Below are 56,915 nucleotides of genomic sequence, written 5' to 3'. Positions count from 1 at the left end.
CCAGGGGCTCCAGACCGGCGGGAACTCCTTCTGGGTGCAGGACACCCAGCGGCTCGACGTGCCCGACAACGTCTGGATTCACGAGTACGTCCACACGCGACAGGACTACGACCGCAACGACGGCACGCGCTGGTTCACCGAGGCCAGCGCCACGTACTACGCCGCGCTGTTCTCGCTCGAACAGGACCGGATCGGCTTCCCGGCCTTCAGCAGCCGACTGGGAGCCGGCGACACCCGCTCGGAGCCCGGCGAGATCCTGGCGGAGCCGTCCACCTTGACCGGCCGGACGCCGTACCTGAAGGGCGCGCTCGTGGCGGGCGAACTCGACCGGCGGATCCGGCTGGCGACCGACGGCCGCAGCCTCCAGGCCGTCTTCCAGCGGATGAACGCCGCCGAGGGGCCGCTGACGGCGGCGGCCTTCCAGTCCATCGTGACCGACGTTGCCGGTGCCGAGGTGGGCCGGCTCGCGGACCGCTACACCACGACGGACGACGTACCCTCGATGTGGACCCGGACCGAACACCTGCGCGCCTTCGAGGGTGCGGCCCCGCGGATCGAGTACGCCCTCGCGCCGGCCACAGAGCGCTTTCGCGTCGACGGCCCCTACCGCAACCGCTCGCTCGACGCCGGCCAGCCGGTCGAACTCGCGACCGGCGAACGGCTCTCGCTCGACGTGGCCGTGGAGAACACTGGTGACGCGGCCGGCGAGTTCGACGCCCAGTTCGCGGTCGACGGCAGCCGTCTCGACGAGCGCTCCGGCGCCCTCGATTCCGGCGAACGACGGCGTCTCACGTTCGCGCACACGTTCGACAACCCCGGAACGTACACTCTCACGGCCGGCACTCGGTCGGTTGCCGTCACCGTCCGGGGCCCGTCACCGCCGGCCGTCGTCGACCTGCAGGCGAACGCGTCCCGCCTGACCGCGGGCGCTCCGCTCGAACTGACGGCGCGGGTCCGCAACGACGCGACGATCCCGGCCGCCGGGACCCTCACGCTCTACCGGAACGACACGGCCGTGTCGACCCGGGAGATCGTCGTCCAGCCGGGCGGCGAGCGCGACGTCGCGTTCGTCACCGCGCCCACGGCCGGCCTCTACCGGTTCCGCCTCGGCAACGCGACGGCGACGGTGACCGTCGACGCACCGCCGACGGAGCAGGACGCGACGGGAACCACCGGGACGGCCGCGGACGGTGCCGGGTTCGGCGTCCTCGTCGCCGTGCTCGCGGTGCTCGTCGGGACGCTCGCCGCCCGCCGTCGCGGAGCCTAGCGACGTTCGACTGGAGCCGGACCCGTAACCCGTAACTGGCGCGCTCGCCGACTGTCGACTATGCCCGACCGCGTCACCCTCTACCGCGCGCCGACGACGCCGGCCGACGCCGACGCTGTCGCCGACTGGCTCACAGAACGCGTCCCCGCGACCGTCGAGGTACGGGACCGCTTTCTCGACCGAGAAGACGACGGCCTCGCCGAGGCCTTCGCAAAGGTCAGAGTCCTCAGTCCCTACGAGAGGGAGACGGGCAACACGATGCTGGGCATCGTCCGCTACGAGGAGCGCGCCCTCGACCACCCCGAGCGCGCCGGCGGCGTCATCTACGACGGGTTGGCCGTGCAGGACGCACTCCGGGAGCGGTTGCCCGACGAGGAACGCTCACTCGATCACCTGCACGTCCCCCTGCTGGACCGCGTGCTGGGGACCTGGGGCGACCACGACGGCCGCTGGCACAAGCGCGTGAACGTCCTCGGCCAACCCGCACCGATCTCGGTGCCCGGCCTCTACGAAGCGCCGGCCAAGCCCGAAGAGTACTACAAGGAGCAACAGCGCACGGCGATGGTCAGCGGCGACACGCCCCCGCGGGAAGTCCTCGAAGCGCAGGTCGACGGCGAGTTCCTGGTCGAGGACGACCCTCGAACGACCGAGGCGATCAAGGGCTACGTCCTGCAGGCATACCACTACCTCGCGACCGGCGAGGACTTCTGTGAAACGGCGGGCTGTCGGCTGGCCAATCCACACCGTCAGCCCGGCGTGATCGAGGCGCAGTTACGCGAGCCCGAGTTCTGCGAGGTGCACGCCGCGCGGTACGAAGCGTAGGGCCGGTCAGGATCCGACTTGTACTGTGACGTTCGCGGTCGTGCCCTCGACCGCGGCGGCGTCGACGAACGCTGGGTCGCCGAACACCAGCCCGGTCGTCTCGCCGCTGATCCGGACCGTCCGGAATTCGAGGTCGGACGCGGACTGGCGCGCGTCCGCGAAGTCTTCCAGTGCGGGCATCGCTTCGGCGGCTTCAGTAGCGTTGTCCCAGCGGAACGTCCACACCCAGCCGAGACGTGATCGGTTGCGCGTGTAGCTGGCGACGGCGAGGCGGTCGTTCCCCCATCCCGTCGCGGTTCTCGCGGCGCGGTCCCGCGAGAGTTCCGTGCTGAGCGTGACACGTGTGTTCATCTCCCCGATGGTCGACGTGCGGGCGAAGGTCCAGTTGCCGGCCGTCGCGTTCGTCTCGACCGCGAGTGACCGCTTGGGCTCCTCGCCCCGCGTGTAGCCGTGAATGATCCCTTCGGTCGTCCGCGGGTAGTTCCGATAGACGGCAGAGAGATTCCCTGCATCGTCGATTCGGTTTCGGACGTACCGGCTCCCGAAGTAGTACCGAGCGATGGCGCTCCGGTACGCGGGACTTCCCGACTCGTAGAGCGATCGGACGGACGCCGTGTTGTTGCGCACGTCGAGATACCTGTCCGTGTACGCGTCGGCCACGTAGACTGCGCCGCCTTCGATGAGCGAGAGACGGCTCTGCAACAGGTCGCGCGTGACCTCCGGCCCCTGTCCGGGAAGGCGGCCGAGCCAGGGAAGCATGTCCGCCTGGAACTGGATCGTGTGTGCGAATTCGTGCGCCAGCGTCCGCTCGACCGCCCCGGGCGACCCCTCGCCGGGATGGAGATACACCGTCCCGTTCAGCGGTGTCGCGCCGGTCGGGGAACTCCAGTTGACCGACACCGGCTCGTAGCCGAGCGCACGGTTGGTGGGGCTGTCGATGCCGGCGAGGCTCTGTCGCACCTCGCTCAGGTTCTTGACTGTGACGAGCGGTGGCTCCACGTCCGTACCGACCAGTTCCCGCACGCGAGTGAACGTCCGGTTCGCGCCGAAGGGCAGTGTTCCGTTGCGCACCTGGACGCCGTAGGCGGTCGTCTCCCCGCCGTCACTCGTCGCTCCATCGTCGGGCGATTGCTCGTCGGGCGTCGCCGTACCAGGCGTCTCCGTGCCGCCGGGCGTCGGTGTGTCGGCCGACGCCGGTGTGTCGGTCGCCGTCGGCGCGTCGGTTTCGTCCGGTGCCGTCGTCGTGCCGTCGCTCGGGCCGGCCCCACACCCTGCGAGGACGAGGAGGAGGGCGACCGCGAGCGGTGCGAGTCGCTGGGCGGACAGCATGTTAGTACGGACTGACACGAGTGGAAAAAACGTTCCTAAACGCGCCCGGAGAGCAAGCCGAGATAGCCGCCGGCGAACGTCTCGTAGCAGCGCTCGTCGGTCCGGGCCGCCAGCGCTGTCCGCCCGGCCCCGACCCGGCGCTCGAAGGCCGCGGTCACGGGTTCCTCGGGCCAGCCCCAGCCCGGCGAGCCGGCCCAGAGGAACGCGGCGAACGCGAGGTCGACCGGGGCGGCCAGGGGGTGGTCGCTGCGCTGGAAGTTCAGGACGGCGACGCGGCCGCCGTCCCGGCACAGGTCGAGCCAGCCGTCGACGACCGCCGTGGGGTCGCGGAACAGCCCGAGGACGAAGGTTCCGAGGACGGCATCGACCGGTCCCGAGATCGGCGGCTGGGTCGCGTCGCCGGCACAGAAGTGCGCGTTCGTCCAGCCCTCGGCCGCCGCCCGCGCGCTGGCGCGGTCGAGCAACGGGCGGGTCACGTCGATCCCGACGATTCGACCGTCCGGGCCGACCTGCTCGCGCAGGAACGGGACGTTCGCGCCGGTGCCACACCCCATCTCGACGACGGTGTCGCCCGGGGCGAGATCGAGTGCCGCGGCGGCCCGGCGTCGCCAGGACCGGACGCCCGGTGCGGTCGCCAGTCGGTCGTAGAGGTGGGCCCACCGGCCGTAGAACTGCCGCACCCGGTCGAGGTCGGACATCAGAGACTGTCCCGGAGCCGGCCCGCGACCGTGGGGGCGTCGGGGCCGAGCACGTAGATCACGGGTTCGATCCCGAAGCCGCCCGCCTGGTAGAGGACGTCGGCGTCGGGGTTGGCCGCCAGTGCGGCCGGGATCGCCTCGTCGATGCCGGCTTCGGCGTCGAACTCGACGGTCGTGTATCCGCTGGATTCGAGCGCATCGACGATGGTCGGGTCGTAGCGGACGTTGAGCGCGGCGCGGGCGTCGCTGCCGTGCTCCCGGGCGGTCAGGAGGACGCTGGCGACGTACTCGCTGACGCCGAACTCCGGTTCGGCGGGGATCTCCGGGCGCCCCTTCAGGTCGATGATCCGGCCGGGCACCGCCACCACGTCCTCGATGCCGGTGGCGTCGGGCAGGGCCTCGACGAGGTTCGTCCCCACTGCCGGGATGTACCGGGCGAAGTCCGTCGTGTTCTCGATCACCGTGAGTCCCCGGCGGACAGAGGCCAGCGCCTGTTCGGCGACCCGCACGTCGCTGTCCGGATCGTGCACGTCGAACGCCCCGCCGTAATCGGCCAGTTCGGGCACCTCCTCCTGGTGCAACTGGGCCAGCACGTCCCCCTGTTCGAGTTGCCGGATGACGACCTCCGCCTCGACGAGTGCCTGGACGGGACTCATCTTCCCGTCGGTCAGGCCGTCGCCGAGTCGCTCGACCAGGTCGACCACCCGCTCGTCGGTCAGGAGCCGTTCGTTCCGTGCCACTTCGCCGTGGACGTACTTCGAGACGGCGCTCTGACTGATCCCGAGAAGGGCGGCCACCTCGCTCTGGGTCAGCCCCCGATCCCGTAACTCCTCGGCCAGCATCGATCGGAGAGTCGGGAGGAACTCCTCGACCACCACCTCCTCGATGAATCTCATTGCCCGCACCTGCGAGTCCCGGCGTCTTAAAAACCCTGGCGCCCGTCGTCGTCGCAACTATCCCGACACCCAACGGCGTATTATAAAAATAACAATATAGTTTAGATACTGCTAGGAAATATGCAGAGGGGAACTCAGAGCGATTTTGAGCGGCTGATGTGACGAGTTGGCAAGTAATTCACTACCAAGAAATATTATATATCTCAAAAATAGTCGAGTAGAAAACAATAACTACCGGAGGTGTCGAACAGCGGACACGGTCCCGTAGAGATGGTCGCAACATACCGGTGGTCGATCGTAGTCGGCGTCGTACTGTTCGTGAGTCTCCTGGTCGGTACGGCGGGTGCAGCGCCCGGTGCTGGGTCGCCGGCCTCGGCCCAGAACCACACTGTGGCTGCCAACGAGTCGGCGGGGCATCCGCGCGTCCACGACGATTTACTGGGTGGAGCACGCGGGTCGGCCGCGACCGCGGGCTCGGCAGCACGCACTGAGGACGGCACGAGGCTGATCGAGGCGACGGTCGTGGCCCGGCCGGGCGGTGCCGACGCGGCCGCCGCGGCCGTCCGCGCCGCGGGTGGGGCCCTCGACTCCCGATACGACGGCGAGTTGCAGGTCACCCTCCCCGCGCCGGCGCTGACGCGGGTCGCGAACGACTCGACTGTCCGGGTGATCCGACCGCCGGTCCCCGTGGCCCCCACGACCGTCGAGGGGTTGCCCGCGATGAAGGCCGGACGCGTCCACGACGTCGGGTACGACGGGACGAACGCGACCCTCGCCGTCGTCGACACCGGCGGGTACGACCTCGACAATCCCGCGTTCGGCGATCAGGTCGTTGCGACGCGGGACTTCTCGGGCAAGGGTATCGAGGGCGGTGCGGGCTCACACGGGACGAAGACGGCGGAACTGGCCGCCCGGACCGCCCCCGGGGCCGACGTGGTCCTGGTCCGCATTCGCACCACGACGGACCTCAAGCGGGCAGTCGACTGGTTGCGGTCCTCGACCGACGTGGACGTCGTGTCGATGTCGCTGGCGTGGCCCAACACTGCGGGGCCGCTCGACGGTACCGACGACATCGACCGGAAGATCGGCGAGTTCGTCGCAGACGGGGGCGTCTGGCTCACCTCGGCGGGCAACTACGCTAACGGTCGCCACTGGAACGGCTCCTGGCGGGACGCGGACGGCGACGACGTGTTGGACCTCCCCGGCGGTGGCTCGGTCGCGGTCGACCCACCGGGCAGCGGATCGGCGGACATCTTCGTCAGCTGGGACGACTGGGACACGCCCGACGAGGACTACGACGTGATGCTCGTCGACGAGGAGGGGACCGTCCTGGACCGCTCGACGAACACGCAGGACGGCACGACCTTCGGCGCCTGGGAGCGGGTCACGGTCGACGCGGGCGACTCGAACCCGCGGCTCCGGATCGTCCACCGCTCGGGCGCGCGGGACGCCGAGTTCGACGCCTTCACATTCGGTCGCGCGCGCTTCCACCCGAGCGACGCGACACGGAGCCTGCTCATCCCGGCGGCCAACCCCGACGTGATCGCCGTCGGTGCGGTCGGTCACGACACCCGTCGGCTCCGGGGCTACTCATCGCAGGGGCCGACCGTCGACGGCCGCCGCAAGCCCGACGTGGTCGCCCCGGACGGCGTCGGGACGGACGCAGGCTGTTGTTTCTACGGGACCTCGGCGGCCGCGCCCCACGCCGCCGGCGTCGCCGCGCTGGCGCTGGCCGCGAACGACACGCTCTCGCCGGCCGACCTCCGGGCGGTTCTGCGGTCGACGACTACGAGCGTCCGGAACGGCGAACCCACCTTCGCGACCGGATGGGGGCTGGTGAACGCGACCGGTGCGGTCGGGGCGGTCGAACGGGTCGCACCCACCGTCACGAACGCGACGCTCACCACGGAAACGGACGGCTGGCTGGGCGTCGACGACGCGCTCGACGTGACGGCGACGGCGACCGACATTTTCGGCCTGGCCACCGTCCGGGCGAACGGCTCCGCGCTCGACGGCGGGACGGTCGCGCTGACCGACGACGATGGCGACGGCACCTACGAGGGGACCCTCAGGGTCGGCGCGAACGCGACCAGCGGCGAACCGGCGGTGACCGTCACGGGAACCGACCTCGCCGGCAACACCGACGCCAACGCGACCGGGTCCGTCCGCGTCGACGCCACCGCACCCACCGCGACCGCGCTCGGCCTGACCGACGGGGACGGCGACGGGACCGTGGGCGACGGTGACGTCCTCACCCTCGCGGCGACGGTCGTGGACGACCACGCGGGTGTCGAAACCGTCGATGCCAATGCCTCGGCGTTCGGCGTGGAGACGGTCGCACTGACCGACGGGGACGGCGACGGCACCTACGACGCGACCGTTTCCGTCGACGGAAATAACGCGACTACGGACGGGGAGTACGGGGCCACTATCACGACGGCCGACGCGGTCGGTAACGAGCGCTCGGCGGCGACCGGGACACTCACGCTGGATACACCGCCCAGTATCCGGAACCTTACCGTTCGGACCCTCGCGGGCCGCACCGTCGAACTGGGTTTCGACTCCTCGGAGTCGCTGGCGTCGATCAGGGCCAGCATCGACGGTCCCGCGACCGCAACGCTGACCGCAGGCAACTTCTCCAGCACGGACGGGCGTTACACCGCGACGTGGGACGCCGAGACCGACGGGACCTACGCCGCGACGCTGGCTGCAGCGGTCGACGACGCGGGCAAGGACGGCGCTGACGGCCAGTCCGGGCAGGCCGTCGTCGACACGACGGCACCGACCCTGTCGAACCTCGATCTCGCGGACGCGACAGACGGTGACGGGACCGTGGGTGACGGTGACGAGCTCGTGATCGCCGCGACCGTGAGCGACGCCACCGCTGGAACTGCGAGTGTCACTGCAAACGCCTCGGCGTTCGGTGCGGGGACGGTCGCGCTGACCGACGGTGACGGCGACGGCACCTACGAGCGGACCGTTGCTGTCGACGGGAACAACGCGACGACGGACGGCGACTACGCCGTCGCGGTCGCGGCGACCGACACGGTCGGTAACCGGAACGCCGCCGACACGGACTCCGTCGCGCTGGATACGCCGCCTCGGATCACGAACCTCACCGTCGGGAATCCGTCGGCACAGCGCGTCGACGTCGGCTTCGACTCCTCGGAGCCGCTGACCGCCATCACCGCGAGCATCGACGGTCCCGCGACCACGACGCTGACCGCGACCGACTTCTCGGACACGGCCGGTCGCTACACCGCGACGTGGGACGCCGGAACAGACGGGACCTACACCGTGACGCTCGACAGCGCGACCGACGCGGCGGCCAAGGACGGTGCGAGCGCCCAGTCAGACCAGGTCGTCGTCGACACGACCGCACCCGCGCTGACGGCACCGACGCTCGCGGAGACCACTGAGGCCGACGGCATCGTCGGCGACGGCGACCGACTCGCGGTCAGGGCGACCGTCTCCGACACGACGACCGGCATCGCGAGCGTCACGGCCGACCTTTCGGCGTTCGGTGCGGAGACGGTCGCGCTGACCGACGGGGACGGCGACGGCACCTACGACGCGAGGGTCACCGTCGACGCGCGTCGGGCGGCCGCGGACGGCGAGTTCGCGGCCGAGATCACCGCGATAGATGCGGCCGGTAACGCCGCCAGCGCCACGACCGCGACGGAGACGATCGACACGACACCGCCGTCGCTGGCGGTCGGTCTGCGGGACCTCCTCGCCGACGACGGCCGGGTCGAGGTCGGTGATCGCGTCGGGATCACTGCCACTGCGAGCGACGCGACGACCGCGGTGACGAGCCTGCGCGCCGACGCGTCCGCGCTCGGCGCTGGCACCGTTACCCTCACCGACGGCGACGGGGACGGCGTCGCCAACGCCACCGTCGCGGTCGCGAGCCAGGGGCTGGTTCCGGACGGCGACGCCACCGTCAGCGTGACCGCGACCGACGCGGCCGGCAACGAGAACCGCGAGACGACGCCCTCCCTTTCGGTCGACTCGCCGCCGGCGATCCGGGAGTTCTCGCTCTCGACGCGCCCGAACCAGCGCGTCGTAATCACCGTCCGCGCCTCCGAGGCGCTCGGGACGCTCCGGGTCCGCCTCGACGGCGAGATCGGCACGACGCTGTCGACGGCGGCGTTCACACGGCCCGGATCGGAACCACCCCACACCTACCGTGCCGTCCGGTCGACTGGGTCCGCCGGCGACGTCTCGGCGACGCTCCTGAACGCGACCGACGAAACCGGCCACGACGGCGCCAGCGGCCAGTCGACGAGCGTCTCCGTCGCTCCGGCCACGCGGGGTGGCGGTGGCAGTGGCGGCGGTGGTGGCGGTGGCAGTGGCGGCGGTGGTGGCGGTGGCAGTGGCGGCGGTGGTGGCGGTGGTGGCGGCGGCGGTAGCGGTGGCGGTGGTGGCGGCGGCGGTAGCGGCGGCGGCGGTAGCGGTGGCGGTGGCGGATCGGGAGGTGGCGCGCCACCCGATCCGCCGGCGTCCGTTCGGGTCGGCCCGACGGGTCCGGGCGGTGCAGCGGCGAGCGTCACCCGCGCCGACCCTGGCGAGACGGTGGCGCTCCCCCTCGAAGTCGCCACTGGGGACGAGCGTCTCAGTCTGGACCGGCTCTCGGTGACCGCGACGGCGCGAGCGTACGACGTGGCGGTGACCGCCTCGACGAGCGCCCCCGACGGCGTCCCCGAACCGACTGGTTCACTCGGCTTCATGACGGTCGATCACTCCGTCCCCGACCGGAACATCTCGGGCGTGACGTTCCGGTTCGGCGTCGACGCGGCGACGCTCACCGAGCGTGGGACCGATCCGGATTCGGTCACGCTCCTCCGCCGGACGAACGACTCGTGGATCCGATTGTTGACCGCCCACAGCGGCGTCGAGAACGGCACCCACCGCTTCGCGGCGAACAGTCCGGGGCTCTCCGTGTTCGCCGTCACTGCGCCCGCGGCCGCCGACCTCTCGGTGACGAACGCGACGGTGAACCGGTCGACCGCCTCCCGGGCCGAGCCTGTCGGCGTGACCGTCACGGTCGAGAACGACGGACCAGTGAACGTCACGCGTGCACTGGCCGTCACCGCCAACGGGACGGTGCTAGCCAACGAGAGCGTGACCGTGCCGGCTGGCGACCGACGGACCGTCACCGTCCCCGTCGAGTTCGCCCGGACCGGGACTTACGGCCTCGCCGTCGGGAACGTGACCGCCGGCATCGTCGAGATCACCGTTCCCATCGACACCCACGAGCCTGCGGACCAGGCAGGGACGACACCCTCCCAGTCACCTACCACTGGGCCCACCACCGAACCGAGCGCCGGACCGGGCCGCGACCCCGATTCCGCGACGCCGACGCCCGACCGCCCCGGGACCACCACCGACGCCACGGGCCCCGGGTTCTCGTCGCTGGCGGCGCTCGCGGCACTGTTGCTGGCTGGACTGGCGGCGCGACGGCGACGAACCTAGTTCCCTGATCCCCGCCTCACTCTCCTCGTTCTCGGCGACGACTCCCGAGCGCGAAGCGGAACACGCTTCGCGCTCAAACCTGGTCGCCTCCTCACTCCCCTCGTTCTCGGCGACGACTCCCGAGCGCGAAGCGGAACACGCTTCGCGCTCAAACCTGGTCGCCTCCTCACTCCCCTCGTTCTCGGCGACGACTCCCGAGCGCGAAGCGGAACACGCTTCGCGCTCAAACCTGGTCGCCTCCGAACTCGTGATCCCCCTGAATCTTCGACGCCTGCGGTCCCGACTGGTCCTGATACTTCGACCCGCGCCCTTCCCCGTAGGGCCGATCGGCGGCTGTCTTCAACTCGGTGAAGGTCAACTGGGAGATCCGCATGCCGGGCGTCAGCGCGACGGGTGCGGTCCCCAGATTCGAGAGTTCGAGCGTGATCTGACCCTTGTAGCCGGGGTCACAGAGACCCGCTGTCGCGTGCACCACGATAGCGAGCCGACCCAGCGACGAGCGCCCCTCGACGTGGGCGATCAGGTCCGGGGGAATCTCGACGCGTTCGACGGTCGTCCCGAGGACGAAGTCGCCGGGGTGGAGGATGAACTCGTCGCCCTCGTCCACGTGGGTCTCGTCGACGTACTCGGCGACTTCCTGTTCGCTGTTGGGGTGGATACAGGGGATGTTGGCGTGCTGGAACTCCAGGAACTCCCGGCCCAGCCGCAGATCGACGCTCGCGGGCTGGACCTGCAGGTCCACGTCCTCCAGCGGCTCGATGACGAGGTCGCCCTCGGCGAGCCGGTCGAGAATATTCGTGTCCGAGAGGATCATATCCGTACCAGCGGGACCACCGGTCTAAAAATGACCGGCTTTTCGCGACGGCCAACGGTCAGACCTATTGTCGCCGGCCCGCTCCCCGAAGACATGAAACAGGCAATCGTCGCACGCGCGGACGTGGGGATGGGCCAGGGCAAACTCGCCGCCCAGGTCGCCCACGCGTCGCTGTCGGCCTACGAGGACACACCCGACCGGACCCGCAGGGAGTGGAAAGGCGGGGGGCAGAAGAAGGTCGTCCTGCAAGGCGAGAGCGAACAGCAACTGTTCGAGTTGGCCGACAGGGCCGAACGCGAGGGACTGCCGAACGCCGTCGTCCGGGACGCCGGGCACACCCAACTTGACCCCGGCACGGTCACCGCGCTGGCGGTCGGGCCGGGCGACGAGGACGCCGTCGACCGCGTGACAGGCGAGCTCTCGCTGTTCTAAGGCCTCGCCGGCGTCCCGTACGCGACCGGTAACGTCACCGGAGCGAGCGGCAGGGAATCGGCACGGACGCCTTTGCACGTTGCTCTCGTCTGTCGAAGTGATGTTCGCCGACAGGATCGACGCGGGCGAGCGACTCGCCGACCGACTCGTGGACGAGGACGTGGCTGTCGACCTCGTCCTGGCGATTCCACGGGGCGGGCTCCCGCTCGGGCGCGCGGTCGCGGACGGACTCGACGTTCCGCTGGACGTGGTGGTCGCGAAGAAACTCGGTGCGCCCGGCAACGAGGAGTTCGCTATCGGTGCCGTCGCCAGCGACGGGAGCACCTGGTACAACGACGATGCCATCGACCGACTCGGCGTGAGCGGCGCGTACGTCCGCGAGGAGTGGCAAGCACAGACCGCCGCCGCACGGCAGAAGGCGGCGACCTACCGGCAGGGGGAACGGCTCGGCGAACTCGACGGGCAGGCGGTCGTCGTGGTCGACGACGGCGTCGCGACGGGTTCGACCGCCCGGGCGTGCCTGCGACAGGTGCGCGAAGCCGGGGCCGACCCTCTCGTCTTCGCCGTCCCCGTCGGGCCCCCCGACACCGTCGAGGCCCTGCGGGACGAAGCCGACCGGGTCATCTGTCTGGACACGCCGCGGCACTTCCGCGCCGTAGGCCAGTACTACCGGAACTTCCGGCAGGTTCCCGACGAGGAGGCAATGAGGTACCTCGACCGGGACGAGGCCACGACGTGACCGAGTCCGAAGCCCGCGCCGCGGATCTCCAGGCTTTTGTCGGACCCGCACCAACCCCGGAGCCATGACGACCGATTTCCGGGTGGGTGGCTGATGCGCGAGGCCGAGCCCGTCGAGTACGCCGTCGGAATGGAGTACTACGTGAGCGACGCCGACGGCGTCGGCGGCCGCCTGCGCGCCGACCCCGAGGACTTCCGGGTCACCGAGATCGAAGCGTTCGAGCCCGAACCGGTCGACGCCGACCCGGGCGCGTACCCGCACGTCCTCCTGCGAGCGACGCTGTCGGGCTGGGACACCAACGACTTCGCGAGCGCCCTCTCGAACGCACTGGAATCTAGCCGCGAACGCATCTCCTGGGCCGGTACGAAGGACAAACACGCCGTCACGACCCAGCTGTTCTCGGTCGTCGACGCCGACCCCGAGACCACCGCCGACGTGACCCTCTCGGACGCCGACATCGACGTGCTGGGTCGGACTGGTCGTCCGATCTTCTTCGGCGATCTCGCCGGCAACGCCTTCGAGGTCACAGTTCGCGATCCCGAACGGCCGGATCTGGTCGACGCCATCACAGGGGATCTCCGTGCCTTCGGCGGCGCAGTGGGTGAAGACAGTCCCGGAGACGACGAGGGTCCCGTCACCGTCGGCGTCCCCAACTACTTCGGCCAGCAGCGATTCGGGAGCCACCGCCCGATCACCCACGAGGTCGGCCTCGAAGTCGTCCGCGGGAACTGGGAGGCCGCCGTGCTGGCCTACGTCGGCCGCCCGTCGGAGCGCGAACCCGAGGAGACCCGGACGGCCCGCGAGCGCGTCGAGGAGGTCGCGGCGGACTCGCGGGACTGGCAGGCCGCTCTCGACGCGATGCCGGGCTATCTGAACTACGAGCGAGCGATGTTGCACGAACTGGTCGACCGCGACGCCGACGAGCCGGAGGACTTCCGGGCGGCCCTGGAGACGATGCCGAGCAATCTCCAGCAACTCGTCGTCAACGCCGCCCAGTCGTACGTATTCAACCGCATCCTCTCGGCACGACTGGCTCGCGACATGCCGTTCGACCGCCCGGTCGCGGGCGACGTGGTCTGTTTCACCGACAGCGACGCGCCGGCCGAGTTGACGGTGCCCGACACCGACCGCATCCAGCGCGTCGACGAGAACCGGGTCGACACCGTGACCCGTCACTGCGAGCGCGGGCGGGCGTTCGTCACCGCGCCGCTCGTGGGGACCGAGACGGAACTCGGCGACGGCGAGCCCGGCGAGATCGAACGTGAGGTGCTGGACGAGGTGGGGATCGAGCCTGCCGACTTCGACCTGCCCGGGGAGTTCCACTCGACGGGGACCCGGCGGGCGGTGCTGGTGCGGACTGATCTGGAAGTCGAGCGCGACCCGCTCTCCTTCTCGTTCGCACTGCCGAAGGGGAGTTACGCGACGGTCCTGTTGCGGGAGTATCTGAAGGTCGATCCGGGGGATCTGGGGTGAGCCGACGCGTCGAAACCACTAATTCGTCTCCAGTGTTCACCGCCGACAGTGCAAGCGACACGACCCGCCCTCGCCCTCCTCCTCGCGTTCGCGCTCGTCACCGCGGGCTGTAGCGCCTTCCAGCCCAGCGACTCCCGAACGGCGACGTTCGAGAACCGGGACTCGACGGCGTACAACCTCTCGGCGTACGTCGTGCCTAACGTCGACGACCGGTCCGACGTGCTGTTCCGCGCGACGACGGACAACCGTAGTGACGGGCTCTTCGCCTACGCAGAGGTGCAGTGGGCGCACGGCTACCGCAACGTCACCGTCGACGACGGCGTTCGGAGCGAGCGAGTCACGCTTTCGCCCAACGAGACCATCCCGGTCACGATAGAGAACGTGACTGCTGACGCGGCGGTGGTCTACGTCGTCGAACGGTCGAACTGGTCGCTGGTTCACGTGGGCTTTCCGTTCTGTGACGGAGCGAACAGCGTCGAGGACTACCACCTCACTCTCAGCGGCGGCACGGGTACGAGCTGGTCCCACGGCTGTCGGTAGTCCAGCGGCCGAGACGCGCCTGGCCGTCCCTCGCTCGCCAGCGACCCGAACCGTCTCGCTTATCCGGTCGAATCTCCGACACGGTGACATGGAGTGTCGGCAGTGTGCCAGCGAACTCGACCGACCGGGCGACTACTGCCTGGTCTGTCGAACGGCCAACGCCGACACGGTGGTGCTCGACCTCGCGCGCGACCGGGCGACGGTGACGACGCTGCTGGACGACGAGACCGTCAGCCAGCGGACGATCACCACGACGCCCGAGGACCCCGACGGCGAGGCCGACGTGATCGAGTTGCGCAACTTCGCCGGCCTGATCGCCGACGAAGTCCGGCGGAAACGGCCGGAGGAAGTGTACGCGACGGGCGATAGAACTGTGCTCCGTGCAGTTCGCGGCCAGCTCCACTACGAGTTCTACCGCGTGACCGGCGACGACCCCGTGCGGGCCGTGATCGAGCGGAAGGGACGGCCGGCGCTGGAAGTGGTCGAGGCGTCGACGGCCGACATCCTCGGGGGCTCCCACACCACGCTCATCGGCGAGCGCGCGGGCAAGCAGGCCATCGAGACGGTCGCGGGTCACCCCCACGTCAAGAAGATCATCCCGGGCCCCATCGACGCGAGCGGGTCCGGGTCGCGGGGCGGCGTCCGCGCGAAGGCCACGCGGGCCGACGCCAACGGAAACGTCCGTCTGCTGATCCGGGACGGATCCAGCGTGCAGGAGAATCGCGTCGTCACCACGGCGGGCGACCGCGAACTGGGCGAGCAGGTCCGGGCGGACCTCAACGACGCGCTGGGCGAGGCCGGGTTGCGGGAGTGAGTGCCGCAGTCACCTCCGACGTCTCCCCACGCCGCGTGCGTCGAGCGCCAGTGGGACCACGTGAAGTACCGCGACGACCGAGTAGCCGCCTCCATCTCCGCCCGTGACGCTCGCAGCGCCGAGGCCCACTGCGACGGTACAGGCGAGCGCCGCGGCCGCGTATCCCAGAGTTCGCGCCGGCCGTCCGGCCCGTCCGAGCGCGACCGCAGTCCAGGCGTACCCGAGCGTCAGGTCGGAGAGCCAGACGAGGGGGACCGTTCCCGCCGGTGCGCCGACCGAGACCGCCCACAGCGTCACGGCCGTCGCCGTGCCGTTGAGGACGCCCCAGCCGAGCAGGGGTGTCGAGAACCGCACCGGGTTCGTCGCGTGACGGGCGATGGCGTACACCATTCCGGCGACGGGGAGTGCCCACCAGACGAGTGCGAGGAGCCCGGCCGCCGGCGTGTCGAGCCACGCGAGAGCCGCGGTGCCGGTCCAGCCCACGAGCCCGAGTGTCGCGCCGAGCCGGAGCAGGTCCCGTTCGTTGACGCGGCCAGTGGTCGGGAGGCGCTGGGCGAGGCGAGTGGCCACGTCCGGTGGAACGGGTCGATCGTCAAAGCGTCGTCGGTCGAACACGCAGGGTTTATGAGCGGGCTGTGCCGATACAACGGTACTATGGCCAAAGACAAGGCACGGACGGGGAGCGCCGGCCGGTTCGGCGCTCGCTACGGCCGCGTCGCACGACGCCGCGTCGCGGACATCGAGGACGAGATGCGCGACGAACACGAGTGTCCGGAGTGCGGCAAAGACAGCGTCGAGCGCCAGGGCACTGGCATCTGGCAGTGTGGCTACTGCGACTACAAGTTCGCGGGTGGCACGTACCGCCCCGAGACCCCCGGTGGCAAGACCGTCACGCGCTCGATCCGCGCGGCCCTGTCCGAAGACGACGAGTAATGAGCTACAAGTGTTCCCGCTGTAAGCGCGACGTGGAGCTGGACGAGTACGGCGGCGTCCGCTGTCCGTACTGTGGCCACCGCGTCCTGCTGAAAGAGCGCAGCCGCGACGTGAAGGAAGTCGACGTCAACTAGCGTGGCTCGCGCCCACGACGCCGTTCTGGAGTTCACGTTCGAAGACGAGCGTCGTGCCCGAACCGTCGAGCGAAGCGTCCGGCCCGAGGTCGGTGCCATCGCCGGCGACCGGACCGCAGCGACGCTGGACCGCGAGGCTGCGACGGTGAGGGTGACCGTCGAGGCCGACGACCTGGTGGCGCTCCGGGCGGGCATCAACACCTGGTCGACACTCGTCTCCGTCGGTGAGCGGGCCGACGTGGCCGCCTGTGGCAGTCTCTGACACCGTCGGTACGCTTATCAAACGCTTCGACTATACCGGCATATGATCGAACAGCCGTCGCTACCAGGGCTAGCGACGCTCGTTTTCGGAGGGGGTAGCGGATGAGTCGGGTACGTGGCCACCAGGGGGACTGGTGGGTCGATCCGGAGAGCCGCAGCGAGTGGCCGGATCCCGAGGACGCGTCACAAACCATTCTCGACACGCTGACCGACCTGCTGTACGTGTTCGACCGGTCGGGCCGCCTCGTCGACTGGAACGAGAAGTTCGAGACGGTTCTGGGGTACTCCGAGGCGGAACTCGCGGAGCTGGACCCGTTGACACTGGTCGCGGACTGCGACCGCGAGCGGGCGGTGGACGCACTCGGCCGCGTCGCGGCGGGCGAGGAGGTGACCGAACAACTCCGCCTCGAAACGGCGGACGGCCGGCTGATTCCACACGAAGTCACGGCCGCGCCGCTGTACGAGGACGACGAGGTGTGGGGCCTCGCCGGCACCGCCCGGAACGTGAGCGACCGCCGGGAGCGCGAACGGGACCTCTCGCGGTACAAGTCACTGCTGGAGACGGTCGGTGACGGCGTGTACGTCCTCGACGAGGACCTGCGCGTCGCGAAGGTCAACGACGCCATGACGGAACTGGCCGGCTACGACCGCGATGAGATACTGGGGAGGCACTTCTCGGCGTTCATGGACTCGGAAGCCGTCGATCGCAGCAAGGAGCTCGCGGCCACCCTCCAAGACACCGACCGGACGGTCGAGACCATCGAGTACGACCTCGTCCGGAAGGACGGCACCTCGATTCCCGTCGAGGGTCGGTTCTCGCTGGTCTCCGACGACGGGTACGCGACGATCGGTCTCGTCCGTGACATCAGCGATCGCAGGGAGCGCGAACGCGACCTCAGGCGGTACAAGTCGTTGCTGGAGACCATCGGCGACGGGGTGTACGTCGTCGACGACGACCGCCACGTCCGGAAGGTCAACGACGCCATGCTGGAGATGGTCGGTGCCGACCGCGAGGACGTGCTGGGGCGACACGTCTCGGCGTTCACCGACCCGGAGACGGCCGAGCGCGGCTTCGGGATGTCGGAGTCGCTCAAGCGAGGCGACGAGTCGCTCACGACGATGGAGTTCGACCTCCACCGCGCGGACGGGACGCGGCTCCCGGTCGAAGGTCGGTTCGGTCTGGTGCACGACGAGGAGTACTCGACCATCGGGCTGATCCGGGACATCTCCGAGCGCAAAGCGCGCGAGCGGGAACTCGAACGCTACGAGACGGTCCTCGAAACCGTCGGCGACGGCGTCTACGTGATGGGCGAGGACCTGCGACTGAAGGAGGCAAACGATACACTGGCGGCGTTGTTCGGGCGCGACCGCGAGACGATCATGGACGCACACCTCACGGAGTTCGTCACCGAAGAGACGGCCCAGAGAGGGATCAGGGCCCGCCGGGAACTGGCCGACCGGGACGGGAAGGCGGTCGCGACGATCCAGGGGACGGCCGTCGACGGCGACGGTGAGGAGTTCCCGATCGAGGTCCGGTTCATGCCGCTAGAGGGCGACCTCTCCTCGCTCGGACTGATTCGGGACGTGAGCGACCGCCGGGAACGCGCGGAGTTGCTCGAACAACTCCACTGTGGGACCCGGGAGTTGATGGCCGCCGAGACTCACCACGAGGTCGCCGAGACGGCTGCCGAGGTCTCACAGCGTCACTTCGCGTTCGCGACGACCGGTGTCCGGATGCTGACCGAGGACGACGAACTCGAACCCGTCGCGGTCGCGACCGACGACGAGCGACTCGACGAGATGCCGCCGACCTACGCGGTGGGGGAGGGGTTCGTCGGCGAGGCGTACGAGGGCGGTGAGCCGGTCGTCGTGGACGACATGCGTGATCTCGACACCGACTTCGACTACGACCCGGCCCGGAGCGGGCTCTTGTTCCCCATCGAGGGGTACGGCATGATCAGTATCGCCTCGACCGAGCCGGCAGCGTTCGACGAGACACACCGCGAACTCGGGCGACTGTTCGCGGCCGACGTTGAGTCCGCGTTCAGGCGGGCCGACCGCGAGGAGAAGCTCCGGGAGCGCACCGAGGAACTCCAGCGCTACGAGACGCTGGTCGAGACGATGAGCGACGGGGTCTACATGACCGACGAGAACCACGACGTGCGGATGGTCAACGGGGCGGCCGAGGCGAAACTCGGGTTCGATCCCGCGGCGTTCGAGGGGCTGGACGCCCGAGCGTTCGGCTCCGACAACGTCGTCGCGAAAGCCCGGGCGCAACGCCAGGAGATGCTCGACGGCGAACGCTCGGTCGGGACGGTCGAGGGCACGCTCCGGTCGGTGAGTGGCGAGGAGATTCCGGTCGAGAACCGCTTCTCCCTGCTCCCGCTTTCGGACGGGGAGTTCGCCGGTACCGTCGGCGTCGTCCGTGACATCACCGAACGCAAGGAGAGCGAACGGCGACTCCGGACCCAGCGCGACGAACTGGAGACGCTCAACCGGATCAACGAACTCGTCCAGGAGACCATCGGCGCGCTCGCCGCGGCCGCGACGGCCGAAGAGATCGAAGAGACCGTCTGTGAGCGACTCGGCGGTTCGTCGCTGTACCGCTTCGCCTTCACCGGCGGACGGCGCCCGAGCGACGAGTTCGTCGAGCCCAACGCCTGGGCCGGCGAGGGGTCGGCGTACCTCGAGGAAGTCGAGATTCCGGTGGAGATGGAGCACGAACGGGCGGGACCCGTCGCCAAGACCTTCGAGACTGGCCAGGTAACGGTCACGAACGACGTGGAGTCGGACCCGTTGTTCGAGCCGTTCCGGGAACCCGCGCTGGATCATGGCTTCCGGTCGGTCGCGGTCGTCCCGTTCACCCACCGGACGGTGACCCACGGCATGCTGGCGGTGTACGCCGACCGGCCGGGCGCGTTCAGCGACCGCGAGCGCAAGGCCTTCGAGGTCCTCGGGGAGATGGTCGGGTTCGCTATCAGCGCCACGCAGAACCGGCAACTCATCGAGTCCGACTCACCCGTCGAGATGACCCTCGAACTGGAGGAACCCGACACGTTCTTCGGGACCGTCTCGGCGACCCTGGACTGTACCTGCCGACTGCTCGGGTCGGCGAAGGCCTCCGGCGGGGACCGCCTCCACTACGTCGCCGTCACCGCGCCGCCCGACGAGGTACGGGCCCTGGCCGACGAGTCGGGGACGCCCACGCCCCACTCGCTCCCCCTGGTCACCGAGAACGACGACCACGCCGTCTTCGAGGCACGGGTCAGACCGTCGATCACGTCGGTCCTGTTCGAGTCCGGTGTCAAGCCGATCACGGTCGAGGCCGAGGGCGGCCAGGTCACCGTCGAGGCGGCGGCCCCCCGCGGATTCGACCTCCGGGAGTTGACCGAGCGTCTGGACGAGCGGTTCGGCGGCGTCACGCTCGCGGCCAAACGCGAGGGCGACGGCTGGCCCGAGGCGTCCGAGGAGCCGTGTGCGGGCGTCGACGACAAGCTCACGGATCGGCAGCGAGCGGCGCTGTCGGCGGCGTACTTCGCCGGCTACTTCGACTGGCCGCGCGACAGCACGGCCGAAGAGGTCGCCGACTCCCTCGACATCGCCTCGCCGACCTTCCACCAGCACCTCCGGCACGCACTGCGGAAACTGCTCGCCACCTACTTCGACGACGGCCGAACCTAGACAGCTAGGTATCCTTCTCATGGAGGAGGGGCTCCGAGTAACGTGTAGCCTCCATGAGAGACGACCATCGACCCGAACGATCGGTGCGGCCCCCGAGTGCGACGAACCCACTGGGCACGAACCGTGCGGTAGTGACGCCACCCATCGACGACGTGTTCGAGTTACTCTCGAACGACTGCCGACGCCGCGTCTGCCTGTTCTTGCGGCGGGCCGGGGTCGAGGTGGCGACGCTCGAGGACCTCGTCGAAGCGCTCGCACCGGACGAGAGCGACGCGGAGCGCGAACGGCTCGCGATCAACCTCCACCACCGGCATCTGCCGAAACTCGACGAGGCGGGCATCGTCGACTACGACCCGCGGAGCAACACTGCACGCTACTGGGGGCAGCCGACGGTCGAGAAGTGGGCCGAACACGTCGACGCCGTCGACGACGGGCCACAGGCCGAATCCTGATCTGTCGGCCGTTCTCTCTGCCGCCCCCTATTCCTCGCTGGCGGTCGGGCTGCCGACCGACAGGTCGACCGCCGCGATCGGTCGAGTGGTGAGATGCGTGGGTTTTTCACTCCGGATGCCGAGAGTTCGGGTATGCAGGGTAATCTGCCGCCGGAAGCACAGGAGAAAATCGAGGAGCTACAGGACCTTCAGGAGACGGCACAGCAGGTCGCCGCCCAGAAACAGCAGGCCGAGACACAGCTGACTGAGTCCCAGACTGCGCTCGACGAACTCGACGACGTGAACGAGGACACCACCATGTACCGCGAGGTCGGCGAACTGCTCGTCAAGACCGAGTACGACGAAGCCAAGGACGACCTCGAAGAGTCCGTCGAGAGCCTCGAAGTTCGCGTCGACACGCTCGAAAAGCAGGAAGAGCGCGTCCAGGAGCAGTTCGAGGAACTCCAGCAGGAGCTCCAGCAGCTGCTCGGCGGTGCCGGCGGCGGTGGCGGCCCGATGGGTCCCGGTGCCGGCGGCGCCTGAGATGGGCGAGCCCACCGACGAGGAAGTCGTGGAGACGGCCGCCGACGCTGCGGAAGGGGTCGTGTTCGCGCGCTACAAACAGTCCGAGGTCGACGACCTCGACGTGACGGTCACGTTCGAGGACGGAATCCTCGAAGTGGACGTCTACCTCAACGCACCCTCGGACACTCGCGACCCCGAACAGGTCGCCGACGACGCGGCGCTGACCGCGCGGTCGGCCGTGGACGACCTGTTCGACGAGTAATTTTTCAGGACGCACTCTCGCTTCCGCCACGCCGGGCGACGACCGCCCGCACGATCACGTACGCGAGGATGACGAACACCATCGAACCGAGCGTGAACGGGAGCACCGACGTGACGTAGCCGACGAGGCCGCCGATCGGTGACCCGGCCGCCTCCTCTTCGGGTGCCGAGCCGTTCGTCGCGACGGCGGTCGTCGGCTCTGACGTCACCGTCGCCGTCGCTGTCCGCGTGGGCGGTGACTGGGGTGTGTCCTCGGACGTCGCGGTCGGCGGCCGTGTCGTGTCCGGCCTGTCGGGCTCGGCGGTGACCGTCGGCTCGGGAGTCCCCCCCGGCTCGATCACCAGTGTGCCCGACAGCGTCCGGTCGGCACCGGCCAGCCTGACGGTGTACGGGTACTCTCCGGGGGGAAGCGAGGGGTAGGACCTGTCGAAGGCGACGGTCCGGTTCCGGTCCGGGGTGACGGTGATCGTCCGGTTCCCCCAGAGGTCGCCGTCGATCCGGAGTCTGACGTTCGCGGTGCCGTCGGCGACGCCGGTGTTCTCGGCCGTGGCGGCGAGTGCCGACAGCGACTCGCCCTCCGTGATCGTCACCGACGAGGTGGCGTCGACAAGCGCGAGTTCGGCCGGATCGTCGGGATCGGCTGCGATGACGACGGGGCGGCGGTCGACCAGCTGGTCACGCAAGAACAGTTCCGCCTCGACCGGGTTCTCGGGGTCGAGTTCGGCGAAGCTGACCGCCGGCGTCCGGAAGCTCCCGTCGTCCCCGATGGACACGTCGTCGATCCGGATCTTCGTCGGCGGTGGGTCGTCCCGGGAGATGAGCTGAATCTCGACGTCCGTTCCGGGCGCGTACGTCGTCGTCCCGGTGAGCCGGTACTGGCCGTTCTCGCCGACGATCAACGCGCCGTCGCTGGTCAACTGGTCCTGGCTGTACTCGATCCGGGGTTCGACGACGGTGAACGTCGTCGTCGACTCGACGGTCGTCTCCTCGCCGTCGAAGTAGGGATACTGTTCGCTGCGGTCCGGGTCGGCCGTCGACTGGGCGGTGAACGGCCCGGGCAACCCGTTCCCGCCGGGGAAGCGGTACTCCTCGCCGGGCGTCCCCTCGAACGCGTAGGTCACTCTGAACCGGTCGCCCGGGGCCGAGCGAGCGCCGAACCACGTCCCCTTCGACGTGTCGATGACCATGGAAAAGGACTCGTCGTCGTCGGAAAAGTCGACGAACAGGTCCCGGGCGTTCGCGCTGTCGAAGGTGACCTCTTCGGGCTTCTGGTTCACCCCGGGATTCAGGTGTTCGATGGTGACGTTGACGCCCTCGGGGTAGTCGAGCAGGGTCCGGAGCCTGTCGAGGCCTTCGGCGTCGATGGTCGAGAAGGTCCCCCGGAACCCGGCGGTCGAGAACCCGCTGATCCGCACGCGGTCGCCGACCGCGACCCGGGTCCGGTCGGTCGCTGGCGCGAAGTCCTCGTCGGCCGCGCCTTTGGGTGCGACGCTCCGTCCGAGGTCACCCTCGAAACCCGGCTTCGTCAGCCTGAGGTTCGACCGGTCGAGCGGTCCCTCCAGATACGGGACGCCGTCGTCGCCGAGAACGAGTGACTCGTTGGCCCCCGCCAGCAATCGGTAGCGGGCGGGCTGGACCGGTCGCGGGAGCCGCGTGATGCCGACCTGCTCGTTGAACTCCGCGAGCGTCCCGGCGATTTCCTCGCCGTCCTCGTTCACGAACTCGAACCCGTCGAACTCCGCGGTGTCTCCGGGTGCGGTGTCTGCGCCGTACTTCTGTGTGTAGCTGACGACGCCCCCGGAGTAGGCCGACTGATCGGTGCCGAGCAAGCGCGTGTTGACCGTGACCGTCGCGCTGCCGCCGGAGACGTAGAGCAGGTCGAGGAAGTTCCGGTTCGAGGCGGAGTCGACCGTCTTGTCCCCACCGACGAGGATGTAGCCGCCGCAACTGCTCGAGAACTCCACCGTGCCGCCGGCCACGGCCTCGAAGGTATCCGACCCGAAACAGTCCTCCTGCTGGGCGATCGCCGGCGTCCCGGCGGCCACGGGAGCCGTGGCGACGGTCCCCGGTCCGGTGGCTCCCGCGGCCGGGCCGGTGACCGCGAGCAGACACAGAAACAGGCACACACAGCCGACCGCACAGCGCGCCGGTCGGCTGGTCGCGGCGCTCGCCTCGTCCGGTGCCAGTGGCCGTTGCATCGTCGAGTCCCCGGCGGTCACCCGCCGCTGCCCGACGCTCGGACTGGCCGCGGCTTAAAACGTCCCGTCGGGTTATCAGATTCGGTAACTAAGCGAGGGCGAAGAGGAACAGCGAGATGGTGAGGACGGCGACGATGACGGCGGCGGCCAGCGTCGCGCCCATCGAGATCATCGCGTTGGCGTGGGATGCGAGCGTCTCGGTCCGGTCGTTACCGAAGACGGTGACCGCCGCTCGCTCGGAGGCCATGCCCGCCTCGACCGGTTCGAGGTCGTCGGCCGCCTGGTCGACAAGTTCGGTGACGATGGCGACGAGTTCGTCGTCGTCGATGGCCGCGCCGACCTGGTTGTCGGCCTCGACGGTGTTGACGATGTGGGTGTCGGTCGTCATCACTTCGGTGTGGTCGACGCCCTCGATGGCCTCGACGAGTGTCCCGCGCAGGCCGGGTTCCATGTTGTTACCGTCGACGAGCACGTACGCGGTGCGGTGGTCACCGACTTCGAGGACGGCTACCCGGACCCCGAGCGGGCCGATTCCGTCTGTGGGTTCCCAGGGGGTCTCGTCCCAGGCGACGCCCAGTTTCGGCTGGCCGCGCTCGGCGTCGACGAGTCGCTCCCCGACTTCGCCCGCCCCGGTGATCATGTCGAACGAGCGCTTGCTCCCCGGCGTGACGTGGCCCAGGTCCTCGCCCTCCAGGCCGTTGTTGCTGTTGTGGGCGTCGACGAGCATCACCTCGTCGAGGCCGGCCGAGCGGGCTTCCGCGGCCGCGGAGAGACCGACCGCGTACTCCACGTCGTCGGCGAACGCGGGGGCGTAGGTCGCGACCGCCAGCGCGTCGTCGCCGAAGGCCTGCCCGACGAGTTTCGCGTCCCCCTCGCCGGCTCGAACGGAGACGGAGGCCTCGTCGGTGAACTCGATCTCGCCGATGGCGCTGTCGGCGGCGTCGAGGATGGTGTCGACCTCCCGTTCGGTCACGAGGTTGAAGTCGTGACCGGCGGTCGCGTGCGGCGGGAACGCCAGTCCCTCGGCGCGTCGGGCGACTCGCTCGGGGAGGTTCCCGCCGCCGATCTCGCCCATCGGGCCGGGGTGGATCATTGGCAGGACGAACCGGGCTTTCTCCGCGCCGTTCTCCGTTCGGAAGACGAGGACGGTGACCGGAACCATCGCCTCCTCGCCGATTTCCTCGAAGAAGTCCTCCAGTTCGCGGGTCCCCTCGGCGATGTGGCCGATGAACCCACGGATGAAATCCAGGACGGAGACGTCGAGACTTCGCTGCCAGGGGGAGTCGATCGCCCAGAGAAACAGTGCGACGCCGGCCCCGTAGACCAGACAGACCGCCCCGAGCAACACGAAGTCCCGCGGGATGACGACGGTCAGCTCCGGCGGGGCCGCCTCGGGCCGGGAGAGATACGAGTTCATGATCGGACCGCCGACTTCCAGGAAGCGGAGCGTCCCGCTGTAGATGAACAGCAGGACCGCGGCCGCGACGGTCTGGATGCTGGCGGGGATGGCCGCGACCGGCAGGGAGTGTCTGGAGACGGCGACGATCACGAACAGCCGGATCGCGAAGATGGAGGCAAGCGCGAGCAACAGGGCGTCGAAGACGAACTGCTGACCCAGCGTGCCGACGACGGGGTCTCCCAGTACCAGCTCCTGGACGGGGCCCGTGACCAGGACGAGCAGGCCCGCGACCACCAGCACCGCGACGGTCACCAGTTCGCAGGTCAGCGCCAGCAGTGAGGCGCGGTTGGGCGTCAACTGCCCGCCGAGCCGGCCGTCCACGTACGGCGTGAGGACGCTCGCGGCGATGGTCGGCAGGCCGACGAAGAAGATCCCCTCCCACGCGTCGCCGAGGACGTACCGGCCGTCGAACACGGCGACGCCGGTGACGGCGGCGATCACGAGGGCGAACGTCAGCGTCGAGTACCAGTTGGGCGCGCGGAAGATGAACCGCGAAAGCCCGGCGAGATCGCCCTGAGTCTGGGTCATTGTTGCTGGTTCGATTCCCCTACGCTATAGTTCTTGATGCCTTCCTGACTGTAGAGAAGCGTTCACACACGGGCCGGAAATATCGGCTCTCCCGCCTGCTACGGTGCAGAGCGGGGGCTCTGACCCTCCAGAGGCCGTTCACTCACAGATTTCGAGGAAGTTCTGGAAGACGGCCTCTCCCTCTTCGGTGTGGGAGACCTCCGGGTGCCACTGGACGCCGTAGAGGTCGCGGTCGGCGTCGCTCATGGCTTCGACGCCGCACACGTCGCTTTTCGCGGTTCGGGTGAAGCCCTCGGGGACTTCCTTGACCTCGTCGGCGTGGCTGGCCCACACCCGTGTTTCGGGTGCGAGCGAGCCGATCAGGGGGTCGGTGTCGTCGGTGATTTCGACGGTCACGTCGGCGTAGCCGCCGTAATCGCCGGCGTCGACCCGGCCGCCGAGTTCGTCCGCGATGATCTGCATGCCGAGACAGATACCCAGCACCGGCACGTCCAGATCGAGGTAATCGGGGCAGTTACCGATGTCGTCGATGTCCGGGCCGCCCGAGAGGACGAGGCCGTCGGCGTCGATCTCCGCCGGTGGCGTCGTATTGTCGATGAGTTCCACGTCCACGCCCAGGTCACGGAGCGCGCGGTGTTCCAGGTGGGTGAACTGGCCGTGGTTGTCGACCACGTCGATACGCGTCATTGCGAGGATACAGACCGACGGAACGGATAAGTCGCCCGGAACGGGAGCGCCGACCGACGCCGGGAAAACCATTATCATTCTGACGCGATTCCAACGGGTATGGGCGCAGACCGACACTGGCTCTCCGTCGAACTCGCCGAAGGGGGCGACCCCGAGGCCGTCCGGGACGCCATGGACTACCAGGACTCGCGGATCGACTACTGTGTGCGTCACGGCGACGCGCTGGTGTTCGTCGGCATCGAGTACCGGACGGATCGGGTCGTGGACGCACTGAATGCAGTCGCCGAGTCCGTCGCAGCCGTCGCGCTGTTTCACCACTACGACGGCGCGGGCGGGATGCTCGCGGCCTACTACGAGACCGACGACGGCGAACTCACCGAGATCGAACGGCTGTCTCACGACGCGATGGGCACGATGACGGAACCGGTCTTCGACTACTTCTCGGCCAAGTACGGTATCTATGCCCCCGTCTGAGGAGCCACCGACGCTCGAGGAACTGACCTTGCGGCTCGACGACGGAGACGACCGTGCCGCCGCCGCCGAACGGTTCGCCCAGCGAGTCCTGAACGAGATCACCCTGCTCGAAGACCTCCCGGAGGGAGCCGTCGACGGCCTTCTCGGGTGTCTGTCCGCCGACGACCCGCGAGCCCGGAGCCACGCCGTCGTGGTCCTCTGGTTCTGCCGCTCGTTCGATTCGGCCCCGCCCGACCTGATACCGACGCTCGTCGACTGCGCCACGGACCCGGACTGGCGGGTTCGGCAGGCCGCGCTGAACCCGCGTCACCTCAAGCACGCGCTGGACGACGTGCTCCCGCCGGACCCCATCGAGGCGGGCCTGCCCGAGCGGTTGGCGTCCATCCTGGTCGACCGCCTCGACGACCCCGTGCCGGCGGTCCGCAAGCGGGCCGGCGAACTCCTGGTGGGCCGGGGCCCGGACGACCGGAACCCCGACCTGTTCCTGCACCACCCCGATCCCGAGGGTGCGATGTCACAGGTGATCGACGCGCTCGCCGATCCCGTCGACAACGTCACCGACTCCTCGCGCGGGCGGTCGCCGCGGCGGACCGCCGCCGAACTCGTCGCGGCACTGTCCCGGGAGCGGCCGGCCCTCGTCGAACCCCATCTGGACGCCATTGCCGATCACCTCGACAGCGAGGACGAGGTCGTCCGGACGCGACTCGGCGTCGCCCTCGTCGGACTCGCCGACGGTGGCACGGCCGTGCCGACGGCCACAGTGGCCGATGCCGTCGAGGCCATCGCCGACGGGCGGCCGCGTCAGCACCTCGAGGACCTCGCGACTGGGGCCGCCCTCGCGCCCGAGGCGGTCGAACCGGCGCTGGACGTACTCGTCCGGTACCTCCGGAGTCGCTGGACTGGCAACCGGCGGACGGCGGCCGACGCACTCGGGCGGCTGGTCCGGGACACCGACCGTGCGTTCGAGCCCGAGTTCGAGACACTGGCGTCGATCACGGCCGACGCACCGTTCGACGACACCGACCGCGACCCGCTGGTCGAGTTGGCGGCCGACCACCCCCGGTTCGTCGCCGAGCGGCTGGTGACGGCACACCGGCTGGAACTGGCCGACGATTCGGGCGGGTGGGACGTGGGCGAAGTACTCGTCGCCGCGGCCGAACGCAATCCGGCAGTGATCGACGCCGCCGGCGACGCGATCCTCGACAGCATGGACGAGGCGGACGGTGCAGCGTCGTCCGCCGTGCTGGCGGACATCGCTGACTCACGGCCGGAACTCGTCGCCGATCTCGTTTCGGCGGTCCTCGACGACCACGGTCGGACGGCACCCGTCGATCCCGCGGTCGCTCGCCTCGTCGCGGCGACCGCTGGCGTCGGGCCGGCCGTCGCGGACGAGACCGTCGCCGCGCTCGGCGGGACCGTCACGTCACCCCGGCGGGACGACCGGCGACAGGCCGCCGCGGCGCTGATCGCGCTCCGGGAGGCCGACCACGCCGTTCCCGATGCCGTCGAACCGGCGGTCGAGGCGGCCGCGGCCGGCGACGAGACGGACCCGCTGGTCGCCGTCGCCGAGACGGACCAAGCGCTCGCCGCCGACCTCCTGATCGACAGCTGTGTGATCTGGGCCGACGGCGACTATCAGGGACAGGCACCCACCGCGCCCGTCGCCGACGCCGACCTGGCGGTCGCGCGACCGGTCGTCGACGATGCCTGTACGGTCATGCTGACCGACGCAGACGCGGACGACCGCCTCGCAGGGCTCCCGACCGACGCGCTCCGTTCGCTCGTCGTCGACTCCGCCCAGCGCGACGAAGCGATCACCGAGACCGTCGCAGACCAGTTCTGTGCGGTGATCGGCTCCTGTCTCGGCGACGGAGCGACCGACCTCGGCGGCCGGATGACCGTGCCACAGGCGGTGGAAACGCTCGCCGAACTCCTCCGCCTGACCTCGGCTGGTGCCGAACCGGCCGTCGGGCCGTTCGTAGACGAGCACATCGATGCGCTGCTGGACCCGGGACCGGAACTGCAGTCGGCGGTCACGGATCTCTGTGAGCAGCTCGGCCGGAAGACGCGCGGCGTCGTCGTACCGCACCTCCCTGCGTTGCTCGACGCCACCGCGTCGGTCGACGACCCCGACCGGGCCGACTTGGTCGGGTATCTGGTCTGCCCGCTTGGCAGGCGCCGGCCCGACGCTGTCGAGGACCACCTCGACCGCCTGATCGAACTCTCGCACGACGCTCCGACTGGGGGTCGGTCCATCGCCGCAGGCACGCTCGGGCAACTCCTCGAAAAGCGACCCGAACTCGCGCCGAGGCTGGCGGACCCCCTCGCGGAGACGCTACCGGAGACCTACGACTGGGCGACCCGACAGGTGTGTACCGCGCTGGCCGGGGCGGCCGAGGCCGATCCGGCGGCCGTTCGTCCCGCACTACCCCGGATCGCGGCCGTGCTGGCCGACTTCGAGGGAGTGCCCGACCTCGCGGAGTCCGAACTCACTGACCACTGGCGGGCCGAACGGATCGCGGACGACACCGTGCGGGCGCTGGCCCGCGTCGCGGCCGACGATTCCGAGGCCGTCAGGTCGGCGCTGGAGCCACACGGCGGTATCGAGAGTATCGACCTCCCCGAAGCGGCCGAGGATCGCGAGGAATTACAGACTCTGCTCGACGGCTGACCAGCGACCGCCTCACCCGCCGTCGCGGTCGAACCGCTCGGCCGCAGACGAAAAGCTCAGTTCGTCCTGCTCGCGGGCGCGCCGGGATGCGGCCTCGGCGATGGCCTCGGCGTCGGGATTCACGTCGTCGTCGATGCGCGCCCACGAGTCGTGGACCTTCGAGTGACACCAGCGACAGAGGACGACGGTGATCTCGTGGCGGGGGTCGCCGTCCTCGCTCGCCGCGTCGGCGTACGAGAGGTGGTGTTCCTCCAGCAGGGGCCGCTCGTCGGAGTGGGCCAGCCGTCGCGCTTCCAGCCCACAGCGGGCACACTCCCGACTCGCGGTCGTGCCGCTCTCGGCTCGCCGGCCGTGGTCCCGGCGGCGGAAGTGGGGGCAGTCGGCCCACTCCCAGGGGCCGGTCAGTCCTTCCTCGTCGAGGTCGCCGGCGACCGGACACTGGAACTCCTCGGCGCTGCGGGCGTCGGCGAACGCCGGGTCGCGGTCCCCCTGCTCCACCGCGAACCGACACTTCCCCGCGTCGGTGAGGTGGTCACACCGGTCGACGTGTGCGTAGGGGTCGTCGACTCCGACGGCAGTTCCGGTCGGCGTCTTCTCCATACCACACCTCTGGGCCGACACCCGCTTCAATCGTGCGGCCCCCGGTTTCCGCCCCACGCGGGGCTTCAGGACTGACCGGGTCACCCCTCTCGAGGGTATCATCGATGAAGCCGAAGGTGCGAATACCTGATTTCTGGTCTTCCGACTGACGTGTGAGATTTCACGTAGTGAGAATCGGGAGAGCCTTAAAACGTGTCCACCGAGACGGTCGAAATATATGGCTGCATTTCTCGATCGGTACCGGTCCCTGCTCTGGGGGACGATGGATCAACTCGGCGTGACTGGCTCCGTCGAGCGGAAGGTCGTCGCCGCGGTGGCGATCCAGTTCACGATCTCGCTGGCCCAGGCCGTCCTCCCGTTTCTGGTCTCCGGGCTGGTCCGCGTCGCGCTGGTCGGCGCGCTCGTCGCCGCGGCCGTCGTCGCCTTCCTGAACACGCTGCTGATCACCCGCGAGGACCTGGTCGCGCCGATCACGAACCTCGAACGGACGGTCGCGGCCGTGGCGGCCGGCGACCTCGACGTGACCGCGCCTCGGTCGGACCAGCCCGACGAGGTCGGGTCGCTCACCAACGCCGTCGCCGACATGAGCGAGTACCTCACCACGGTCTCCCGGCAGGCCGACGCCCTGGCTCGCCAGGAATTCGACGCGCCGGCACTGGAGGAGACCGTCCCCGGCGAGTTCGGCGAGTCGCTGTCGACGATGGCCGAGGAACTCGAAGGGTACACGACCGAACTGGAGACGATGACCGCCGAACTCCAGGAACGGTCGGCGAATCTAGAGGAGATGGCGGCGGCCTTCGCCGACGCGACCGAGCAGGCCCGCGAGGGTGACCTGACCGCGACGGTCGAACTGGACGCCGACGACGGGCACGCGGCCGTCGTCGACAACTACAACGACCTCCTGGTCACCCTGGCCGATACCATCGGCGACGTGTCGGCGTTCGCCAGTGCGGTCGCGGACACGGGCGACGACCTCCAGTCATCGGTTGCCGAGATCGACCGCGCCAGCGACGAGATCGCCGGCTCGACCGAGGAGATCTCTCAGGGAGCGGCCACCCAGAGCGACCGACTCCAGGAGATCGCCACCGAGATGAACACGCTCTCGGCGACGGTCGAAGAGATCGCGGCCTCGGCCGACGAGGTGGCCGAGACTGCCGAGGAGGCCGCCCAGCGGGGCCGCTCGGGTCGCGAGGCTGCCGCCGACGCCATCGACGAACTCGACGCCGTCGAGGCGCGCATCGACCGCACCGCCGAGGACGTGGCGGGACTGGCCACCAAGATCGGCCGGATCGACGAGATCGTCGCGGACGTCGAGGACATCGCCGAGGAGACGAACCTGCTCGCGCTGAACGCCTCGATCGAGGCCGCCCGCGCCGGCCAAGACAGCGAGGGGTTCGCCGTCGTCGCCGACGAGGTGAAAGCCCTGGCCGACGAGGCCCGTACCTCCGCCGACGAGATGTCGCACCTCATCGCCGAGGTCCAGCGCGAGGCCGACGACACCGCCGCGAGCGCCCGCGAAATGAACGAGCAGGTGACCGACAGCATCGCGACCGTCGAGGGGACGCTGTCGAACTTCGAGGATATCGTCGCGGTCGTCGGCGAGGTACACACGAGCGTCGCGGAGATCTCGACGGCGACGGACGACCAGGCCGAGACCACGCAGGGTGTCGTCGACATGGTCGACGAGGTGGCCTCGATCAGCGAGGAGACCGCCGCCGAGGCCGAGACCGTCGCCGCGGCCGCCCGCCAGCAGACCGCGTCGGTCTCGACCGTCGCCGACCAGACCGAATCGCTGTCGGCCGAAGCGACCGATCTGACCGACCTCCTGGCTCGGTTCCGACTCCCGGACGCGTCCGTCCGGCCCGACGCGGCCACCACCGGCGGCGCGTCACGTCCTGCCGACGACTGAGCGGCCGTCAGGTCGCGGGATGTGGCCCGTGGTCGTCGACTACCGGGCTATCGCCGACACCAGTGAAGACGAACCGCGTCCCCGTGGTGCCCGCTCCGTCCCCCGGCGTCGCCAGTTCGACGGTCCAGCCGTGGGACTCGGCCATGGTTTCGACGATCGAGAGACCGAGCCCGGTCCCCTCGTCGGTCGTGGTGTAGCCGTACTCGAAGACGCTGTCGGCGTGTTCCGCGGGGATGCCCGGCCCGTCGTCTTCGACGTAGAAGCCGTCGTCGGTCGCGCCGACCTCGACGGTCACGTCGTCGGGGCCGTGGTCGAGTGCGTTCCGGACGACGTTCTCGAAGATCGTCAGGAGTTTCGAGCGGTCGGCCCGGAGCGTGCGGTCGTCGGCGACGGTCAGGGTCGCCTCACCGGTGTCGACGTTGGCCCAGGCATCGTGGGCGACGGCCGACAGAGTGACCCGCTCGGTCTCTGCGACGGTCTTGCCCTCGCGGGCGATGGTGAGCACGTCCTCGATGATCGCCTCCATCCGGCCGTGGGTGTCGCTCGTCTTTCGCAGGTACTCCCGGGCTTCGTCGGCCTCCGTGGCGTCCAGGCCGTCCGCGTCGATCATGCCGTCCAGCATCTCGACGTAGCCGTCGGCCACCTGGATGGGGTTACGCAGGTCGTGGGAGATGGTCGAGGCGACCTGATCGAGGCGTTCGTTCTGTGTCCGGAGTTGCCAGCGGGATCGCTCCAGGACGGTCACGTCCCGCAACAGGACGGAGTACCAGTGCCGGTCGTCCCGACCGCGGCTGACCTGCGAGACGTTGACCGAGTAGTGCCGTTCCGCGTCCGCGGACTGGCGGGTGAGCTGTCCGGCGGTCTCCTCGCCGGCGTCGGGGAACGAGACCACGTCGGTCAGGGTCGGACAGGCCACGCCGAGCGGATCGCCGACGTGAGCGCCGATGTCGTCCCAGACGCGGGTACTGGCCTCGTTGAAATCCACGATCCGGCCGTCCTCGTCGAGGACGACGACGGGGTCCCGGAGGTTCTCGACGACGGCGTTGCGTGCGACCGGCTGGACGCTCAGCAGGTCGAACCGGAACAGCGCCAGCGTCGCGAACAGGATGAACAGGATGGTCGCGAGGGGTGCGTGGTTGAGTTCGCTGGCGGGGAACAGGCCTGCCTGGCTCGCCGCCGTGATGACGACGACGGAGACCGCAGCAAGTATAAGCAAGCCGAGTTGTCGGGTCGACCGCGACGACGTCGAGAGCAGGTAGACGATCAGCTTGTAGTCCGTGTAGATGCTGAGACCGTAGATCAGCAGGTAGATGAGGCCGAGCCCGGGCTCGATGTCGTAGGTGTAGTACACGATGGGCTGCCGGATCACCTCGACGTTCGTGATCAGGAGGTTCTCGAACGGGGAGAGGAGGGCCAACAGCGCGAACCCACCGAGTATCACCGCGAAAACGGTGCGTATCACCCAGTGCCGGTGGAAGTTCGTCCCGGTGTACTTTCCGGCGAATACTGTCCAGGCAACGTACGAGGCGAACGCCAGGAAGGCGATCGGGTAGAACAGGACGCGCTTGAGCGGACCCGGTGGACTGATCAGGTTGATCCAGAACCCGAACGTCTCGATGCTCCCGACGCCGAGCATGAGGACGAACCACTTCCCGCCCGACCGGTCCCAGTGATTTCGGTAAATCCAGTAGCCCAGGCTGACGTGGAGCAGCACTGCCACGATCGGCAACGTGTAGTATCCCAGCGCCACGATGGAGAGGCCACTGGCCATACCCGGCGATACTGATCACTCTGTCTTCAACTCTCTCCCCCTGTTCTCACTGGTTGAAACGCCACGGGCCCGGATCACGACGGACCGTGCGCGATCTCGGTTCGTTCGGTGCCCACGCCCTCGAAGACGAAGCGGGCACCGCTGTCGTAGTCGGCGTCGTGCTCGACGGTCCAGCCGTGGGACTCGGCCACGGTCTTGACGATGGAGAGGCCCAGCCCGGTCCCCTCGTCGGTGGTGGTGTAGCCGTACTCGAAGACGGTGTCGGCGTGTTCCGGGGGGATGCCAGGACCATCGTCCTCGATGTAAAAGCCGTCGTCGGTCGCGCCGACTTCGACGGTCACGTCGGGTAGGCCGTGGTCGAGTGCGTTGCGGAAGCAGTTCTCCAGGATCGAGAGGAACTTCGAGCGGTCGGCCTGGAGCCGTCGGTCGTCGGTGACGGTCAAGGTGGCGTCTCTCGTGTCGACGTTGGCCCAGGCGTCTTCGGCAGCGGTGGCCAGTGAGACGGAATCCGTCTCCTCGACGGTTTTGCCTTCGCGGGCGATGGTGAGGATGTCGTCGATGATCGCTTCCATCCGGTCGTGGCTGGTCTGGATCTGCCCGAGGCGCTCCAGTGCTTCTTCTCCTTCTTCAGCGTCGAGGCCGTCCTCGTCGATCATGCGCTGGAGGATCTCGGTGTAGCCGTCGGCGACGTTGATGGGGTTGCGCAGGTCGTGGGAGACGGTGGAGGCGACCTGGTCGAGCCGTTCGTTCTGTTTCTGGAGTTGCCAGCGGGACTGTTCGAGCGCACTCACGTCACGGAGGAGCACCGAGAGCCACTCGTCGTCGCCGTCACGTCGGGCGACCCGCGAGACGGTGACCGAGTAGTGGCGGTCGCGGCCGTCGGTCGGGAGGGTGAGTCGGTTCGCTCCCTCGTCCTCGACGGCCGGATCGACTTCCCCGGCGAGCGTGGGGCAGGCGGCATCGAAGGGCTCGCCGATATGGGCGTCGAGGTCGGGCCAGACCAGGGTACTTGCGTCGTTGAAGTCGACGACGCGTCGCTCGTCGTCCAGCACGAGGACGGGGTCCCGGAGGTTCTCGACGACGGCGTTGCGTGCGACCGGCTGGACGTTCAACAGGTCGAACCGGAACAGGGCCAGCGTGGCGAGCAAGATGAACGGGATCGTCGCGTACGCCGCGTGGTTCAGTTCCGAAGCCGGGAACAGTCCCGCCTGACTCAGAAGGACGACCACGGCGATCGATGCCGACCCACAGACGAGGAGAGCGAGCTGTCGGGTCGATCGTGCCGAAGTCGACAGCAGGTAGACGATCAGCTTGTAGTAGGTATAAAACGTGAGGGCGTAGACCAGCAGGTAGATGACGCCGAGGCCGGGTTCGATGTCGTAGGCGTAGTAGGTGATCGGTTCGGTCACGAGCCGGAGGTTCGAGACGTAGAGATCGGGCGGCCTGAACAGTGCCAGCACGATGAACCCACCGATGACCGTCACGAAGGTACCCCTCACCAGCCAGTGGCGGTGGAAGTCCGTGCCCGTGTATCGACCGGCGAACACGGTGAACGAGAGGTACGAGCAGATCTGCAGGAAACCGGTCATGGACCCCAGCGACTGCTTGATGAGCGATTCACTGAGCAACTGAATCGAGAACGCGACGGTCCCCAGGCCACCGATGGCGAGGGTGATTACGAACCACTTTGCCCCCGCTCGATTCCAGTGACGACGATAGACCCAGTAGCCGAGACCGGCGTGCAGCAGCGTCGCGACCACTGGCAGCGTGTAGTACGCCAGCGCGACGGCTGAGAGACCACTGGCCATGTCCGTCTTATTTGCCACCCTATTTTCAACCCGTCCCTCCAGTTCTCACGGATTGAAAAGCGTCACACACGCGCGAACCGGTCGGGACTCCCGGGTAGTCGAGGCCGGCTCGGCCAAAACGTTTTGTCGGCACCGGGCGAGCGAGGGGTATGCGCGTCGTACACGAGGCCGAGGGTGAGCGGCGAGCGCTGGCGACGACCGTCGACCTCGCCGATTCGTTCGTCTCACAGACCATCGGGTTGATGGGCCAGTCCACGGTGTCCGACGATTACGCGCTGGTCTTCGAGTTCGGCGAGCCCGGCTTCTTCTATCGCCTGCGCGACACGGTGCCTCGCCGTGTGATCCACATGCTGTTCGTCCGGACGCCACTCGACGTCGTCTGGCTGCGGGACGACGAGGTGGTCAAGGTGGCGACGCTCTCACCCTGGACGGGCATCGGTGTCGCCAAGGCGGATACCATCGTCGAACTCGCCGCCGGCAGTGCCGAGGGCGTCGAAGTCGGCGACAGCGTAGTCGTCGAGCGCGAGGAGCCCACGCCCGAGGACTCGGGCGAACCCGTCACGGACGAACCCGCGTGAGTCGCTGTGTCGAATCCAATAGATTAAAGCGCGAGCACCGGCCTACTCTGGGGTACAATGTCGGACCATACACCGACGGAGGATAGAGGAAGTCGCCGCAAGGCGGCTGGACGCGAAATTCTCGGTTCTGCCTGATGGTGGACACACTGTGACAGAGAGTAGCTTCTTCGGGAGCCATCCACAGCTCCGGGACCCGAGTGACGTCGACGACGTACAGTTCCTCGATACGACGCTTCGCGACGGCGAGCAAGCGCCGGGCGTGTCGCTGACGCCCGAAGAGAAAGCGCGCATCGCCCGCGGACTCGATCGAGCCGAGATCGACTTCATCGAGGCCGGCAGCGCCTGCACCGGGCCGGGCGAGCGCGAGACGATCAAGCGCGTGACCGACCTCGATCTCGACGCGACGATCACGAGTTTCTCGCGGGGTATCCAGAACGACATCGACCTCGCGCTGGACTGCGACGTGGACGGCGTGACCATCGTGGTCCCGGGCAGCGACAAGCACATCGAGACGAAAGTCGGGACGACCCACGAGGAGAACGTCCAGAACACGGAGGAACTGGTCGCCTACGCGAAAGACCACGACCTCTGGGTAGAGGTCATCGCGGAGGACGGCTCCCGTGCGCGTGTCGACTACCTCGAAGAGCTGATGAGCGCGTCGATGGACGCCGGTGCCGACCGGATCTGCTACGCGGACACCGTTGGCCACGCCACACCCGACGACACGCTCGAACGGATCGAGCCGATGACCGAACTCGGCCCGACGAGCACCCACACCCACGACGACCTCGGACTGGCCGTGACCAACGCGCTGGTCTCCGTCGCTGCGGGTGCGGACCTCGTCCACGGCACGATCAACGGTATCGGCGAACGGGCGGGCAACGTCGCCCTCGAAGAGGTCGCCATCGCGCTGGATCACGGCTACGGCGTCGAGCCGATGGACCTGACCGAGGTGTACGACCTCGCACAGCTCATCTCCCGGTCGACGGGCGTGCCGCTGGCCCCGAACAAGGCCGTCATCGGCGAGAACGCCTTCACCCACGAGAGCGGCATCCACACCGACGGCACCCTCAAGGACGACGCCATGTACGAGCCGTACCCGCCCGAGAAGGTGGGTCGGGAGCGCCGGCTCGTCCTCGGGAAGCACGCCGGCCGCGCCGGCGTCGAAGCCGCGCTCGGCGAACACGGCATCGACGCCGACGACGACGAGATCGACGAAGTGGTCGAACGCGTCAAGGCCATCGGCGACCGGGGCAAGCGCGTCACCGACGCCGACCTGCTCACCATCGCCGAGGAAGTCGTCGGCCAGGATCGGGACCGCCGGGTCGACCTCCTGGAGATGACCGCCGCGAGCGGGTCGGGCACCCCGACCGCGAGCGTCCGGGTCGAAGTCGACGGCGAGGAGCGGGTCGCGTCGGGCACCGGCTCCGGTCCAGTCGATGCCGCCGTCTCCGCCGTTCAGGGGGCGCTCGGCCACGCCGCCGACGCGAGCCTCGACTCCTACCACGTCGACGCCATCACCGGCGGCACCGACGCCGTCGTCACCGTCGAAGTCGAGATGTCCCGCGGCGACAACGCCGTCACCGTCGCCGTCTCCGACGCCGACATCACCAGAGCGTCCGTAGAGGCAATGGTCGAGGCCATCGACCGCCTGATCGAGAACGAACCCGATCAGGTCTTAGCTGACGACTAACGGCACCCACTTTTTATTGCGGGGGGTTCGCCGCCGGCGAACCCCCCTCGCAAAAACGTGGGCGTAAAACTGCCGGACGCGAGCCCTCGGCTCGCGTCCGGTGTTCTCGTGAGTGACCCTCGGGAACGAACGAGGGCTCGTCAGAGCGAAGCTCTGACGGTGAACCGCGCGCCTTCGGCGCGCGGATGCTAGCACTATCTCTCGAGGGGGCTTGCAAACGTATTCCACCTGTTCTGTCCGCTCAAATTGATGCCCCCCATTCTGTGCTGAATACAGGGCGCGTACCTCTCAGACCGTAATTGGCCTTCGAAGCGTCGATGCTGATAGCATAGCCACCGACCAGTGGTGCCCGCTTTCGGGCAGAGTAGCTGAACACGGGCGATAGGAAGACTCCGGGTCAGGGTCTTATTTCTCGTGAGATCGTAGTGCAGGTGTGAAAACCATCGTGACTGAACGGGACGGGCTTATGCTCGCACGGATCGAGAGTGACGACCGGGTGTTCGAGGTGAACTTCGAGTCGATCGAACCGACCGACGTAACCCTCCGGTTCTTGCGCGACGACGAGCGCGTCGGGAGTATCTACAATGACGACGGCACCGACCGAACGATGGCACGGTTGACCACAGGCCGCGAGGGGAACGATTTCATCGGCGTCGAGGTGCCGAAGGAGTTCGTCACGGAACTGCTCGATGCCGCTATCGAGGCCGGCCGAGTCACCGACGAAGCCGTCGCCGAAGGGTACCGAATCCGAGTGTTGTAAGTCCCACTATCAGTCCCGGAACCGTAGGAACTGTATCCTGCTGCAACTATTCTCTGGATTCAACAGACCGTTCTCGACAGGTACGGGGTAGCTGTAGCCCGGGTGATCGAGCGGCCGACTGAACCAACCGCCGATCACCCGTACCGCTCGACCAGCGCCTCGTCGGGTGCGTTCACACGCACCGGCTGATTCTCACGGGCGAACCGGACGGCCTCGTCGCGTTTCTCGGCGGTCTCGGCGTGGATCGTGACCAGCGCCTCGCCCGCTTCGACGGCGTCACCGACCTGCGCGGCGAGGTCCAGTCCTGCGCCCTTGTCTTTGGGTGCACCGGCGCGGCGCGCACACTCGTTGACGAGTCGGTTGTTGGCGTGGCTAACACGGCCGTCGCCCTGGGCTTCGACCGTCGCCGTGTGGCTCCCGATGGGAAGATCGTCGACCGTCACGTCCGAATCGCCACCCTGAGCGGCGACGATCTCGCGGAACTTCCCGAGCGCGCGGCCGTCTTCGAGGATGGCGGCGGCCGACTCGTCACACCCACACGAGGACAGCAGCATATCCGCGAGCGTGACGCTTTTCGACCTGAGGTCCTCGGGACCCTCGCCCTGGAGGACGGCGAGCACGTCCCGGGCTTCGAGGCCACAGCCGATGCCGGCGCCGATGGGCTGGTTGCCTCGGGTGATCGCACAGTCGATCTGCATGTCGAGGGCGTCGCCGACGCGGTCGAAGTCCTCGGCCATCTCCCGGGCGGCGTCGAGGCTGGATACCTTCGCGCCCTCGCCGTAGGGGATGTCGATGACGATCTCCGTCGAGCCCGCGCTCTTTTTCTTCGAGAGGACCGAGGCGATCATCTGTCCCGGCGGGTCCAGCGAGAGCGGCGTCTCGACGCGGATGATCTTGTCGTCGACCGGCGAGAGGTTGACGCCGCCGCCCCACACCAGACAGCCGTTGGTCTCGGCCACGATCTCGCGGATCTCGTCGATCCCGAACTCCACGTCACAGAACACCTCCATCGTGTCCGCCGTCCCGGCAGCCGAGGTGACCGCCCGCGAGGACGTCTTGGGGATGGTCACCCCTGCGGCGGCGAAGACGGGCACGACGACCGGCGTCACGCGGTTGCCCGCGACGCCGCCGATGGAGTGTTTGTCCGCCACGCCCTCGCGGTCCCAGTGCATGGTCTCGCCGGCGGCGACCATGCTCTCGGTGAGGTCGACGATCTCGGCGCGCGAGAGGCCGTTCGTGTAGATGCTCGTGACGAACGCGCTCAACTCGGCATCACTGAGCCGGTCGTACTTGATGTCCGTGACGATGTCCTCGATCTCCCCGGCTTCGAGTTCGACGTCGTCCAGTTTCTTCCGGACGAACGAGGCCGAACTGGGACTCGGGGCGAAAGTTACCGCGACCTCGCCCTCGATGTGCCCGAGCGGGCGCGTCACCGCCAGTTCACCCTCTGCGACGAGTTCGTCGGTCAACTCGACGATGCCGACGACCGTGCCGCCGGCGTGGTCGATCTCGACGCGGTCGAGCGGATGAGCGCCGAGTTCGGCGGCGTCCGCACCGTTGAGGATCACCGTCGGCGTCCGGGTCCCGATGTCGATCGCCCGGGCCTGCAGCTTCATGGTTCAGCCTGTCGGCGCGAGAATATAAGTGTCGGGAGGCTCAGTCGGCCGGTTCGTCGACTTCGATCATCACGGGTTCGGGTTCGGTCGACTCGGTGACCGAATCCGGCTGGTCGGTCCCGCCCAGTTCGTCCAGCAGGAGTTCGACGTTGCGTACGTTGGACTTCCAGAGCGCGTCGAAGACCGTCCCGACGAACGGGATGGCTCCCCCGCCCACGTCGATGGCGATGTTGGCGAGCATCCGGGCCAGCGTCGCGTAGGAGACGCCGAGATACGCGGACTCGACGACGATGTACAGCGAGAGGCCGCCGCTGATCACGTCGCCGACGACCGGCACCGCGCTCACCAGCGGGTCGAGGCCGACCCGGACGTCCGTGCCGGGGACGCGGACACTCTCGTCCATGACGTAGGCGACGGCCTTGAGCCGGTCGAGCGCCGCCTCGTCGACGCTGTCCGGTACGTCCCCGTCGAACGTCTCGTCGAGTCGCGCCTCCAGGTCCCTGCTCATACCCGTTCGGTTCGGCTCCGCGACGGATAAGGCCGACGCCACTGGTGTCTGGACGTTGATATCGGTGCCCGCGGCTCGGCGTACGAACCCACGGCCAGGGGACCGGGCCGCCGCGAGACACATTCCACGGGCGGCGTGACGACCGCCCGTACGCTTCAGGCTGAGTTCGAGGTCTGTACCGACTGCGGCAACCTGCACATGGAAGGTGGATCGGCACCCGACCACGTCGACGAGTGTGCGGTCTGTGGCGGACGCGTCGACGACGTGGAACTGGACGACATCGTCGGGCTGTAAGTACTGTCGGGGCTCGGCGGACCGACTCGCGGTCGCCGCCGTTGAAGTGGCTGGCGCGCCAAACTCCGCTGTGACCGGAACTCGCGTCGCCGTCGCCGGAACCTTCGGCCCGCTCCACGACGGCCACCGGAACCTCCTGCGGACGGCGCTGAAGTACGGGGACGAGGGGCTGATCGTCGGCCTGACCAGCGACGCGTTCGCGCAGGCCTCGCGGACGCGTGAGGTCCCGCCGTTCGAACGGCGGCGGGACGAACTGGCGGCTGCACTCGCCGACCTCGACGAGTGGGGCCGGACGGTAGAGATCAGGCAGTTGACCGACGAACACGGCATCGTCAGCGACGAGCCAGGGGTCGACGCGCTGGTCGTCTCACCGGAGACGGCCCCGGAACTGGCGGCGATCAACGACGGTCGGCGCGAGCAGGGGTTCGAGCCCATCGAGGGAATCGTCGCGCCCTACGTCCTCGCCGAGGACGGCGAGCGCATCTCCTCGACGCGGATCGTCCGGGGCGAAATCGACGAACACGGCCGCGTCCGGGACTGACTACGCCTCGTCCTCGTCCTCGGTCGGTCGGATCGTCATGACGGGAGCCGGGGAGGTCCGGACGACGCGCTCGGCGACGCTGCCGAGCAGGACGCGCTGGAGCCCCTGCCGTCCGTGGGTCCCCATCACGACCAGGTCGATCCCCTCGTCCTCGACGTGGTCGACGATGGCCCGGTGGGGGACACCGACGAGGATGGCCTCCTCGGTATCCGGGACGATCGCTTCCTCGGTCTCGCGCCCCTCCGCCCGGGCCAGGCTCACGACCTCGTCGATGTCGGCCTGTGCCTGCGTCCGTAACGTCGACTTCAGGTCGCCGAGATCGGTATCCGTCGGTGTGGTCAGTGCCACGTCGTCGACGTCGACGACCGCGAGGACGTGGATCGTCGCGTCGTAGCGCTCGGCCAGGCCGATAGCGTGTTCGGCCGCCGCCAGTGCACCCTCGCTCCCGTCGGTCGGCACCAGAATCGTGTCGTAGTCGCGGTCTACCATGGGTTCGTTTCGCGTTTCTCGCCGTGCGGTAAAAAAGCGGCCGACGGCTCTCAGTCGCTGGGAGTACCGGTCCAGTCAGGTCCCCTCGACGTCGAACTCCTCGGGCGGGCGGCCGGCGGCGTCGAGGACCTCGTCCGAGACCACGATCGGACAGTCGACCCGAAGACCGAGGGCGATGCCGTCGCTGGGACGGGCGTCGAAGACTAGTTCATTGCGCTCGCCGCCGTGGTACTGCTCGGCGTCGACCTTGGCGTAGAAGGTCCCGTCGGCGAGGTCGTCGATGCGAACCTTGTCGATGGCACCGCCGAACTCCGCGACCATCTCGACGAACAGGTCGTGCGTGAGCGGTCGGTCGAACGGCTCGCCCTCGATGGCCAGTTGCATCGACTGGGCCTGATCGCTACTGACGAAAATCGGGAGGAGTTCGTCCCGCGCACGGAGGACGACGACGGGCGCGCCCGAGCCTTCGTCGCCGACGCCGACACCGACGCCCTCGACGGTGGCCTCGTTCATACCCACAGTACGACCGGCGGGTATGAAAAGATATCCCGCGGCCCGGCGCTGGGACCCGATGCTCGCCACCCGCGACGGACGCCACGGGGACGCGCTGTCGGACCACTGTCACCGGACCACCACGTCGGTCCGTGTTCAAGTGGGTGCGTCACGAACTAGCACGCATGCCCAGTGGTGACCCCTACTCCCCGGTCCGGCCGTTCGTCTACGAGTGTGTGAGCTGTCGGCTCCGTGTCCAGGCGGACAGCCAGCCCGAGACCTGCCCCGAGTGTGGCTGTGTGATGTGTGACCTCAGCGTCCCGCGGGAGTGACGCGGGCCGACCCTTTTTTGTGCCCCTCGGCAGTGGGTGGCCCCATGCAATCGATCGGCTCCGGAACGGTCGCCGTCTCGTTCGAGGACCACCGCGCTGACGTACTGCTCGATCGCCCCGAGAAACGCAACGCGATGGACCTGACGGTCATCGACGACCTCCGGGCTGCCATCGAGACCGTCGACGACCGTGGCGACGTGCGCGTGATGACCCTGCTGGGCAACGGTCCCGTCTTCTCCGCCGGGATGGATCTGGAACTCATGGCCGAGGCCGACGTGGACGGCCACCAGGAGATCTACGACGGCCTCCGCGGCCTCTTCGACGGCATCGCGGACCTGCCGATCCCGACCGTCGTCGGCATCGAGAAGGCCGCCATCGCCGGCGCCTTCGAGTTGACGCTGCCCTTCGACTTCCGGATTATCGGTGCCGACGCCGCCTACGGCCTCAAGGAGACCAAACTCGGCATCTTCCCGTTCGGCGGCGGCACCCAGCGCCTGCCCCGGCTGATCGGCCTGGCCAAGGCCAAAGAACTGGTGATGAAGTCCGATCGGATCGACCCCGCGGCGGCCGAGCGGATCGGCCTCGTCAACGAGGTGGTCGAACCGGGAACCGTCGATGAGGAAACCCGCGCGTACGCCGACGACCTCGCGACCCGCGCGCCGATGGGGATGACCCGCGCCAAGGAGTGCCTGAACAGCGCCTTCGACGTGACCCTCGGGGAGGGCCTCGACATGGAGTACGAACGGTCCCGGGAAGTGTGGGACAGCCACGACCACCGGGAGGGGTTCGCGGCCATGCTGGAGGATCGAGAACCCGAATTCGAGGGGGAGTGATCGTCAGTCCTGGAAATCCTCGGGCTGCAGTCGCGCCAGCCGCATCGCGTTGCCGGTGATGGCGCTGGTCATCCCCACGTCGCCGATCAGGACGGCGTGGATGACGCCGACGAGGCCGAACGGGATCCCGATTGCGAGGATCGCTTTGACACCCAGCGACCCCCAGATGTTCTGCCGGATGACGCCGTTGGCTCGCTTCGAGAGCTTCGAGAGGTAGGGCAGTCGCGAGAGGTCGTCGCCCAGCAGGGCCACGTCGGCGGTCTCGATGGCCGTATCCGAGCCGGCGGCGCCCATGGCGACGCCCACGTCCGCCGTGGCGAGGGCGGGCGCGTCGTTGATGCCGTCGCCGACCATCGCGACCTCGCCGCACTCGGCCTGGAGCGATTCGATAGCCGCCACCTTGTCCTCGGGGAGCAGGCCGGCGCGGAAGTCGTCGACGCCGACTTCCCCGGCGACGGCGCGGGCGGTCCCCTCGTTGTCGCCGGTGAGCATCACCGTGGTCAGTCCCTGGTCGCGCAGGGCCGCGACGGTGCGAGCCGCGTTCGGCCTGATCGTATCGGAGACGGCGATCAGGCCCTCGACCTCCTCGTCCGTGCCGACGAGGATCACGGTCTTGCCCTCGGCCTGGAGTCGCGGGATGGTGTCCTCGACGAGGTCGAGACAGCCCGCGCGTTCACACTGGTCGCGGGTGTCGGCGGGCAACTCGCCCGCATCGGTCGTGAAGTGGACGTGGCCGAGATCGAAGCCCAGGTCCTCGAAGAGGGCCGGCTTGCCGGCGTAGTGGGTCGCGCCCCCCAGTTCGGCGCGGACGCCTTGTCCGGTCAGACTCTCGAAGTCCTCGACCGCGCGGTCGCCGTTCGTGACGCCCTCGGCGCTGGCGTGGCCGACGATGGCCGCGGCGATGGGGTGTTCGCTCCGGGCTTCCAGCCCGCGGGCACAGCGGAGGACGTCCGCGTCGTCGTTGCCGTTGAGCGGCACCACGTCGGTCACGCCGAGGTCGCCGGTCGTCAGGGTGCCCGTCTTGTCGACGGCGACGGCGTCGACCTCGCCCATCGCTTCGAGGTGGTCGCCACCCTTGACGAGGACGCCGTTGCGGGCCGCGCTCGTCACGCCCGAGACCACCGTGACCGGCGTCGAGATGACGAAGGCACACGGGCAGGCGATGACGAGGAACGTGATGCCGTTGACGAGCCACTCGACGCCGGGCCATCCGAGGACGAGCGGCGGAACCGTCGCGGTGAGGATGGCCACGGCGACCACGACCGGCGTGTAGTAGCTGGCGAACCGGTCGACGAACTGCTCGCGGTCGGTCTTTCGCTCCTGTGCGCCCTCGACCAGGTCGATCACCCGGGACAGCGTGGTGTCCTCGGCCCCGGCAGTCACCTCGAACTCGAGGTAGCCACTCTCGTTGATCGACCCAGCGTACACCTCGTCGCCGACGGTCTTGTCGACGGGGACGCTCTCGCCGGTGATCGGTGCCTCGTCGACCGCGCTCTCGCCTGCTACCACGTCGCCGTCCAGGGGCACCTTCTCGCCGGGTTCGACCACGACCGTCTCGCCCACGGCGACCTCGCCGGCGGGCACCTCCGTCAGGTCGCCGTCCCGACGGACCAGTGCCCGCTCGGGCGCGAGTTCCAGCAGTTCGGTGAGGGAGTTCCGCGCCCGGTCGACGGCGTGGCGTTCGAGCAGTTCGGAGACGTTGAACAGCACGGCGAGTGAGGCCGCCTCGATCAGCAACCGCTCGGGCGTCGTCAGCGACACCGCCGTCGCGCCGAGGATCGCGACGGTCATCAGGAAGTCGATGTCGAGGCTCAGGTTCCGCGCCGAGTAGTAGCCGTTCCGGACGATTACCTCGCCACCGACCGCGACGGCCGCCAGCAGGAGCACGTCGGCGGCGAACAGAGAGTGGCCGAACGGCCGGAAGACGGTGACGTCCAGCCCCAGGGGCAGGAATCGCACGGCCAGCGCCACCAGCAACAACGCGCCGCTGGCGGCCGTCTTTTTGGCCCGGGTGGTCTTCCAGACCGGCTCCGCCGCGGCAGGTCCCGCCCGCTCCGTGCCGGCCTCGGCCGCGCCGGTCACCTCGTAGCCGGCACCCTCGACCGCCTCGACGGCCGCTTCCCGGGCTGCGCCCGACGCCGCCGTCAGTGTGACCACGCCCGTCGCCGGGCTGAAATCCGTCTCGGTCACAGCGTCGACGCCGTCGAGCGCGTTCTCGACTTTCCCGGCACACGACGGACAGTCCATCTCCGGCACTTCCAGCCGGAACCGAACCCCGTCGCCTGGGCCCCGGTCGCCGTCCACTGTACTCTCGCTCATTACGAGAACGTAACCGAGTCCGTCTTATTAATTTAGCTGTTATAAATCGGCACTGTAGTACCTCTGATTAACAATATTCTCTGGTCGGATTAATAATAAACCCGTGGAGCCAGTGGGTCCAACAACGCGGTGCTTTTTACCTCGAAGACCGAACGTGGGATATGGACGAACTGATCTCCGGCGACGGGAGTGGGGTCAGCCGCAAGCAGGCGGCACTCTGGGTGTTGCCCTTTCTCGCGCTCGGGATCGCGGACGTAATCCTCATTCTCGGGTGGGGGCTCGACGGGCTCTGGGGATTCATGATTCTGCCCCCGATCCTGTTCATCTGCGTCCTCGCGTACATCGCCTTCCGGACCGGATTCGCGACGGATCGGACCGGTGATGTGAAGGGCGAGGCCGACCGAACGAAGTGAGCGAGGCCACGGAAAGAGCGAGCGGGCCTGTGGCCCGCGAGCAGGGCGAGGCCGACCGAACGAAGTGAGCGAGGCCACGGAAAGAGCGAGCGGGCCTGTGGCCCGCGAGCAGGGCGAGGCCGACCGAACGAAGTGAGCGAGGCCACGGAAAGAGCGAGCGGGCCTGTGGCCCGCGAGCAGGGCGAGGCCGACCGAACGAAGTGAGCCTCGTCAGCGCACCCGCGGCACCATCTCGACCGGTTCGGTCGGCGAGGCCGTCACGCCGGAAGTGAGGTCGAGCGGCCCGCCGTCGCCGACCAGTTCCAGTCGGAAGTTCCTGGCCAGCGTCGCGAGGATGAGCTGGGCCTCCAGTTTCGCGAAGCGCATCCCGATACAGCGCCGCGGCCCGCCGCCGAACGGGAAGTACGCGTAGTCCGGCCGGTCACGGTCCTCGGCCCACCGCTCGGGCCGGAACGCCAGGGGGTCGTCGTACCACCGTGCGTCCCTGTGGACGATCCACTGGGGCATCGTGAGGATCGATCCTCGTTCGACGGTCCGGCCGCGCAACTGTACGTCCTCACTGGCCTCGCGGACGACCCGGTGGACCGGCGGGTAGTACCGCATCGCCTCGGTCACGACCTGCTCGGTGTAGGACAACCCACCCAGATCCGCCATGGTCGGCACCGCATCGCCCAGCACCTCGTCGATCTCTACGTGTAACTGCTCACGGACGTCCGGATTCTCCGCCAGCAGGTACCAGGTGTAGGTCAGCGCCAGCGACGTGGTCTCGTGGCCCGCCAGCAGGAACGTGACGAGTTGGTCCCGGAGCGTCCCCCGCCCGATCTCGCCCTCGTCGTGGGCCACCAGGAGCGTCGAGAGGAGGTCGTCCCGGCCCTCGGCGTCACCCCGACGGCGCTCGATCAGGTCCGCGATCACGCCGTCGATGGCGTCGACGCCGCGCTGGGCCCGGCGATCCCACGGCGTCGGCACCCACTCCGGGAGCAGGGCCGTCGCCGCCGGCGCCTCGGCCTGGGCCCCGATGTCGCCCATCGCGTCGGCGATGGTCTCGACGTGGTCGCTGATGTCGGTCCCGAACAGCGACCGCGCGAGAATCTGGACGGTGATGCGGCGCATCTCGTCGCCGACCGCGATCTGCCGCCCGTCCCACCAGCGCTTGCCGGCCTGCTGGGCGCAGTCGGTCATAACCTCCACGTACGAGTCGATCTTCTCCGGCCCGAACGTCGGCTGGATGCGCTGGCGCTGCTCTCGCCATCGTTCGCCCTCGCTGGTCAGCAACCCCTCGCCCAGGACGCCGCGCAACTGCTCGCGCTGGAAGGCCCCCTTCTCGAACTTCCGGTGTTCCGTCGAGAGAATCCGCTCGATGTCCTCGGGATGCGTGACGAGGTAAAAGGTCATCCCGCCGACCTCGTACGGCACCACGTCCCCGAAGTCCGCACACCGCTCGTAGAACGCGAACGGATCGCGCGCGAACTGGAAGGTGTTCCCGACGACCGGCCAGCCGTCCGGCCCCTCCGGCGCGCCCACATCTGTCTCTGCCATACCGTGCCATACGTACGCCACCCCTTGATTACACTGCCTCCCTTCGTGGGTTTTTGAAAAGCGGTGGTGCCGACGGCTCGCTCCACTCACCGTATTGGTTCGTGGAGAACGCCGAGGAGGAGACTCGAACACGCCGGGACGTTCCGGGCATGCGGCCTCGCTTCGCCCGGCCGTTCCGGGGCTGCGACTCGTCTGCTCAAATCTTCGTACAGCGTCTCCACTCGCCGTGTTGGCTCGTGGAGAACGCCGAGGAGGAGATTTGAACTCCTGAGTCCGTGAGGACAGTTGCTCTCGAAGCAACCGCCTTGGCCAGGCTAGGCTACCTCGGCTCACCCAAACGTTCCACCGGTTGGTCTTTATCCGTTTCGATTCGGAAGACGGAGCGATCTTTCAGGCACCCAACCACTAAATGCGGCGGCGTGGATGGACCGGACATGGAGATCCCCGAAGCGAGTTCCGCCCTGGAATCGGTTCGCGAGGAGGTCGGATCGGCCGTCGTCGCCGACGACGAGTTCCTCGAAACAGTCCTGCTGGGCATCGTCGCCCGCGGGCACGTCCTCATGGAAGACGTACCCGGCACCGGCAAGACCCTCACCGCCCGCAGCGTCGCCACGGCGCTGGGCCTGTCCTTTTCGCGCGTGCAGTTCACGCCCGACCTCCTCCCCTCGGACGTGACCGGCACGAACGTCTACAACGAGCGCGACCGTACCTTCGAGTTCGCCGACGGCCCCATCTTCGCCAACGTGGTGCTGGCCGACGAGATCAACCGCGCCCCGCCCAAGACCCAGTCGGCGCTCCTGGAAGCCATGGAAGAGGGCCAGGTCACCGTCGACGGCGAGACCCACCAGCTCCCCCAGCCGTTCTTCGTCATCGCGACCCAGAACCCCGTCGAGATGGAGGGGACCTTCGAGTTGCCCGAGGCACAGGTCGACCGGTTCGCCGTCAAGACCGCCATCGGCTACCCCGACGAGGACGGGGAGGTCGAACTCCTGCAACGCCGCCGCGGCCGGGACGCCCTCAGCCCGTCCGTCGAGTCCGTGCTGGCCCCCGGCGACGTGGAGGCCGTCCGGTCGGCACCCGAAGCCGTCCGCGTCGAGGACGACCTGCTCGACTACATGGCGGCCATCGCCCGCGCGACCCGCGACGACCGACGGGTCCGGGTGGGTGTCTCGCCCCGCGGGACCCAGCGGTTGTTCGAGACCGCTCGCGCACGCGCCGTCATCGAAGGCCGCGAGTTCGTCACGCCCGACGACGTGAAGTGGGCCGCCGAGCCGACGCTCGCCCACCGGCTGGTCCTGACACCGGACGCGCGCGTCGACGACGTACAGAAAGCGCACATCGTCCGGGAGATCCTCGACGAGATTCCGGTGCCCACCGTCTAGAGCTGGGCGCGCTCGCCGTCGAAGTCGAGATCCCCTTCGACGGCCAGCTTCTGGAGGTGAGCGCGCACGGTCGCACGCGCGAGGTCGCGGACGCCCGTGAGGTCCTTGTCGTAGGCCCCGTCGAGCACTTCGTCGACAGTCCGGGCACCCTCGGCGACGGCGCGGCGGACCGTCCGCTCGCGGTCGAGCCGGTGGTCGATCAGCCTGGCGAGCGTCGCGTCGGGATCGTCGATCACGGGACCGTGGCCCGGATAGATGGATTCGAACCCGTGGGCCCGGAGCCGGCGGAGGCTGGTCAGGTACGCACGCATGTCGCCCTCCGGCGCGCCGACGACGACGCTCCCGGCCGCGACCGCCAGGTCGCCGACGACCGCGCCCCGATCCCACGTGAACGCGACGTGTTCCTGCGCGTGGCCGGGTGTATCGACGAGTTCGACGTGGCCGTCGCTCGTCTCGATACGGTCGCCCGGCCGGAACCGGTGGTCGGGCGCGACGCCGGTGGCGCGCTCGAAGGCGTCGGCGCGGCCGGCGCGTGCCCACAGGGTCGCGTCGCAGACGGTGGCGTACTCGGCGACCGCACCGACGTGGTCGGGATGGTGGTGTGTCACCGCGACGTGGTCGACACTGGTCGCGTCGACGGCCTCGTCGAGGTCGTCGGTCCGGGCGGCCGGATCGATCAGGATGCCGCTATCGCTACCGAGCAGATACGCGTTCGTCGCGCCGCCAGGGCCGCGCGTGGCGGTTTCGACGGGGACCCGGGTAACGTCCATACCCCACCCCAGGGGCACGCCGGGCAAAAGGTACTGTGGTCAGTTACTCAGGTAGTAGACCTGCTTGCGCGCGTCGTGGAAGCTGTACCGCGATCCCACCAGGTCCGACTCCTCCAGGCGGTTCAGCGCGTACCGGACCGTCCGATCGGGCAGCAGCGACTCCTCGGCCAGCTGACCCTGCGAGAGTGGCGCATCACCCTCCAGTACTTTGGCGACGAGCTTCGCGCTCGGCGGGAGTTCGCGCAGTCGCTCGCGAAACTCGGGGTCGGCCAACGGACTCTCCTCACTGTTCTCCGCGTGCGTACTTTCGTCCGGCGTCGTACTCATATCTGCACGTGACTGAACACGACGGGTAAAACTTGGCTATATGTATGACAAAACAATAGGAACAAATAAGTGCGTATTATGCCTCCTTATACAAAGTCTTCCGACACAAATTGACGGAATCAATAACGTATCTACGTCCACTGGTTACAGTCGGTCGATTCCGGTATCGACTGCACACATATTAGGATACTTATTATTTATCGGGTCTCGGCGTGGTCGTGCGATGTGTTTCAGTATCGTTTTATGGACTGCGGGTCGCACTCAGGTACAAACCGTGAAGGGACAGGAGTGGTATCAGGAGGACGACATCGCCGAGGAGTACGAGGAAAAGCGGTTCTCCAGGGGGGGACGGCTCATCGATCGGCGGGAGAAACAGGCCGTGCTAGATGCCATCGGCCCGGTCGAGGACAGGGACGTGCTGGAGATCGCCTGCGGGACCGGCCGGTTCACGGTCATGCTGGCCGAGCGCGGTGCCAACGTCGTCGGCCTCGACATCTCGGGGCCGATGCTCCAGCAGGGCCGCGAGAAGGCTCAACGTGCGGGCGTCTCGGAGAACATGGATCTGATGCGGGGCGACGCCGGGCGGCTTCCGTTCCCCGACGACAGTTTCGACTCGGTGATCGCGATGCGCTTTTTCCACTTGGCCGACCAGCCCGCTTCGTTCCTGAGCGAGATGCGGCGGGTCTCGCGCAATCAGGTCTTTTTCGACACGTTCAATCGCTTCACGACGCGTTCGCTGTACAACTGGGCGCTCCCGATGGGGTCGCGGCTCTACTCGCGGTGGGAAGTGTCCCGACTGCTCGACAGCGCCGGCCTCCACCTCGTGGACGACGATCACGACTTCGCGTTCCCGTACGGGCTCTACCGCGAGATTCCGAACGAACTGGCCAGCGTGTTCCGGGACCTCGACACCACGCTGATCTCGTCGCCGCTGGGCAAGCGGCTGGCCTCCGTCTCGTACTGGCACACCCGCGTCCCCTGACGACGCGAGTTTTTTAGGGGTCCGGCGGAGAACGGGGAGTATGGATCTCTCGGTGGTCGTCCCGACACTCAACGGACGCGACCGGCTGGCGGGCTGTCTGGACGCCCTCGCCGAGCACGCGTCCGACGCCGAGGTGGTCGTCGTCAACGGTCCGTCCTCGGACGGGACGACGGGGATGGTTCGGGACCGCGACGACGTGGACCTGCTGGTCGAGATCGCCGACCGCCGGCTCAACGTGGCGCGCAACGCCGGCCTCGACCGGGCCAGCGGCGACGTGATCGCGTTCGTCAACCACGAACTGTCCGTCGAACCCGACTGGCGGTCGGCGCTCGCAGCCGGCATCGAGACCGCGGACGTGGTCACCGGCCCCACCCACCAGGAACTCAAGGCCGGCATGACGACCGAAAGCGTCGAGTCCACGACGATCAAGGGTCGGACGGTCACCTACTTCAACGGCGACAACGCCGCCTTCACCCGGACGGCGCTGGACGCCATCGACGGGTTCGACGAGTACCTCCGCACCGGCGGCGCGCGCGACGTGGCTCACCGACTGGCCGGGCAGGACTACGAAGTGACCTGGCGCGGCGACATGTCCGTACGTGGGGAGTACGGCACCGACGGCGGCGTGACCGACACGGACTGGCGCTGGAAGTACCGCTCGTTGGCCTACCGGCTGACGAAGAACTACGGCCTCCGACCGACCGTCGTCCGCCGCCTCGTCGGCCACGCCGTCCGCGACGCCGGTGGTGGACTCCGCGCGGTCGCCGGCGGGTCCATCGAACCGTCACAGTGGTTCGGCAACGGCCGGGACGTGCTGGCGGGCCTCGCGGTGGGTCTCAAGGACGGCGTCCGTGCCCGGTGGCGGGACCGAACGGCCGCGCGCAACCCTAACGGCCGGGCCGACCGCACCGACCGCGCCGTCTCCGTCTACGACTGGCGCTGAGTCCGGTTTTCCAGCAGGTAGACCTCGACGCTCTCGTACTCCCGGTGGCGGACCACCTGCCGCCCGTCGCTCGCCACGTCCAGCATCCGCTGGCGCTCGCCCGACAGGAACCAGAGATGTGTCAGGACGAGCCACACTCGGTCGTGGCCGGCGGTTCGGTTCCGGACCGTCGCGTTGGGCGTGACGTAGCTCCCGTTCGCCCGCCACCCGGCGTGGATCGGTTGCACCGTGAGATCCGACCGCGTCCGGTAGTACTCGAACGCCGACAGTCCCGCCCGGTCGATCACAAGGACCAGATCGTCCGACTCGGCTGCCGCTTCGAGGTCGGGGACAGCCTCGTCCCACTGCTCCTTCCCATCGGTCGTGTGGTAGTGGACGGTGGCCGGGAGGATACCGACGACCAGCAGGCCGGCCAGCGCGTACCCCAGGTGGCGGCGTTCGAGGCCGAGACCGAGCCCGCCGCGGCCGAGACTCGTGAACCCGCGGGCCGCGAGCAGGACCCACGCCGGTGTGGCGGTGATGGTGTATCGCTCCCAGAACAGCGGGGTCACCAGGTACGACACCGCGACCAGCCCGAGGACCGGCACGAGCGCCCAGACGATCAGGAGGCGACGCTCGCGCCCGAACGGGCGTGACCGCAGCGCCAGGGCGACGCCGACGGCGACCAGCGCTGCGACCGCTAGTGCGGCCGTTCCGCTCGCGGTCGTGAAGTACTCGACGACGGTGCCGGCGACTCGGCCGGGGCCCGGCGGCGAGATGAAGTTGAAGCCGGCGACGGCCGACTCGAGTTTCAGGACGCCGACCACCAGGATCGGCGCGAGCAACGCCCAACAGGCGGCCTGGGCGCGTTCGAGGGCGGTCAGCTCACCGATCTCGATGCCGTCGCCGGCCAGCAAGTTGTCGACGAGCAGGACGAGTCCCTGGGTGACGACCACGAACAGGCCGAAGGGGTGGACGGCAGCGGTCGAGAGCGTCGCGACGACGTAGCCGGCGGCCAGTCGACGGGTCGGCCGCCGTCTGAGCCACAGGAAGGCGAGAAAGGAGCAGAGCGTCAGCACCGTCCACAGACTGTACATCCGCGTCTCCTGGGCGTAGTAGAGCTGGAACGGGGCGACCGCGAACACGAGCGTCGCGACCAGTCCCGTCGGCCGGTCGAACAGGTCCCGACCCAGCAGGTACAGCACGGGCAGCGAGAGGATACCGAAGACCGCGGAGGGGAAGCGGACGGCAGTCGCGCTCGTGCCGACCAGTGCGACCCAGACGTCGAGGAAGACGTAGTACGGCGGGAGGTGGGGTTGCTTGCTCGGGATGACCCACAGGAGTTCGAGCGGGCCGTGGTTCCGGACGAACCGGAGGGTGATCGCCTCGTCGACCCAGATGCTCTCGACGCCGAGGCCGTACAGCCGGAGGGCTGCCCCGAGGAGGACGACGCCGGCCAGGGCTATCACGTACCGGTCACGCCAGTCGATGTGCCCACCCACTGTCACTCTCTCTGCAGGTATCGGTGATAAGCACTACGAGACGGACGGAGCGTCATATAGCCTACTCCCCGCCCGACGGGGACAGTTCCGGCACCACGCGGGACGGGTTCTTCGAGAACACTTTCACCATCGCGTCTTCGGGCACGTCCAGCGTCAGGATCTCCATCACGCCGACGTCGGGGTGGGTGGCCGGCGCGCCACTGCCGAAGCAGATTCGGTCGGGGTGTTCCATGATCGCCCGTTCCAGCGGCGTGCGAAAGCGGACGAAACTCGTATCGAGAAAACAGGACTCCCAGCGGTCGAGCAGCGCGATACCGTCCGCGATCAGGTCGTGATCCAGCGGGTACCCGCCGAAGTGCTCGACGATCACGGGGAACTCGTAGTCCAGCAGGTGGTCGGCGATGGCCCGTGGTGGGAACTCTCGCCCGCCGTGGACGAGGACTGGGAGGCCGACCTCGGCGAGTCGTTCAAGTACTTCCTCGTCGGGCAGGCCGTCGGCCGCGGGGTGGAGCTTGAACCCGGTGAAGCGGTCGTCGTAGGCGTACTGTTCCACGTCTTCGGGCGAGGTGTGGTGCTCGGCCCGCGAACTGGCGAGGTTACGCAGGCGTGCGCCCGGACTCGATCCGGCGTCGCGGGCCCCGTTGATCCGGGCGAACGCGACGAACGAGCGACCGACGCTCATCCGGGCGACCGCGTTGTTGACCTTGAGATAGCTGCCGTCCCGGGGGCCCGGAAACACGACCGACCGGACGACGCCGGCCTGGTGCATCTCCCGCTCGATGGTCTCGGGATCGCCGGTCCGGCCGTCGGCTCGTCGCGACTCGTCGGGTTCGAGGCAGACGTGAACGTCGACGACGCGGAACTCGTGTTCCAGCTCCAGCATCCACCGAGGTAACGAACGGCCCTGTAATAACGGTTGCCCGCCCGGGGATCGGTCCCGTCGGCGACCCCGACCGTCGCCTGGCGGCCGAACTCCCGTCCCGTCGCCGTCTTTCCTTTTCCTTCGATAGAAACTTTTATATAGAACCGCTTACCACCTCATTATTGACTATGTCTCAACAGCGACGGATGGGCGGCCAGCCCATGTTCATTCTCAACGAGGATTCCCAGCGGACAGAGGGGAAAGACGCACAGACATCCAACATCGCCGCGGGGAAGGCGATCTCCGAGGCGGTACGGACGACCCTGGGCCCTCGCGGGATGGACAAGATGCTCGTCTCCGACTCGGGCGACGTGGTCATCACCAACGACGGGGCGACTATCCTGAACGAGATGGAGATCGAGCACCCCGCCGCACAGATGATCGTCGAAGTCGCCCAGACCCAGGAGGACGAGGTCGGTGACGGGACGACGACCGCCTCCGTGCTCGCGGGCGAACTCCTGAAGCAGGCCGAGGACCTGCTCGACGACGACGTCCACCCGACGACCATCGTCGAGGGGTACCACGAGGCCGCACAGCTGGCCCAGGCGTCCATCGACGCCGAGACGCTCGACGCCGACGTCGACGAGGAGACCCTGCTCTCGGTCGCCGAGTCCTCCATGACCGGCAAAGGCACCGGCGACGTCAACGCCGCCGGCCTGGCCGAGACGGTCGTCGAGGCCGTCCAGCACGTCGACACCGACGCCGGCGTCGTCCGCGACAACATCACCGTCCGGACCCAGACCGGCGCTTCCTCCTCCGCCACCGAACTCGTCGAGGGCGTCATCGTCGACGAGGAGCCGGGCCACGAGAACATGCCCCGCTCCGTCGACGACGCCGCCATCGCCGTCCTCGACAACGACATCGATCTCAAGGAGTCGAGCATCGACGCCGAGTACAACATCACCGAGGTCGACCAGCTCGACCAGGCCATCGAGGCCGAAGAGACGGAGCTGCGCGGCTACGTCGACAAGATCGAGGACGTGGGCGCGAAGGTCGTGTTCGCCACCGGCGACATCGCCGACCGCGCGAAGGCCTTCCTCGCCAAGCGGGGCATCCTCGCCTTCGAGAGCGTCGGCGACGACGACGCCAAGGCCATCGCCTCCGCGACGGGCGGCTCGCGGGCCGGCTCCGTCGACGACATCGAAGCCGACGACCTGGGCGCGGCCGACGCGGTCCGCGTCGAGAAGTTCGACGACGACGACGTGGCCTTCATCGAGGGCGGCGCGGCGGCCGACGCCGTCACCGTCTTCGCCCGCGGTGGCACCGAACACGTCACCGACGAACTGGAACGCGCGCTCAACGACGCGCTCGACGTCGTGACGGCCGCCGCCGACGAGGGTGGGGTCGTCCCCGGTGCCGGTGCCGCCGAGATCGCCATCGCGGCCCACATCCGCGACGAGGCTGCGAGCATCGAGGGCCGCAAACAGCTGGCCGTCGAGGCCTTCGCCGACGCCGTCGACGTGCTCCCGCGCACGCTGGCGGCCAACACCGGCATGGACCCCATCGACGCGCTGGTCGACCTCCGCTCGGAGTTCGACAGCGAGGGTCGTGCCGGCATCATCTCCGAGGGACAGACGGGCATCATCGGCGACCCCGTCGAGTACGGCGTCCTCGACCCCGCCGCGGTCAAGGAAGAGGCCGTCGAGTCCGCGACCGAGGCCGCGACGATGATCGTCCGCATCGACGACGTCATCGCCGCCGAATGATCGGGTGAGCCGGGCGGACCTCCGGGTCCGAACGGCGATACTGCATTCGGGAGCGAGAAGCGGCGGAGTGACCGACTGAGTCGGGCCGACTATCGAATCGCGATTCTTTCTCGCCACGTCCCGGAGCGCCCGCTCTGACGCGTCACTGGAACGACCCCTGCACCCAGCCCAGTCCCTCGACTTCGTCGCCCGGTTCGGGGACGTACCCGTCCACGAGGTTGTGATCGGCGACGTACATGGCCACGCTCACGTCGTCGTTCCCCTCGGCCCGGAAGAGGGGGGCCTGGAGGCGATATCCACTGGTGTCGCGCCACGTCCACCGGGTCACATCGCCGACGGTCGTCCACACGGCGTAGTCGTCCGCC

52 protein-coding genes and 1 tRNA gene (2 of these 53 only partly in view) are annotated in these 56,915 nt (G+C 68.5%); 30 read left to right on the top strand and 23 right to left on the bottom strand.

Translation table 11 applies throughout. From position 1 onward, the window contains the following. Both EAF64_RS12940 and EAF64_RS12935 read left to right on the top strand, forming a co-directional pair. On the top strand, positions 1-1,267 hold the 3' portion of the coding sequence (locus EAF64_RS12940; protein ID WP_129069415.1) for a CARDB domain-containing protein. It extends 749 nt beyond the left edge of the window; only the last 1,267 of its 2,016 coding nucleotides appear in the window; its start codon lies beyond the left edge, outside the window; its stop codon occupies positions 1,265-1,267. Positions 1,268-1,327: 60 nt separating this feature from the next. Next, positions 1,328-2,089, top strand: coding sequence for a DUF7001 family protein (locus EAF64_RS12935; protein WP_129069414.1), 762 nt, complete (start codon positions 1,328-1,330; stop codon positions 2,087-2,089). A 6-nt stretch (positions 2,090-2,095) separates the two neighbouring features. Here the strand turns inward: EAF64_RS12935 and EAF64_RS12930 are convergent, their stop codons facing one another. From EAF64_RS12930 to EAF64_RS12920, 3 genes are read right to left on the bottom strand one after another with little or no spacing between them, the layout of a single operon-like run. Continuing rightward, positions 2,096-3,418: a hypothetical protein gene (locus EAF64_RS12930; protein ID WP_129069413.1), complete on the bottom strand. Its 1,323-nt coding sequence runs from the start codon at positions 3,416-3,418 to the stop codon at positions 2,096-2,098. A 35-nt stretch (positions 3,419-3,453) separates the two neighbouring features. Further along, positions 3,454-4,116 carry a class I SAM-dependent methyltransferase gene (locus tag EAF64_RS12925; RefSeq protein ID WP_129069412.1) on the bottom strand — a complete coding sequence of 221 codons (663 nt, stop codon included), beginning with the start codon at positions 4,114-4,116 and terminating at the stop codon, positions 3,454-3,456. Continuing rightward, a complete protein-coding gene (locus tag EAF64_RS12920; RefSeq protein ID WP_129069411.1) occupies positions 4,116-5,012 on the bottom strand; it encodes a thiamine-phosphate synthase family protein in 897 nt (298 codons plus the stop codon). The genes EAF64_RS12925 and EAF64_RS12920 overlap by 1 nt, the downstream gene beginning before the upstream one ends. A 270-nt stretch (positions 5,013-5,282) precedes the next feature. Here EAF64_RS12920 and EAF64_RS12915 point away from each other — a divergent pair, with 270 nt between their 5' ends. Then, positions 5,283-10,487 (top strand): S8 family serine peptidase, encoded by a 5,205-nt coding sequence (locus EAF64_RS12915; RefSeq protein WP_129069410.1) that lies wholly within the window; start codon positions 5,283-5,285, stop codon positions 10,485-10,487. Positions 10,488-10,710: 223 nt separating this feature from the next. On the opposite strand, the gene dcd is transcribed toward EAF64_RS12915, so the two are convergent. After that, positions 10,711-11,301 (bottom strand): dCTP deaminase, encoded by a 591-nt coding sequence (gene dcd, locus EAF64_RS12910; RefSeq protein WP_129069409.1) that lies wholly within the window; start codon positions 11,299-11,301, stop codon positions 10,711-10,713. 93 nt (positions 11,302-11,394) lie between these two features. Between dcd and pth2 the strand changes: the two genes are divergently transcribed. From pth2 to EAF64_RS12885, 5 genes are all read left to right on the top strand, one after another. Beyond that, complete coding sequence (gene pth2, locus EAF64_RS12905) at positions 11,395-11,733, top strand: peptidyl-tRNA hydrolase Pth2 (RefSeq protein WP_129069408.1); 339 nt, start codon at positions 11,395-11,397, stop codon at positions 11,731-11,733. 100 nt (positions 11,734-11,833) lie between these two features. Further along, the gene (locus EAF64_RS12900) at positions 11,834-12,472 is read left to right on the top strand and encodes a phosphoribosyltransferase (protein WP_129069407.1); all 639 of its coding nucleotides are present in this window, start codon (positions 11,834-11,836) and stop codon (positions 12,470-12,472) included. Between the two features lie 93 nt (positions 12,473-12,565). After that, complete coding sequence (gene truD / locus EAF64_RS12895) at positions 12,566-13,945, top strand: tRNA pseudouridine(13) synthase TruD (RefSeq protein WP_129069406.1); 1,380 nt, start codon at positions 12,566-12,568, stop codon at positions 13,943-13,945. Positions 13,946-13,993: 48 nt separating this feature from the next. Beyond that, positions 13,994-14,485 (top strand): hypothetical protein, encoded by a 492-nt coding sequence (locus EAF64_RS12890; RefSeq protein WP_129069405.1) that lies wholly within the window; start codon positions 13,994-13,996, stop codon positions 14,483-14,485. 88 nt (positions 14,486-14,573) lie between these two features. Next, positions 14,574-15,299 (top strand): DUF2103 domain-containing protein, encoded by a 726-nt coding sequence (locus EAF64_RS12885; protein WP_129069404.1) that lies wholly within the window; start codon positions 14,574-14,576, stop codon positions 15,297-15,299. A 9-nt stretch (positions 15,300-15,308) separates the two neighbouring features. Here the strand turns inward: EAF64_RS12885 and EAF64_RS12880 are convergent, their stop codons facing one another. Next, positions 15,309-15,869: a hypothetical protein gene (locus EAF64_RS12880; protein ID WP_193767672.1), complete on the bottom strand. Its 561-nt coding sequence runs from the start codon at positions 15,867-15,869 to the stop codon at positions 15,309-15,311. Between the two features lie 84 nt (positions 15,870-15,953). On the opposite strand from EAF64_RS12880, the gene EAF64_RS12870 reads away from it, so the two are divergent. From EAF64_RS12870 to EAF64_RS12840, 7 genes are all read left to right on the top strand, one after another. Next, on the top strand, positions 15,954-16,232 hold the full coding sequence (locus tag EAF64_RS12870) for a 50S ribosomal protein L37ae (RefSeq protein ID WP_129069402.1): 279 nt from the start codon (positions 15,954-15,956) through the stop codon (positions 16,230-16,232). Then, positions 16,232-16,366, top strand: coding sequence for a DNA-directed RNA polymerase subunit P (locus EAF64_RS12865; protein WP_077205698.1), 135 nt, complete (start codon positions 16,232-16,234; stop codon positions 16,364-16,366). Before EAF64_RS12870 ends, EAF64_RS12865 begins: the two co-directional genes overlap by 1 nt. A gap of 1 nt (position 16,367) precedes the next feature. Next, positions 16,368-16,628, top strand: a complete 261-nt coding sequence (locus tag EAF64_RS12860; protein ID WP_129069401.1) for a KEOPS complex subunit Pcc1 — start codon at positions 16,368-16,370, stop codon at positions 16,626-16,628. A gap of 101 nt (positions 16,629-16,729) precedes the next feature. Beyond that, complete coding sequence (locus tag EAF64_RS12855; protein WP_129069400.1) at positions 16,730-20,308, top strand: PAS domain S-box protein; 3,579 nt, start codon at positions 16,730-16,732, stop codon at positions 20,306-20,308. Between the two features lie 53 nt (positions 20,309-20,361). After that, complete coding sequence (locus tag EAF64_RS12850; protein WP_227738964.1) at positions 20,362-20,760, top strand: DUF7344 domain-containing protein; 399 nt, start codon at positions 20,362-20,364, stop codon at positions 20,758-20,760. A gap of 132 nt (positions 20,761-20,892) precedes the next feature. After that, a complete protein-coding gene (locus EAF64_RS12845) occupies positions 20,893-21,282 on the top strand; it encodes a prefoldin subunit beta (RefSeq protein WP_129069399.1) in 390 nt (129 codons plus the stop codon). A gap of 1 nt (position 21,283) precedes the next feature. Then, the gene (locus EAF64_RS12840) at positions 21,284-21,526 is read left to right on the top strand and encodes a DUF3194 domain-containing protein (RefSeq protein WP_129069398.1); all 243 of its coding nucleotides are present in this window, start codon (positions 21,284-21,286) and stop codon (positions 21,524-21,526) included. Positions 21,527-21,530: 4 nt separating this feature from the next. On the opposite strand, the gene EAF64_RS12835 is transcribed toward EAF64_RS12840, so the two are convergent. The 3 genes from EAF64_RS12835 to EAF64_RS12825 form a co-directional block, all read right to left on the bottom strand. Then, a complete protein-coding gene (locus EAF64_RS12835; protein WP_129069397.1) occupies positions 21,531-23,723 on the bottom strand; it encodes a hypothetical protein in 2,193 nt (730 codons plus the stop codon). Between the two features lie 88 nt (positions 23,724-23,811). After that, positions 23,812-25,710, bottom strand: coding sequence for a DUF2070 family protein (locus tag EAF64_RS12830; protein ID WP_129069396.1), 1,899 nt, complete (start codon positions 25,708-25,710; stop codon positions 23,812-23,814). A 138-nt stretch (positions 25,711-25,848) separates the two neighbouring features. Continuing rightward, positions 25,849-26,397: a GMP synthase subunit A gene (locus EAF64_RS12825; RefSeq protein WP_129069395.1), complete on the bottom strand. Its 549-nt coding sequence runs from the start codon at positions 26,395-26,397 to the stop codon at positions 25,849-25,851. A gap of 99 nt (positions 26,398-26,496) precedes the next feature. Between EAF64_RS12825 and EAF64_RS12820 the strand changes: the two genes are divergently transcribed. Both EAF64_RS12820 and EAF64_RS12815 read left to right on the top strand, forming a co-directional pair. Continuing rightward, a complete protein-coding gene (locus tag EAF64_RS12820; protein ID WP_129069394.1) occupies positions 26,497-26,871 on the top strand; it encodes a hypothetical protein in 375 nt (124 codons plus the stop codon). Beyond that, a complete protein-coding gene (locus EAF64_RS12815) occupies positions 26,858-29,542 on the top strand; it encodes a HEAT repeat domain-containing protein (protein WP_129069393.1) in 2,685 nt (894 codons plus the stop codon). The genes EAF64_RS12820 and EAF64_RS12815 overlap by 14 nt, the downstream gene beginning before the upstream one ends. 12 nt (positions 29,543-29,554) lie before the next feature. On the opposite strand, the gene EAF64_RS12810 is transcribed toward EAF64_RS12815, so the two are convergent. Continuing rightward, positions 29,555-30,142, bottom strand: coding sequence for a DUF7097 family protein (locus EAF64_RS12810; RefSeq protein ID WP_129069392.1), 588 nt, complete (start codon positions 30,140-30,142; stop codon positions 29,555-29,557). Between the two features lie 217 nt (positions 30,143-30,359). On the opposite strand from EAF64_RS12810, the gene EAF64_RS12805 reads away from it, so the two are divergent. Further along, positions 30,360-32,051 (top strand): methyl-accepting chemotaxis protein, encoded by a 1,692-nt coding sequence (locus tag EAF64_RS12805; protein WP_129069391.1) that lies wholly within the window; start codon positions 30,360-30,362, stop codon positions 32,049-32,051. Positions 32,052-32,058: 7 nt separating this feature from the next. Here EAF64_RS12805 and EAF64_RS12800 read toward each other — a convergent pair whose 3' ends face one another. After that, positions 32,059-33,822, bottom strand: coding sequence for an ATP-binding protein (locus EAF64_RS12800; RefSeq protein WP_129069390.1), 1,764 nt, complete (start codon positions 33,820-33,822; stop codon positions 32,059-32,061). A gap of 74 nt (positions 33,823-33,896) precedes the next feature. Further along, positions 33,897-35,630, bottom strand: a complete 1,734-nt coding sequence (locus tag EAF64_RS12795) for a sensor histidine kinase (protein WP_129069389.1) — start codon at positions 35,628-35,630, stop codon at positions 33,897-33,899. Positions 35,631-35,779: 149 nt separating this feature from the next. Between EAF64_RS12795 and EAF64_RS12790 the strand changes: the two genes are divergently transcribed. From EAF64_RS12790 to EAF64_RS12780, 3 genes are all read left to right on the top strand, one after another. Further along, entirely contained in the window at positions 35,780-36,208 is a 429-nt protein-coding gene (locus tag EAF64_RS12790; RefSeq protein WP_129069388.1) for a DUF192 domain-containing protein, read from the top strand. A 148-nt stretch (positions 36,209-36,356) separates the two neighbouring features. Beyond that, positions 36,357-37,901 carry a (R)-citramalate synthase gene (locus EAF64_RS12785; protein WP_227738963.1) on the top strand — a complete coding sequence of 515 codons (1,545 nt, stop codon included), beginning with the start codon at positions 36,357-36,359 and terminating at the stop codon, positions 37,899-37,901. 433 nt (positions 37,902-38,334) lie between these two features. Continuing rightward, positions 38,335-38,661, top strand: a complete 327-nt coding sequence (locus EAF64_RS12780) for a hypothetical protein (RefSeq protein WP_129069386.1) — start codon at positions 38,335-38,337, stop codon at positions 38,659-38,661. 134 nt (positions 38,662-38,795) lie between these two features. Here the strand turns inward: EAF64_RS12780 and EAF64_RS12775 are convergent, their stop codons facing one another. Both EAF64_RS12775 and EAF64_RS12770 read right to left on the bottom strand, forming a co-directional pair. Further along, positions 38,796-40,277: an AMP phosphorylase gene (locus EAF64_RS12775; protein ID WP_129069385.1), complete on the bottom strand. Its 1,482-nt coding sequence runs from the start codon at positions 40,275-40,277 to the stop codon at positions 38,796-38,798. Between the two features lie 40 nt (positions 40,278-40,317). Continuing rightward, complete coding sequence (locus EAF64_RS12770) at positions 40,318-40,785, bottom strand: DUF4112 domain-containing protein (RefSeq protein ID WP_129069384.1); 468 nt, start codon at positions 40,783-40,785, stop codon at positions 40,318-40,320. A gap of 135 nt (positions 40,786-40,920) precedes the next feature. Here EAF64_RS12770 and EAF64_RS21035 point away from each other — a divergent pair, with 135 nt between their 5' ends. Together EAF64_RS21035 and EAF64_RS12765 are read left to right on the top strand one after the other, a co-directional pair. Next, the gene (locus tag EAF64_RS21035; protein ID WP_193767681.1) at positions 40,921-41,079 is read left to right on the top strand and encodes a hypothetical protein; all 159 of its coding nucleotides are present in this window, start codon (positions 40,921-40,923) and stop codon (positions 41,077-41,079) included. Positions 41,080-41,149: 70 nt separating this feature from the next. Beyond that, positions 41,150-41,620, top strand: coding sequence for a phosphopantetheine adenylyltransferase (locus EAF64_RS12765; protein ID WP_129069383.1), 471 nt, complete (start codon positions 41,150-41,152; stop codon positions 41,618-41,620). Here EAF64_RS12765 and EAF64_RS12760 read toward each other — a convergent pair whose 3' ends face one another. Continuing rightward, positions 41,621-42,109: a universal stress protein gene (locus EAF64_RS12760; RefSeq protein ID WP_129069382.1), complete on the bottom strand. Its 489-nt coding sequence runs from the start codon at positions 42,107-42,109 to the stop codon at positions 41,621-41,623. Positions 42,110-42,184: 75 nt separating this feature from the next. After that, a complete protein-coding gene (locus EAF64_RS12755) occupies positions 42,185-42,622 on the bottom strand; it encodes a bifunctional nuclease family protein (protein WP_129069381.1) in 438 nt (145 codons plus the stop codon). A gap of 164 nt (positions 42,623-42,786) precedes the next feature. Here EAF64_RS12755 and EAF64_RS12750 point away from each other — a divergent pair, with 164 nt between their 5' ends. After that, complete coding sequence (locus EAF64_RS12750) at positions 42,787-42,933, top strand: rubrerythrin-like domain-containing protein (RefSeq protein ID WP_129069380.1); 147 nt, start codon at positions 42,787-42,789, stop codon at positions 42,931-42,933. Between the two features lie 44 nt (positions 42,934-42,977). Further along, positions 42,978-43,766, top strand: a complete 789-nt coding sequence (locus EAF64_RS12745) for an enoyl-CoA hydratase/isomerase family protein (RefSeq protein ID WP_129069379.1) — start codon at positions 42,978-42,980, stop codon at positions 43,764-43,766. 3 nt (positions 43,767-43,769) lie between these two features. On the opposite strand, the gene EAF64_RS12740 is transcribed toward EAF64_RS12745, so the two are convergent. Continuing rightward, entirely contained in the window at positions 43,770-46,085 is a 2,316-nt protein-coding gene (locus EAF64_RS12740) for a heavy metal translocating P-type ATPase (protein ID WP_129069378.1), read from the bottom strand. Positions 46,086-46,246: 161 nt separating this feature from the next. Here EAF64_RS12740 and EAF64_RS12735 point away from each other — a divergent pair, with 161 nt between their 5' ends. Further along, complete coding sequence (locus tag EAF64_RS12735; protein ID WP_129069377.1) at positions 46,247-46,498, top strand: hypothetical protein; 252 nt, start codon at positions 46,247-46,249, stop codon at positions 46,496-46,498. Between the two features lie 210 nt (positions 46,499-46,708). On the opposite strand, the gene EAF64_RS12730 is transcribed toward EAF64_RS12735, so the two are convergent. Then, entirely contained in the window at positions 46,709-48,037 is a 1,329-nt protein-coding gene (locus EAF64_RS12730; RefSeq protein ID WP_129069376.1) for a cytochrome P450, read from the bottom strand. A gap of 244 nt (positions 48,038-48,281) precedes the next feature. Continuing rightward, positions 48,282-48,366, bottom strand: a tRNA-Ser gene (locus tag EAF64_RS12725). A 105-nt stretch (positions 48,367-48,471) separates the two neighbouring features. Between EAF64_RS12725 and EAF64_RS12720 the strand changes: the two genes are divergently transcribed. Then, positions 48,472-49,419, top strand: a complete 948-nt coding sequence (locus tag EAF64_RS12720; RefSeq protein WP_129069375.1) for an AAA family ATPase — start codon at positions 48,472-48,474, stop codon at positions 49,417-49,419. On the opposite strand, the gene EAF64_RS12715 is transcribed toward EAF64_RS12720, so the two are convergent. After that, a complete protein-coding gene (locus tag EAF64_RS12715; protein WP_129069374.1) occupies positions 49,416-50,189 on the bottom strand; it encodes an MBL fold metallo-hydrolase in 774 nt (257 codons plus the stop codon). The genes EAF64_RS12720 and EAF64_RS12715 overlap by 4 nt on opposite strands. Before the next feature lie 39 nt (positions 50,190-50,228). Next, the gene (locus EAF64_RS12710) at positions 50,229-50,516 is read right to left on the bottom strand and encodes a MarR family transcriptional regulator (RefSeq protein WP_129069373.1); all 288 of its coding nucleotides are present in this window, start codon (positions 50,514-50,516) and stop codon (positions 50,229-50,231) included. Positions 50,517-50,790: 274 nt separating this feature from the next. On the opposite strand from EAF64_RS12710, the gene EAF64_RS12705 reads away from it, so the two are divergent. After that, entirely contained in the window at positions 50,791-51,498 is a 708-nt protein-coding gene (locus EAF64_RS12705; RefSeq protein ID WP_129069372.1) for a class I SAM-dependent methyltransferase, read from the top strand. Positions 51,499-51,538: 40 nt separating this feature from the next. Continuing rightward, positions 51,539-52,441, top strand: coding sequence for a glycosyltransferase family 2 protein (locus EAF64_RS12700; protein WP_129069371.1), 903 nt, complete (start codon positions 51,539-51,541; stop codon positions 52,439-52,441). Here EAF64_RS12700 and EAF64_RS12695 read toward each other — a convergent pair. Both EAF64_RS12695 and EAF64_RS12690 read right to left on the bottom strand, forming a co-directional pair. Further along, positions 52,426-53,922 (bottom strand): glycosyltransferase family 39 protein, encoded by a 1,497-nt coding sequence (locus tag EAF64_RS12695; RefSeq protein WP_193767671.1) that lies wholly within the window; start codon positions 53,920-53,922, stop codon positions 52,426-52,428. The two genes, EAF64_RS12700 and EAF64_RS12695, sit on opposite strands and share 16 nt — an antisense overlap. Before the next feature lie 61 nt (positions 53,923-53,983). Next, positions 53,984-54,805, bottom strand: a complete 822-nt coding sequence (locus EAF64_RS12690) for an amidohydrolase family protein (RefSeq protein ID WP_129069369.1) — start codon at positions 54,803-54,805, stop codon at positions 53,984-53,986. Between the two features lie 185 nt (positions 54,806-54,990). On the opposite strand from EAF64_RS12690, the gene thsA reads away from it, so the two are divergent. Further along, complete coding sequence (thsA, locus tag EAF64_RS12685; RefSeq protein ID WP_129069552.1) at positions 54,991-56,550, top strand: thermosome subunit alpha; 1,560 nt, start codon at positions 54,991-54,993, stop codon at positions 56,548-56,550. 142 nt (positions 56,551-56,692) lie between these two features. Here the strand turns inward: thsA and EAF64_RS12680 are convergent, their stop codons facing one another. Further along, positions 56,693-56,915, bottom strand: the end of a protein-coding gene (locus EAF64_RS12680; protein WP_129069368.1) for a hypothetical protein. It continues 566 nt past the right edge of the window; the window shows 223 of its 789 coding nt (coding positions 567-789); its start codon lies beyond the right edge, outside the window; its stop codon occupies positions 56,693-56,695.

This window comes from Halorientalis pallida (assembly GCF_004118325.1).
Taxonomy (GTDB): Archaea; Halobacteriota; Halobacteria; order Halobacteriales; family Haloarculaceae; genus Halorientalis; species Halorientalis pallida.
Note: the sequence above shows the minus strand (reverse complement) of the source record. Positions and strands in the feature narration are given on the sequence as shown.

Bases quoted from the DNA above. Each gene is read 5' to 3' on its own strand.
- EAF64_RS12930 (WP_129069413.1), bottom strand. From the start codon at position 3,418: ATGCTGTCCGCCCAGCGACTCGCACCGCTCGCGGTCGCCCTCCTCCTC.
- EAF64_RS12855 (WP_129069400.1), top strand. From the start codon at position 16,730: ATGAGTCGGGTACGTGGCCACCAGGGGGACTGGTGGGTCGATCCGGAG.
- EAF64_RS12845 (WP_129069399.1), top strand. From the start codon at position 20,893: ATGCAGGGTAATCTGCCGCCGGAAGCACAGGAGAAAATCGAGGAGCTA.
- dcd (WP_129069409.1), bottom strand. From the start codon at position 11,301: ATGATCCTCTCGGACACGAATATTCTCGACCGGCTCGCCGAGGGCGAC.
- EAF64_RS12740 (WP_129069378.1), bottom strand. From the start codon at position 46,085: ATGAGCGAGAGTACAGTGGACGGCGACCGGGGCCCAGGCGACGGGGTT.
- EAF64_RS12800 (WP_129069390.1), bottom strand. From the start codon at position 33,822: ATGGCCAGTGGCCTCTCCATCGTGGCGCTGGGATACTACACGTTGCCG.
- EAF64_RS12730 (WP_129069376.1), bottom strand. From the start codon at position 48,037: ATGGCAGAGACAGATGTGGGCGCGCCGGAGGGGCCGGACGGCTGGCCG.
- EAF64_RS12885 (WP_129069404.1), top strand. From the start codon at position 14,574: ATGGAGTGTCGGCAGTGTGCCAGCGAACTCGACCGACCGGGCGACTAC.
- EAF64_RS12690 (WP_129069369.1), bottom strand. From the start codon at position 54,805: ATGCTGGAGCTGGAACACGAGTTCCGCGTCGTCGACGTTCACGTCTGC.
- EAF64_RS12790 (WP_129069388.1), top strand. From the start codon at position 35,780: ATGCGCGTCGTACACGAGGCCGAGGGTGAGCGGCGAGCGCTGGCGACG.
- EAF64_RS12825 (WP_129069395.1), bottom strand. From the start codon at position 26,397: ATGACGCGTATCGACGTGGTCGACAACCACGGCCAGTTCACCCACCTG.
- EAF64_RS12805 (WP_129069391.1), top strand. From the start codon at position 30,360: ATGGCTGCATTTCTCGATCGGTACCGGTCCCTGCTCTGGGGGACGATG.
- EAF64_RS12710 (WP_129069373.1), bottom strand. From the start codon at position 50,516: ATGAGTACGACGCCGGACGAAAGTACGCACGCGGAGAACAGTGAGGAG.
- EAF64_RS12920 (WP_129069411.1), bottom strand. From the start codon at position 5,012: ATGAGATTCATCGAGGAGGTGGTGGTCGAGGAGTTCCTCCCGACTCTC.
- EAF64_RS12700 (WP_129069371.1), top strand. From the start codon at position 51,539: ATGGATCTCTCGGTGGTCGTCCCGACACTCAACGGACGCGACCGGCTG.
- EAF64_RS12815 (WP_129069393.1), top strand. From the start codon at position 26,858: ATGCCCCCGTCTGAGGAGCCACCGACGCTCGAGGAACTGACCTTGCGG.
- EAF64_RS12935 (WP_129069414.1), top strand. From the start codon at position 1,328: ATGCCCGACCGCGTCACCCTCTACCGCGCGCCGACGACGCCGGCCGAC.
- EAF64_RS12835 (WP_129069397.1), bottom strand. From the start codon at position 23,723: ATGCAACGGCCACTGGCACCGGACGAGGCGAGCGCCGCGACCAGCCGA.
- EAF64_RS12840 (WP_129069398.1), top strand. From the start codon at position 21,284: ATGGGCGAGCCCACCGACGAGGAAGTCGTGGAGACGGCCGCCGACGCT.
- EAF64_RS12830 (WP_129069396.1), bottom strand. From the start codon at position 25,710: ATGACCCAGACTCAGGGCGATCTCGCCGGGCTTTCGCGGTTCATCTTC.
- EAF64_RS12915 (WP_129069410.1), top strand. From the start codon at position 5,283: ATGGTCGCAACATACCGGTGGTCGATCGTAGTCGGCGTCGTACTGTTC.
- truD (WP_129069406.1), top strand. From the start codon at position 12,566: ATGCGCGAGGCCGAGCCCGTCGAGTACGCCGTCGGAATGGAGTACTAC.
- EAF64_RS12735 (WP_129069377.1), top strand. From the start codon at position 46,247: ATGGACGAACTGATCTCCGGCGACGGGAGTGGGGTCAGCCGCAAGCAG.
- thsA (WP_129069552.1), top strand. From the start codon at position 54,991: ATGGGCGGCCAGCCCATGTTCATTCTCAACGAGGATTCCCAGCGGACA.
- EAF64_RS12745 (WP_129069379.1), top strand. From the start codon at position 42,978: ATGCAATCGATCGGCTCCGGAACGGTCGCCGTCTCGTTCGAGGACCAC.
- EAF64_RS12865 (WP_077205698.1), top strand. From the start codon at position 16,232: ATGAGCTACAAGTGTTCCCGCTGTAAGCGCGACGTGGAGCTGGACGAG.
- EAF64_RS12755 (WP_129069381.1), bottom strand. From the start codon at position 42,622: ATGAACGAGGCCACCGTCGAGGGCGTCGGTGTCGGCGTCGGCGACGAA.
- EAF64_RS12770 (WP_129069384.1), bottom strand. From the start codon at position 40,785: ATGAGCAGGGACCTGGAGGCGCGACTCGACGAGACGTTCGACGGGGAC.
- EAF64_RS12925 (WP_129069412.1), bottom strand. From the start codon at position 4,116: ATGTCCGACCTCGACCGGGTGCGGCAGTTCTACGGCCGGTGGGCCCAC.
- EAF64_RS12775 (WP_129069385.1), bottom strand. From the start codon at position 40,277: ATGAAGCTGCAGGCCCGGGCGATCGACATCGGGACCCGGACGCCGACG.
- EAF64_RS12820 (WP_129069394.1), top strand. From the start codon at position 26,497: ATGGGCGCAGACCGACACTGGCTCTCCGTCGAACTCGCCGAAGGGGGC.
- EAF64_RS12720 (WP_129069375.1), top strand. From the start codon at position 48,472: ATGGAGATCCCCGAAGCGAGTTCCGCCCTGGAATCGGTTCGCGAGGAG.
- EAF64_RS12715 (WP_129069374.1), bottom strand. From the start codon at position 50,189: ATGGACGTTACCCGGGTCCCCGTCGAAACCGCCACGCGCGGCCCTGGC.
- EAF64_RS12760 (WP_129069382.1), bottom strand. From the start codon at position 42,109: ATGGTAGACCGCGACTACGACACGATTCTGGTGCCGACCGACGGGAGC.
- pth2 (WP_129069408.1), top strand. From the start codon at position 11,395: ATGAAACAGGCAATCGTCGCACGCGCGGACGTGGGGATGGGCCAGGGC.
- EAF64_RS12900 (WP_129069407.1), top strand. From the start codon at position 11,834: ATGTTCGCCGACAGGATCGACGCGGGCGAGCGACTCGCCGACCGACTC.
- EAF64_RS12795 (WP_129069389.1), bottom strand. From the start codon at position 35,630: ATGGCCAGTGGTCTCTCAGCCGTCGCGCTGGCGTACTACACGCTGCCA.
- EAF64_RS12810 (WP_129069392.1), bottom strand. From the start codon at position 30,142: ATGGAGAAGACGCCGACCGGAACTGCCGTCGGAGTCGACGACCCCTAC.
- EAF64_RS12750 (WP_129069380.1), top strand. From the start codon at position 42,787: ATGCCCAGTGGTGACCCCTACTCCCCGGTCCGGCCGTTCGTCTACGAG.
- EAF64_RS12870 (WP_129069402.1), top strand. From the start codon at position 15,954: ATGGCCAAAGACAAGGCACGGACGGGGAGCGCCGGCCGGTTCGGCGCT.
- EAF64_RS12850 (WP_227738964.1), top strand. From the start codon at position 20,362: ATGAGAGACGACCATCGACCCGAACGATCGGTGCGGCCCCCGAGTGCG.